This window comes from Micromonospora sp. LOL_025, from assembly GCF_048060285.1.
Lineage (GTDB): Bacteria > Actinomycetota > Actinomycetes > Mycobacteriales > Micromonosporaceae > Micromonospora.
In genome coordinates this window covers 57,110-108,493 of record NZ_JBHMIR010000021.1, presented here as the reverse complement: position 1 = coordinate 108,493, position 51,384 = coordinate 57,110, and the positions used below count along the sequence as shown (strand labels likewise).

Here is a 51,384-nt window from a genome sequence, read left to right as displayed (position 1 = left end):
CGAGGTGGACTGCGGCAGCCACGTGCTGCGCCAGTCCGAACGCCTGCCGGACACGGCGATCGCCTGCCTCCCGTACGCCCCGAGCCCGTCCCCGCCACGACCGGGGCCGACCCGGGGCCCGCCGGCCCGCCCGCGGCTGCCGGCGCTCCGTCCGGTGCCGCGGCCGCCCGTGCCGCGGCTCTGGCCGCCGCCGGTTCCCCGGCCGCCACCGGTTCCCGGGCCGCCGCCGGTTCCCGGGCCGCGGAGGCCGCCCCGGGTGCTACCGAACCGGTGGGTGCGACCACCGGTGGCCCGCCTGCCGATGCCCCCGCCCGCCGGCAGGTGCCGCCCTCGGCGGTGATGCCCGACCCGGCCACCCCCGCCCCGCCCCGCCCCGGCGCGGCTGCCGCGGGCACCCTGGACGCCGTCGCGGTGCGCCGGGTCTGGCCGGACATCGTCGCGAAGGTCAACCGGATCAAGAAGCCGGCCGCCGCGCTGATGCGCGACGCGGTGGTCCGCGACGTGGACGGCGACACCCTGGTGCTGACCGTCAAGTCGCCGGTGCTCGCACAGATGATGGGCAACCACACGTCGGTGCTGGCCGAGGTGCTGTACGAGGAGTTCGGCGGCCGCTGGCAGATCCGCTGCGAGGTGGCCGGCGAGCGGGGTGGCGCGTCACTCGGTGGCCCGTCCCGTCCCGCCGCGCCGGCCCGCCCGGCGTCCCCGCCGCCGGCAGCTCCCGCCCACCAGGACCGAAGCGGTACCGGCCCGTCCGGCGCCGGCCCGTCCGGTGGCGGTGTAGGCGGCGGCGGCATGTCCGGCGGCCCGAACGGCCCGGGCGGCGTGAGTGGCCCGAACGGCCCGAATAGCGCGGCCGGCCCGAGCGGCGTGTCCGGCTCGAACGGCCTCGCCGGTCCGAATGGCCTCGGTGCGGCCGGCGGGCCTGGTGGGGCGAGCGGCGCGGGTGGTGCCGCTGCCGGCCAGGGCGGGGCGACCCGGCCCGCCTCCGGCGCTGGTGCGTCGGGGGCCGGCGGTGCTCCCGCCACCGACGCGGCCGAGGACTGGCCCGAACCGGCCCGCCCGGGTGGCGCGGCCGGGGACACCGACGACTGGCCCGAGCCGGCCCGCCCGGGTGGCGCGGCCGGGGACACCGACGACTGGCCGGAACCGGCCCGCCCGGGCGGCACGCCGGCCGTCACGTCGTCCGGCGGCGCGGCAGCCGCCGCCCCGACGGCGCCCGGCCTGCCCGGCGCAGCGTCGACCACCCGGCCGGCGGGCGCCGCCACGGCGTCGGCGACCGCCACGCCCGTGCCGAAGCCGGCCGGACCGTCGGGGGTGCCGCAGCAGGCCGCGTCCGCCGGCCCCCCGGTGAGCAGCGCGATCGCGGCGGCGCGGGCGGCTGCGGCGGGACGTGGTCCGCGTACCGGCCAGCCGGCCCGGAAGACCGCGGACGCCGACTGGGCCGGCGAGCCGCCGTACGACCCGGACTTCGACGGCCCGGTGCGCGGCGGCGGGGGACGTCCCGGCGGCGCCCGGCCGGCGGCGCCGAACTTCGAGGGCTTCGACCCGGGCGACGAGCCGCTGGACGAGGTCATCGACGAGCAGACCGCGCGGGAGTCCAGCGAGGAACAGGCGGTACGGCTGCTGCGCGAGGCCTTCGGCGCCGAGAAGATCGACGAGGTGGACGCCCGCTGACCCGCTGCGGCGGATCCTGGTAGGAAACGGCCCTCTCCGGGGCACTTCCGCACCGAGATCTCCACGGGGGGTGACCCGCCGGGCAGGGGCGGTCAGGCGGGCCAGGCGGGTAGGCCGTGGGGGTGTGCCTCCGCCAGCAGGCGTTCCGGTCCGGTGCCGAGCCGGGCGCGGAGCTGGAAGTCGTCGCGGGCCTCCCGTGGGTGCGGCTCGAAGGACAGGTGGGCGACCGGCGCGTCGGCGCTGCCGGCGGCGGCCAGCCGGTCCAGCTCGACAGTGACCCGTGCCCACTCCTCGGCCGGGACGTACTGCCGCATCACCGAGTGCCACACCACCGTCAGCCTGCCGGGGCGCGGGGTGATCCCGGCGAGGAAGTCCGCCGCCCCCGCCGCGACGACCCGGACCGGCAGCCGCCCGGCCAGCTCCAGCGCGCCGGCCAGCCGGGCCGCGCGGGCGGTGTGCTCCGGCCAGAGGTACGCCCGCAGCGCGAGCGCGCCGTCGGGGTCGCCCGGGTCGATCGGGCTGACGTCGCAGCCGAGCCGCTCCACCACGGTCAGCTCGGGGTACGCGCCGGCAGCCGCCCGCAGCCAGTCGGGCGGCCCGCCCCGCCAGGCGTCCGGCAGCCGTACGGGGGAGTCGGCCGGCCCCCAGGCGAAGCCGGCGGCCTCGACGCGGAACCGGTCGGCGCGCAGGTTCAGCCCGGCGCTCGCGCCCAGCTCGACGAGGCGCACCGGCAGCCCGCCCACCTCGTGGACGGCGTGCAGCAGGCCGGCCAGCAGCAGGTTGGCCCGACCGGTCTCGTTGGTCTGGGGCGGTCGGCGCAGCCAGCCGCGCAGCGTGTCGTGTTCGGCCTCGACGACCGCCCGGAACGCGGCCCAGCAGGCGGGGGCGTCCGCCGCCCGGTACGCCCCGCCCGCGCTGGGATAGTGCCGGGCCAGCGCCGGCGCCCGGCCGGAGAGCACCAGCGCGTGCACCCCGCCGAGCAGGCGTAGCGACACGAGGGCGTCGGGGTCGGCGTCCTCGTACCCCGTGATGACGGTGGCGCACGGGCCGCCGGCGCGCACGTCCCCGGCGGCGCGCGCCAGCAGGTGGGCGTAGAGGGCGGCGCCCATGTCGGCGCAGGCGCGGGCCTGCCGTTGCATGGCGGCCGCGGCCTGTTCCCGGGACATCCCCCACCTCCGTCCGGTCGGTCCCGTGATCGTGCGCCCGGACCCGGCGGGTGCAAAGCACCGGGCGGGGCGAGTCCGCTCCCAGCGGATAGGCTGAGCGGCGGCCGAGCAGACGAGTGCGAGAAGGAGCCATCCGTGCGCCCAGGTGGACAGCCGAACATGCAGCAGATGCTGAAGCAGGCGCAGAAGATGCAGCAGCAGATCGCCAAGGCGCAGGCCGAGCTCGCCGAGGCGGAGCTGACCGGCACCGCCGGCGGTGGCCTGGTCACCGCGACCGTCGCCGGCACCGGCGAGCTGAAGTCGATCAAGATCGACCCGAAGGCGGTGGACCCGGAGGACGTGGAGACCCTGGAGGACCTCGTCGTCGCGGCCATGCACAACGCCGCCGAGGCGGCGCGGGAGCTGACCGAGAAGAAGATGGGCCCGGTCACCGGCGGCATGGGCGGCCTCGGCCTGCCCGGTTTCTGAGCGGCAGATGTACGAGGGCGCCATCCAGGACCTGATCGACGAGTTGGGGCGGCTGCCGGGCGTGGGCCCGAAGAGCGCCCAGCGGATCGCCTTCCACGTCCTGTCCGCCGACCCGGCCGACGTCAACCGGCTGGCCGGGGCGTTGCGCAAGGTCAAGGAGCTGGTGCGGTTCTGCACCAGTTGCTACAACGTGGCCGAGTCCGACCGGTGTCGGATCTGCCGCGACCCGCGCCGCACGGACGAGGTGCTCTGCGTGGTCGAGGAGCCGAAGGACGTGGTGGCGATCGAGCGGACCGGCGAATTCCGGGGCCGCTACCACGTGCTCGGCGGCGCGATCAATCCGCTGGAGGGGATCGGGCCGGACAACCTGCGCATCCGTGAGCTGATGGCCCGGCTCAGCGACGGCACCGTGCGGGAGCTGATCCTGGCCACGGACCCGAACACCGAGGGCGAGGCGACCGCGACGTACCTGGCGTTGATGGTCAAGCCGATGGGCATCTCGGTGACCCGGTTGGCGAGCGGCCTGCCGGTCGGCGGCGACCTGGAGTACGCCGACGAGATCACGCTCGGCCGCGCCTTCGAGGGCCGTCGCGCCGTCTGAGTTCCCGACGACGGCCGGCACCGGAATCCGGTGCCGGCCGTCGTCGTACGGGCGCCCGCGTGTCCACTGTGGCTTCTGACATGCAGGTGATGCTGGCGACGATCGATGTAACAAATCGGCATCGCCCAACCCGGACATAATGCCCCTTTGTCGGCGGTCCGGAACGGCCTCTGCGGCGGGGTGCGTCGGTTAAGACACGATCCGGTACCAACCGGTTCCTCGATGGTTTCCCGCCGGTCCGAACGGCGGCTAAGGTCACGGCGATCGGTGACCCCTGTCACCACGATTGTCCGTAACCCCAAGGACGAGGTGAAGCACCCATGCGTGCATCCAGGCCGAAGGTCGCCCTCGCGGCCGTCGCGGTCGCGGCCCTCGCGGTAGCAGGCTGCGCCGAGAGCGACCGCGATGACAGTTCCGGCGGTAGCAAGAAGGACACCCTCGTCTTCGGCGTAGCCGGAGACCCGAAGGTGCTCGACCCGAGCTTCGCCAGCGACGGTGAGTCGCTGCGCGTGGCACGTCAGGTCTTCGAGACGCTGGTCCGTCCGGAGGAGGGTGGCACCAAGGTCACCCCCGGTCTGGCCGAGACCTGGACCCCGGACGCCGCCGGCACCACGTGGACCTTCAAGCTGCGCTCCGGCGTCAAGTTCCACGACGGCACCGAATTCAACGCCGAGGCGGTCTGCAAGAACTTCGACCGCTGGTACAACGCCAAGGGCCTCATGCAGAGCCCGGACGTGACCCCGTACTGGCAGGACGTCATGGGCGGCTTCGCCAAGAACGAGAGCGCGGACCTGCCGCCGAGCCTCTTCAAGTCCTGCACCGCCAAGGACGCCACGACCGTCGACCTGGCCTTCACCCGGGTCTCCAGCAAGATCCCGGCCGCGCTGATGCTGCCCTCGTTCTCCATGCACAGCCCGACCGCGCTGGAGAAGTACGACGCCAGCAACGTGGGCGGCACCGCCGAGGACATCAAGTACCCGGCCTACGCCACGGCGCACCCGACCGGCACCGGCCCGTTCAAGTTCAAGTCCTGGGACATCGCCAACAAGACGCTCACCATCGAGCGCAACGAGGACTACGCCGGCACCAAGGCCAAGCTGAAGACCCTCATCTACAAGACCATCTCGGACGAGAACGCGCGCAAGCAGGCGCTGCGCTCCGGCGACATCCAGGGGTACGACCTGGTCGGTCCGGCCGACGTCGAGCCGCTGAAGGGCGAGGGCTTCAACGTCCTGACCCGCCCGGCGTTCAACATCCTCTACCTGGGCATCAACCAGAAGGGGAACCCGAAGCTCGCCGACATCAAGGTCCGCCAGGCCATCGCGCACGCGCTGAACCGGCAGGCCCTGGTCGACTCGAAGCTGCCCCCGGGCGCCAAGGTCGCCGACAACTTCATGCCGGACACCGTCGAGGGCTGGAACGGCGACGTCACCAAGTACAACTACGACCCGGCGAAGGCGAAGGCGCTGCTGGCCGAGGCCGGCGCGACGAACCTGACCCTGCGGTTCCACTACCCGACCGAGGTCACCCGGCCGTACATGCCGAACCCGAAGGACATCTTCGAACTGCTCTCGGCGGACCTCAAGGCGGTCGGCATCAACGTCCAGGCCATCCCGCTCAAGTGGAGCCCGGACTACCTGAACGCCACCACCTCGGGCAACAAGCACGACCTGCACTTCCTCGGCTGGACCGGTGACTACGGCGACGCGTACAACTTCATCGGCACCATGTTCGACCGGCCGAAGGCCGAGTGGGGCTTCACCAACAAGGCCCTGTTCGACCAGTTCAAGGACGCGGACAGCACCGCCGACGTGGCGGCCCGGACCGAGAAGTACAAGGCCCTGAACAAGGCCATCATGGACTTCCTGCCCGGTGTCCCGGTGTCGCACTCGCCGCCGGCGATCGTGTTCGGCAAGGACGTGACCGGGGTCAAGGCGAGCCCGCTCACCGACGAGCGCTTCTCCACCGCCGAGTTCAAGTCCTGATCTGACGCTCCGACCGCGGGCGGGCGCTGTTTCGGCAGCGCCCGCCCGCGACCCTCCGTACCCCTTACGAGGCCGCCGTGTTCCGGTTCATCGTCAGACGCCTGCTCCAGCTGATACCCACGCTGTTCGGGCTCTCCCTCCTGCTGTTCATCTGGCTCCGCCGACTGCCCGGCGGTCCCGAGACCGCCATCCTCGGTGAGCGCGGGACGCCCGAGATGCGTGCCGCGATCCGGCGCAACATGGGCCTCGACGAGCCGATCCTGGTGCAGTACGGCCGGTTCGTGCGGCGGCTGGTCCGCCTCGACCTGGGCACGTCGACCTCCACCAAGCGGACCGTCGTCACCGAGTTCGTCGAACGCTTCCCCGGCACGGTGGAGCTGTCCATCACCGCGATGCTGATCGCGATCGGCGTGGGCATCCCGCTGGGCTACCTGGCGGCCCGCCGCCGCGGCCGGATGCTGGACCACCTCTCGGTCGGCGGCTCCCTGATCGGCATCTGCATCCCCGTCTTCTTCCTCGCGTACGTGCTGAAGGCGATCTTCGCGGAGAACCTCGGCTGGTTCCCCGCGAGCGGCCGGCAGGATCCGACGCTCGGGGCGACGCGGATCACCAACTTCTTCGTCCTCGACGGGATCATGACCCGGGAGTGGGACGCCGCCGCCGACGCGCTCTGGCACCTGGTGCTGCCGGCCGTCGCGCTGGCCAGCATCCCGCTGGCGATCATCGTCCGGATCACCCGCGCGAGCGTGCTGGAGGTGCTCAACGAGGACTTCGTACGCACCGCCGAGGCGAAGGGCCTGACCGAGAGCACGGTCCGGCGCCGGCACGTGCTGCGCAACTCGATGCTGCCGGTGGTCACCTCGATCGGCCTGCTCACCGGTGGCCTGCTCTCCGGCGCGGTGCTGACCGAGACCGTCTTCGCCTTCAGCGGCATCGGAGCCTTCATCTACGAGGCGATCAGCCAGCGTGACTATCCGGTCCTGATGGGCTTCATCCTGATCATCGCGGTGGTGTACGTGCTGGTGAACCTCCTGGTCGACCTCTCCTACAGCCTGATCGACCCGAGGGTGAGGGTCCGATGACGATCACCGGCGGCACCAAAAAGGAAAAGATCGACCGGCTCGCCGAACTGGCGGCCCGGGAGGACGAGCGCGGCGTCAGCCTCTGGAAGGAGGCGTTCCGCCGGCTGCGGCGCAACCCGGCGGCGATCGTCGGCGCGGTGATCCTCAGCCTGTTCCTGCTGGTCGCCATCCTCGGGCCGTTCTTCGTCCCGCACCCCCCGGACGCCCAGCTCTGGAAGAGCGAGATCCGCCTCGGCGACTTCCCCGGCTTCCGTGGCGAGAACTGGTTCGGCGTCGACCACATCGGTCGCGACGAGTTCAGCCGGATGATCGTCGGTGCCCGGCAGACCCTGCTGGTCGGCGTGGTCTCCACGCTGATCGGCCTCGCCGTCGGCTCGCTGATCGGCGGGGTCGCCGGCGCCGCCGCCGGCCTCGGCGGCCGGTGGGGCCGGGCGGTCGACAACGTGCTGATGCGTTTCGTCGACATGCTGCTGGCCATGCCGAGCCTGCTGCTGGCGATCAGCATCGCCGCCCTGCTCGGCGCCGGTCTGACCACGGTCATGATCGCGGTCGGCGTGGTGTCGGTGCCGGTCTTCGCCCGGCTGCTGCGCGGCTCGATGATCTCGCAGGCGAACAGCGACTACGTCCTGGCCGCCGTCTCGCTGGGCGTGAAGAAGCCGAAGATCGCGCTGACCCACGTGGTGCCGAACTCGCTCGCCCCGGTCATCGTGCAGGCGACCCTCACCCTGGCCACCGCGATCATCGAGGCCGCGGCGCTCTCGTTCCTCGGCCTCGGCAACAACGACGCCTCCATCCCCGAGTGGGGTGTGATGCTCGCCGACGCGCAGCAGTACCTCGACTCCGCGCCCCGGCTGGCGATCCTGCCCGCCCTCGCCATCATCGTCACCGCGCTGGGCTTCACCCTGCTCGGCGAGGCGATGCGCGAGGCACTCGACCCGAAGCTGCGGAAGTAGGGCCGGTGAGCGCGAGGAGTGAGCTTGCGAGCCCCGCAGTCGCGAACGAAAAGGCCAGCACGGTGAGCGCGAGGAGTGAGCTTGCGAGCCCCGCAGTCGCGAACGAAAGGCGGGCCCGACATGGCTCTGCTTGATGTCGAAGATCTCTCCGTCACCTTCGCCCGGCGCGGTCAGCGCACCGTGCACGCCGTCGACGGCGTTTCCTTCTCCGTCGACGCGGGCGAGGTGGTCGGCCTGGTCGGCGAGTCCGGCTGCGGCAAGAGCGTCACCTCGCTGGCGATCATGGGTCTGCTGCCCAAGCAGCCGGGCCTGCGCGTCGGCGGCAAGGCGGTCTTCGACGGCACGGACCTGCTCCAGCTCGACGACCGGTCCCGGCGGGACATCCGGGGCCGCGACGTCGCGATGATCTTCCAGGACCCGCTCTCGTCGCTGAACCCGGTGATCCCGATCGGGTTGCAGGTCACCGAGGTGCTCACGCGGCACCGGGGGATGAAGGGCGCGGCGGCCGAGAAGGAGGCGGCGGCCCTGCTGGACCGGGTCGGCATCCCCGACCCGAAGCGGCGGCTGAAGGAGTACCCGCACCAGCTCTCCGGCGGCATGCGGCAGCGCGCCCTGATCGCGATGGCGGTGGCGTGCAAGCCCCGGCTGCTGATCGCCGACGAGCCCACCACGGCGCTGGACGTCACCATCCAGGCGCAGATCCTGGAGCTGCTCAAGGAACTGGTCCGGGAGTCCGGCACCGCCCTGGTGATGATCACGCACGACCTGGGCGTGGTCGCCGGCATGTGCGACAGCATCAACGTGCTCTACGGCGGCCGGGTGGTGGAGACGGCCCGCCGTCGTCCGCTGTTCCGTGAGCCCCGGCACCCGTACACCGTGGGGCTGCTCGGCTCGGTGCCGCGCCTGGACGCCGGGCGCGGCGAGCGGCTGAACCCGATTCCCGGCTCGGTCCGCGACCTGCTGCCCTGGCCGGACGGCTGCGCCTTCGCGCCGCGCTGCACGCGGCGGATCGACGAGTGCGTGGGGGAGCCGCCCGCGCTGGTGCTCGCCCACGACGGCCGCAGCTACCGATGCGTCAACCCGGCGCCGGTGCCCGGCACCGTGCCCCGGCCGGCCGCCACCGGCACCGCCCCGGCGGAGGCGCCGGCCGCCACCGCCCCGGCGGCGGAGGCGACCGCGGGCCCGGTGCCCGCACCGCGCGAGGAGGAGAAGCCGTGACCGAGAGCGAATTCCTCGTCGAGGTCCGCGACCTGAAGGTGCACTTCCCGATCCGGCGGGGGGTGATCCTCGACCGGACGGTCGGCCACGTGAAGGCCGTCGACGGCGTCGACCTGAGCATCCCGCGCGGCAAGACGTACGGCCTGGTCGGCGAGTCCGGCTGCGGCAAGTCGACGCTGGGTCGGGCGCTGCTCCAGCTCACCCCGCCCACCGGGGGCGAGGTCCGGTTCGACGGCGTCGAGCTGACGAAGCTGTCGTCGGGCAAGCTGCGGTCGATGCGCCGCCGGATGCAGATGATCTTCCAGGACCCGATGTCGAGCCTGGACCCCCGGCAGAACGTCGAGTCGATCCTCACCGAGGGCCTGCAGGCCCACGGCATCGGCGGCAGCCGGGACGAGCGGCGACGGGTCATCGGCGAGACCCTGGACAAGGTCGGCCTGCCCCGCTGGGCGCTCTCCCGCTATCCGCACGAGTTCTCCGGCGGCCAGCGGCAGCGCATCGGCATCGCCCGGGCGCTGGTGCTCGGGCCCGACCTGATCGTCGCCGACGAGCCGGTCTCCGCGCTCGACGTGTCGATCCAGGCCCAGGTGGTCAACCTCCTCGACGACCTCCAGGACACCCTCGGCCTGACCTACCTGGTGATCGCGCACGACCTCGCGGTGGTCCGGCACATCTCCGACACCGTCGGCGTGATGTACCTGGGCGCGCTGGTCGAGGAGGCGCCGAGCGACCGGCTCTACACGGAGCCGATGCACCCGTACACGCGGGCGCTGATGTCGGCGGTGCCGGTGCCCGACCCGGACGTGGAGGACCGCCGCGAGCGCATCCTGCTCGCCGGCGACCTGCCCTCGCCCGCCAACCCGCCGGCGGGCTGCCGGTTCCACACCCGCTGCCCGTGGGCGCAGCCGACCCGCTGCGCCGACGAGCGGCCCGCGCTGCGGGATGTCGGCGGCAGCCGGGTCGCCTGCCACTTCGCCGAGCGGATCGCCAGCGGGGAGTTGCGCCCGCACAAGGTCAGCGTGCAGCTCACCCGCCCGGTCGGCGAGGGCGAGGAGCCGCACACCGTCTCCGCGCCCAACGAGCCCGGCTCGTACGTCTGATCCGCGTCGCGGACGCGGCCTCTCGGCGGGGCCGCGTCCGGGCGGGCGGGCGGTCGGTGGGTCAGCCCTCGGGGCGGTGCAGCAGGGCGACCGCGATGCCGTGCACCGCGTCCAGCCCGGCCGGGTCGGCCAGCGCCACGCTGCCGCCGGTGACCGTGTACCACTCGTCGGCGTCCCGGTACTGCACGGTCAGCGTCGCCCGGCCGTCGGCGTACCCGGTGCGCAGGGTCAGCTCGCCGGTGACCACCCCGACCTCGTCGGTCATCACCCCGCCCGGGCCGGGCACGACGTCGGCCGTCAGCTCCCGCGCGGCGGTCGAGGTGCCCTCGGCGTCGGCGGCCATCCCCGCCCCCGGCACCCCGGTGGTCGTGCCGGCCGCGCCGTCCGCCGTCATGCCGGCCGTGGCCGGGCCGGCCGGCGCGCTGCCGGTGGCCGCCGCCGCGTCCTCCCCGGTGGCGTCCGGCGTCTGCTCCGGGGCGGGGGTGGCCCCGGCTCCGGTCACGGCTTGCTCGCCCATGTGCAGCCCTCCAGCATGTCGGTCAGGGCGGCCTTCTCGGCACTGGTCACCGTGAGCCGCCAGTGGTGCTTGACCGTCACCCAGTTCTCGGCGTACTGGCACCAGAACGACCGGTTCGCCGGCTTCCACTGGGACGGGTCCTGGTCACCCTTTGCCCGGTTCGAGGAGGCGGAAACCGCGATGAGCTGCGGCCGGTCCAGGTCGTTGGCGAACTCGCCCCGCTTCGCGTCGTCCCACTCGTCGGCGCCCGAACGCCACGCGTTCGCCAGCGGCACCATGTGGTCGATGTCCACGTCGGACGGGTCGGTGAAGGCGCGGCCGTCGTACACGCTCTCCCAGCGGCCGTCGACCACGTTGCAGCCGGAGAGCTTGATGTCCTCCCCGTCGCGCTTGAGCACGCTGTCGCGTACGTCGCAGTTCTTGCCGGTGTCGCGCCAGTGCGGGAAGCGCTCCCGGCTGTAGCCCTTCATCGACCCGGCGGTGGCCACGGTGAGCTGGGTCAGCTTCTGCGCGGCGTTGCCGCCGCCACCACCGCTGCTCGGCGCGACGTCCGGCTCGTCGACGGCGACACAACCGGCCGCGCCGAGCGCCAGCGCCGCCGCGAGCGCGGCCGTCACCGCGGCGCGCGGTCCTGATCTGGTACGCACAGACGACACCTCTCCAGCTTGCGGGCTCCCGGCGATCCCGCACAGTACCCGGGCCCGGTTTCGGCGATTCGTGGCGTCTCTCATATCGCGCGGGGCAGATTGGACGGCATGGCCGAAACCACGCCCGCGCTCCGGCTGGGCACCGCGCACGGGCGGGGCACCCTGCTCGCCGCCGTCCTCGCCTCCGGCATGGTCTTCCTCGACACCACCGTGGTCAACGTGGCGCTGCCCCGTCTCGGTGCGGACCTCGACGCCACCGTCGCCGGTCTCCAGTGGACGGTCAACGGGTACCTGCTGATGCTCGCGGCCTTCGTCCTGCTGGGGGGCGCGCTCGGCGACCGCTTCGGGCGGCGGCGGGTCTTCCTGCTCGGTGTGGTCTGGTTCACCCTCGCGTCGCTGCTCTGCGGCCTGGCCCAGGGCACCGAGTGGCTGGTCGCGGCCCGGTTCCTCCAGGGCGCCGGGGGCGCGCTGCTCACCCCCGGCTCGCTGTCGGTGCTCCAGGCCAGCTTCCACCCGGACGACCGGGGCCGCGCCATCGGCGCCTGGTCGGGGCTGTCCGGCGTCTCCACCGCGCTCGGCCCGTTCCTCGGCGGCTGGCTGATCGACGCGCTCTCCTGGCGGTGGATCTTCTTCCTCAACCTGCCGCTGGCCGTGCTCGTGGTGCTGGCGGCGCTGCGCTGGGTGCCGGAGAGCCGGGACGAGGCCGCATCCCGCGCCGGGGGGCCGGGGCGGCACCGCCGCCGGTTCGACGTGGCCGGCGCGCTGCTCGGCGCGCTCGCCCTGGCCGGCGTCACGTACGCGCTGATCGACGCCCCCGTACGGGGCCCCGACTCCGTGCCGGTGCTCGCCGCCGCGCTGGCGGGCGTGGCCGGCGCGGTGGCCTTCGTGCTGGTCGAACGGCGCCGGGGGGACGGCGCGATGCTGCCCACCGGCCTGTTCGGCAGCCGGCTCTTCTCGGTGCTGAACGTCTTCACCGTGCTCGTCTACGCGGCGCTCGGCGGCTTCACGTTCTTCCTCGCCGTCTACCTGCAGAACGTGGTCGGCTGGTCGGCGCTGCTCACCGGGGTCGCGTTGCTGCCGATGACGGTGCTGCTGCTGGTCGGCTCGGCGCGGGCGGGCGCGCTGTCGGCGCGGATCGGACCGCGACTGCCGTTGACCGTCGGGCCGGTGGTCGCCGCCGCCGGGCTGGTGCTGCTGCGCGGCGTCGACCCCGACGCGTCGTACTGGCGGGACGTGCTGCCCGGGGTGGTGCTCTTCGGGATCGGGCTGACGCTGGTGGTGGCGCCGCTGACCGCCTCCGTGCTGGCCGCGGTCGACGACCGGTTCGCCGGTGTGGCCAGCGGCTTCAACAACGCGGCGTCCCGGGCGGGCGGCCTGCTGGCGGTGGCCGCGCTCCCGCTGCTGGTCGGGCTCTCCGGCTCGGGCTACGCGCAGCCGGCCGCGCTGACCGGCGCGTACCGGGGCGCGATGCTCTGGTGCGCCGGCCTGCTGCTGGCCGGGGCGGCGATGGCGGCCCTGCTCATCCACCGCCCACCCCGGCGTCGGGAGGGGCACCCTGCCTGAACGGGGGGCCCCTCCCGGCCCGTCAGGCGCGGGCGCGGTTGACGGCGCTCGTCACGGCCTTCACGGAGGCGGTGACGATGTTGGCGTCGGTGCCGACGCCCCAGACCGTACGACCGTCGACCTCGCACTCCACGTAGGCGGCGGCCTGCGCGTCCCCGCCGGAGGAGAGCGCGTGCTCGTGGTAGTCGAGCACCCGTACCGCCACGCCCACCGACTGGAGCGCGTTGACGTACGCGTCGATCGGGCCGTTGCCGACGGCGGTCAGCGAGCGGGGCTCCCCGCCCAGGCCGATGCGGGCCTCGATCTCGACCTTGCCCTCGGCGGTGCCGATGGCGTAGCCGTCCAGGGTGAGCGCCGGGTCGACCTGGTGGTCGAGCAGGTAGTGCGTGGCGAAGATCTCCCACATGGTGCCCGGGTCGACCTCGCCGCCGTCGTGGTCGGTGACCTGCTGGACCACGCCGGAGAACTCGATCTGGAGCCGGCGCGGCAGGTCGAGCTGGTGTTCGCTCTTCATGATGTACGCGACGCCGCCCTTGCCGGACTGCGAGTTGACCCGGATGACCGCCTCGTAGGTGCGGCCCAGGTCCTTCGGGTCGACCGGCAGGTAGGGCACCGCCCAGGTGTGCTGGTCGATCGGCACCCCGGCCGCCGCCGCGTCCTTGGCGAGCGCGTCGAAGCCCTTCTTGATCGCGTCCTGGTGGGAGCCGGAGAAGGCGGTGTAGACCAGGTCCCCCGCGTACGGGTGGCGCTCGTGCACCGGGAGCTGGTTGCAGTACTCGACGGCGCGCCGCACCTCGTCGATGTTCGAGAAGTCGATCATCGGGTCGACGCCCTGGGAGAAGAGGTTCAGCCCCAGCGTCACCAGGTCGACGTTGCCGGTGCGCTCGCCGTTGCCGAACAGGCAGCCCTCGACGCGGTCCGCGCCGGCCAGCAGCCCCAGCTCGGCGGCGGCGACGCCCGTGCCCCGGTCGTTGTGCGGGTGCAGGCTCAGCACCAGGCTGTCCCGCCGGGGCAGGTGCCGGTGCATCCACTCGATCGAGTCGGCGTAGACGTTCGGCATGGCCATCTCGACGGTGGCCGGCAGGTTGACGATCAGCTTGCGGTCCGGGGTCGGGTCGATGACCTCGATGACCTTGGCGCAGACCTCCAGCGCGTACTCCAGCTCCGTGCCCGTGTAGGACTCGGGCGAGTACTCGTAGTGGATGTCCGTGTCCGGGGTGTGGATCTCCGCGTACTTGCGGCAGAGCCGCGCGCCCTGGGTGGCGATGTCGGCGATGCCGTCGCGGTCCAGCCCGAAGACCACCCGCCGCTGGAGCGTGGAGGTCGAGTTGTAGAAGTGCACGATCGCCCGCCGCGCGCCGCGCAGCGACTCGAAGGTGCGGTCGATCAGGTGCTCCCGGCACTGGGTGAGCACCTGGATCGTGACGTCTTCGGGAATCAGGTCCTGCTCGATGAGCTGCCGCACGAAGTCGTAGTCCGTCTGGCTGGCCGAGGGGAAGCCGACCTCGATCTCCTTGTAGCCCATCTGCACGAGCAACTGGAACATCCGGCGCTTGCGCTCCGGCGACATCGGGTCGATCAGCGCCTGGTTGCCGTCGCGCAGGTCCACCGCGCACCAGCGCGGCGCGGCCTCGACGTGCCGCGTCGGCCAGGTGCGGTCGGGCAGGTCGAGCCGGAACTGCCGCTGGTACGGCTGGTAGCGGTGGTACGGCATCCGGCTGGGGCGCTGCCGGGCGATCGGATCGGTCTCAGCGTCGGTGACGGGTTGAGCCATGACGGAGTGCTCCCTGGAACATGTGGCGTCAGCAATCGGAAGGTGTCGGCCAGCTGCCGGGCGACGGTGCCCGGGCGGTTGCCGATGGGAAGTTCGGATGTGCTGGACGGCGCGGTCCGACTCCGCGACGAGGTGCCGGCCTTCAGGCCTCGTCGCGGCGACCAAGGAGAAGGTACGCCCGCCACATGACCAGACAACCCTACGTTGCGGGCCGGGGGGCGGGAAGGCCGGTCCGGACTATGGGACGCACTTCGCAGCCTGGCTGGTCAGCAGGAGTTCGGCCAGGGGGAGCCGGCGGCGCAGCCCGGTCTCCGAGCGCAGCAGGTCGGCGGGGAGGCTGAGCGGGTCGCCGAGTTGCCCGACGGCCGCCACCACGTGCGGCCGTACGCCCGCCGGCAGGTCGAGGTCGGCGGCCAGGCCGGCGTGGTCGAGGTCGTGCAGTTGGCGTACGTGCAGGCCGAGCGCCGTGGCCTGCACGGTGAGGTGGGCGACCGCCTGGCCCAGGTCGTACGCGTGCCCGGCGGACCCGGTGCGGTGCGCGCCGAGCAACAGGGCGGCGGCGCGCTGTGCCCAGCGCTGTTCCCGTTCCGGCAGGTTGACCAGGATCCGCTTGAACGTCTCGTCGTCCCGGTGCCCGAGCGCGAACCGCCACGGTTGGGCGTTGCCGGCCGAGGGCGCCCAGCGGGCCGCCTCCAGCAGTGCGGAGGCATCCTCGCGGGACAGCTCCGCCACCGGGTCGAAGGACCGGGGGCTCCAGCGGAACGCGAGCAGCGGGGTGAGGTCGGCCATGGGGCGAGTGTCCCGTAAGGGCGATTCAGCGGTTAAGGGCGGGATGTCCGAATGTGGCGAACGGCACCCGTAACGTCGCCGGCGGTCAGGGCGTTCCCGCGTCCGGGCTCTCGGTCGCCTCCGCGGTCGGTTCCGGCGCCGCCGTGCCGAGCGGCTCGGCGTCGACCACCGGCCCGGCCAGCTGCACGGTGGCCGGGGCGGGCGCGGGCGTCCCGGCGAGGAGCAGCGTGCCGGACGTGGTGCGCACCGCCGTGGGCGTGCCGTCGGGGCCGTAGCAGTAGATCCCCACGTCCAGCGGCGCGTTGATCGACGCCGAGGTGGTCTCGACCGAGTAGCACGCGCCGGACGCACCGGGTGGCGGCTCGGCGGGGGACACGGCGAGCGGGGCCCGCCGGTCGGTCAGCACGTCCAGCCAGTCGGTGAACGGGTGCTGCACCCGGGGGTCGAGCCGGCGGGGTACGGCCTCGTCCCGGTCGCCGAGGCGTACGCAGGTCGCCGGCTCGGGTCGGGCCGCGGACGGCAGGGCGCACTGGAACAGCCCGTCGGCGGTGGCGGCGAACGAGACGTCGGCGGTGCCGCCGAGCGCGCCGCCCGGCACGTCGACCCGCCAGCTGCCGTCGTTCGCGCTGGTCACCAGGATCGTCCGGTCCGGCGACTCCGGGGCGCGCAGCGTGTAGCTGGCGACCAGGTGCCGATCCTGCGCGGCGGCCGCCAGCGCCGCCAACTCGTCGCGCGCCGCGTCCACCCCCGCCGGCGCCGGTGTCGAGGTGGGCGTGGGCCGGGTGACCGGTTCGTCGCCGGTGCAGGCGACGAGGAGCGCGGGCAGGGCGAGCGCGAGCGGGCCGGCCAGGCGTCGGGCCGGACGCGCCGGCGGGCGTGCGGGCTTCGCGGGAGGGCCGGCGGGGCGGAGATGGGCGTGCACGGGGCCATTCTGCGGCCCGGAAACGACGCGCGGGGGCCCTGCCACGCGCGCCGCCCCGGCGTGTCGCGAACCACCCCGCCCCGGGCGGCCGGGCCGGATCGTGGGATCACCCGACCCGGCCGGGTCGGCCGACCGATACCCTGGGTGCGTCTGACACGCGCCGCCGGCTCCTATCCGGCGGCGCCGGCACGCTCAGGGTCGTCGCTGGGAGGGAGCGCACCGTCGTGGCACTCGTGGTGCAGAAGTACGGCGGGTCCTCCGTCGCCAACGCGGAGCGGATCAAGCGGGTGGCCGAGCGCATCGTCGCCGCCCGCAAGGCCGGCGACGACGTCGTCGTGGTGGTCTCCGCCATGGGGGACACGACCGACGAGCTGCTCGACCTGGCCAACCAGGTCAGCCCGCTGCCGCCGGGCCGCGAGCTGGACATGCTGCTCACCGCCGGGGAGCGGATCTCCATGGCGCTGCTCGCCATGGCCATCCACAACCTGGGGTACGAGGCCCGCTCGTTCACCGGTTCGCAGGCGGGCGTGATCACCACGTCGGTGCACGGCCGGGCGCGGATCATCGACGTCACGCCGGGGCGGCTCAAGGGCGCTCTCGACGAGGGCGCGGTGGTCATCGTCGCCGGCTTCCAGGGCGTCTCGCAGGACACCAAGGACGTCACCACGCTGGGCCGGGGCGGTTCCGACACCACCGCCGTGGCGCTCGCCGCCGCGCTGCACGCGGACGTCTGCGAGATCTACACCGACGTGGACGGCGTCTTCACCGCCGACCCGCGGATCGTCCCGAACGCGCGGCACATCACCCAGATCACCTACGAGGAGATGCTGGAGCTGGCCGCCTGCGGCGCCAAGATCCTGCACCTGCGCAGCGTGGAGTACGCCCGCCGGGCGGGCTTGCCGATCCACGTCCGTTCGTCATACTCGACCAACACCGGCACGATGGTCACCGGATCGATGGAGGACCTTCCTGTGGAGCAAGCACTGATCACCGGGGTCGCCCACGACCGCAGCGAGGCCAAGATCACGATCGTGGGCGTGCCCGACGAGCCGGGCGCCGCCGCGCGGATCTTCGACACCGTGGCCGGCGCCGAGATCAACCTCGACATGATCGTGCAGAACGTGTCCACCGAGGGCACGGGCCGCACGGACATCTCCTTCACGCTGCCCAAGGCCGACGGCCCGACGGCCATGGCCGCCCTGAGCAAGATCCAGGAGTCGGTCAAGTTCAAGGGCCTGCTCTACGACGACCACGTCGGCAAGGTCTCGCTGATCGGGGCCGGCATGCGCTCGCACCCCGGCGTCGCGGCCGGCTTCTTCGCCGCCCTCGGCGCGGCCGGGGTGAACATCGAGATGATCTCCACCTCGGAGATCCGGGTGTCCGTGGTCTGCCGCGACACCGACCTCGACGCCGCCGTGCGCGCCATCCACGAGGCCTTCGACCTCGGCGGCGACACCGAGGCCGTCGTCTACGCGGGGACGGGACGGTAGCCACCGTGTCGCCGCTGCCCACCCTGGCCGTGGTCGGGGCGACCGGTGCCGTCGGCACGGTGATGTGCGAGCTGCTCAGCGGGCGGAAGAACGTCTGGGGTGAGATCCGGCTGCTCGCCTCCGAGCGCTCGGTCGGGCGGCGGCTGCGCTGCCGGGGCGAGGAGCTGACCGTCCAGGCGCTGACCCCGGAGGCGTTCGACGGCGTCGACGTGGCGATGTTCGACGTCCCGGACGAGGTCTCCGCGCGGTGGGCGCCGATCGCGGTCGGCCGCGGGGCCGTCGCGGTGGACAACTCCGGCGCCTTCCGGATGGACCGCGACGTCCCCCTGGTGGTGCCGGAGATCAACCCCGAGCAGGTACGCAACCGGCCGAAGGGGATCATCGCCAACGCCAACTGCACCACCCTGGCCATGATCATCGCGATCGCCCCGCTGCACCGCGAGTACGGGCTGCGCGAACTGGTGCTCGCCTCCTACCAGGCGGCCTCCGGCGCCGGCCAGAGCGGCGTGGACACCCTGCACGCCCAGCTCACCAAGGTCGCGGGAGACCGGGTGCTCGGCTCCCGCCCCGGCGACGTACGCCAGGCGGTCGGCGACGACGTGGGCCCGTTCCCCGCGCCGCTGGCGCTCAACGTGGTGCCCTGGGCCGGCTCCCTGGCCGACGCGGGATGGTCGTCCGAGGAGATGAAGCTGCGCAACGAGTCGCGCAAGATCCTCGGGCTGCCCGACCTGAAGGTCTCCGCCACCTGCGTACGGGTGCCGGTGGTGACCGGCCACTCCGTCGCGGTGCACGCGGTCTTCGCCACCGAGGTGGACGCCGAGGGCGCCCGCGAGGTGCTGCGCAACGCCCCCGGTGTGATCCTGGTCGACGACCCCGCCGCGGGCGAGTTCCCGATGCCCATCGACGCGGTCGGCACCGACCCCTCCTGGGTGGGCCGGATCCGCCGCGCCGTCGACGACCCCCGCGCCCTGGACTTCTTCGTCACCGGCGACAACCTCCGCAAGGGCGCCGCCCTCAACACGGCCCAGATAGCCGAACTCCTCGCCAAGGAACTCACCCCCCGCTAACCCACCCCCGCACCCCACCCCCACCCCCGCCCCCCCGCCCCGCCCCTCGTCCTCGCCCCCGCCCCGCGCGTCGATCATGGAGTTGTGGTGGGCGGAAGGCGCCCTTTCGTGGCTTTTGTGGGGCACCACAACTGCATGCTCGACGCGGGATGGTCGACGGCCCTGCGCGAGGGTGGGGGTGGGGCGGGGAGGGGGGTGGGGGGGGTGGGGTGGGGTGGGGTTAGGCGGGGGCCAGGCGGACGCCGTCGCGGCCGTGGCGTTTCACCGCGTAGAGCGCCTGGTCGGCGCGGCGCAGGGTGGCCTCGGGGGACTCGCCGGGGCGGGGGAGGGCCACCCCGACGCTGATCGTGCGGCCGATCCGCCTCGCCGCCTCGGCCAGGCGCTCGGCGATCCGGACCGCCTCGTCGGGGCGGCCCACCTCGATCACCGCCACGAACTCGTCGCCGCCGATGCGGTAGAGCTCGTCGCCGTGCCGCAGCGCCGCCTCCAGGGCGCGGGCCAGCCGGACGAGCACGCGGTCGCCGGCCTGGTGGCCGTACGTGTCGTTGACGGCCTTGAAGCCGTCCACGTCGATCGCCAGCAGGGCCGTACGCCCCGGGGTGGCCACGGCGATCCGCTGGCCGAACGGCCCCGTGTGCCGCAGCCCGGTCAACGGGTCCGAGTTGGCCTGCTCGCGCAGGCGCGCCAGGGTGCGCAGCCGGTCGAGGCAGCTCCACGCCTGGCCGGCGAGCAGCTCCAACAGGTTGACCGTGGTCGGGTCGGGGCGCAGCAGCCGTTCGTCGGCCACCAGCAGCACCCCGCCGTCGTCGGGCCGGCCGACCGGCACCGCGACCAGGGTGCGCACCCCGGCCCGGGTCAGCGGCCGGTGGTCGGGGACGGGCGGGTGTCCCGCCTCGCCGAGCGTGTAGCCCACGCCGTGGCGGTGGGCGCGGGCGACCAGCCCGTCCAGCGCGGCGGGGTCCGCCTCGGTCAGCTCCGCCCGGATCCGGGCCTCCAGCTCGCCCGGGGTGGCCGGCGGCGTACCCAGGCGGCGACCGTCCGGGCCGGCGAGCACCAGTACCGCCGCGGAGAGCGTCGACACGTCCCGGGCGGCGGCGATCGCGGCGGCGAACAGGTCCCACTCCGTCGACGCGGAGGTCAGCGCGGCGGCGTGCCGCAGGAGCTTCTCGCTGCGGCTCTCCGCAGGTGGCCCGCCGAGCGCCGCGATCCGGGCCCCGAGCCGGGCCGCCAGCCGCTCGGCGGTGTCGCGCCACGGGGCGAGGTCGGTCGGGCCGCACCACTGGAGGTCCAGCACCCCGATGGGCCGGCCCGCCGGGTCCAGCACCGGTACGCACACCTCGGCGGTGACGTCGGGGCGTACCGGGATGTAGTCGGGGTCGGCGGCGACGTCGGGCACGACGGCGGTCTCGCCGGAGGCGTACACCCGGCCCACGATCCCGGTCTTCGGCGCCACGGTGGAGAAGACCTGCCAGGAGCCGGTGGCCGCGACGCAGCGGAGCCGGTCGTGGACGTGCAGCAGGACGGAGATGGTGGCCGGCGCGTGGCGGGCGAGCGCGGTGACAGTCCACCGGCACGCCTCGACGACGGTCGACGCCATGGGGAGGCGGACCGTGACGTCACGGATGACTCGCTCGTGATCCACTCGGCACGTCGTTCCAGGTAGGGAGGGCTGCGACCGGCGGGCGGGCCCGCGATCAAGCGTACTCAGGGCGGCGCGGGACCACCGGGTTTCAAGATCGTCCGCGCTTTCGTACACATGTGCCATCCACAGGCTGTGGACAGGGGCTGTGGGTTCGGCGGGCCGCGCGCCGGGGCTCGCGGCGATAGCGTGAGGGTCCCGGTCGAGTGGAGGCACCGATGCTCATCGCCCAGCTCAGTGATCCGCACGTGACCACCGGCGTGCTCGCCGCCGAGCCGGCCGCCGGCCTGCACCGCGCCCTGGGCCGGGTGCTGGCGCTGAACCCCCGGCCCGACTGCGTGGTGATCACCGGCGACCTGGTCGACCGCGGCCGCCCTGACGAGTACGCGACGCTGCGCGAGGTCATCGGCCGGTTCCCGCTGCCGGTGCACCTGGTCGCCGGCAACCACGACGACCGGGAGTCGCTGCTGGACGCGTTCGGGGGCACGCCGTGGCTCGGCGGCGGCTTCTCGGCGCACTACCACGTGGACCACCCGGAGGCGACGGTCGTGGTGCTGGACTCCCTGATGCCGGGCGGGGGCGGCGCCGGCTGCCTCGGCGAGGACCAGCTCGGCTGGCTGGACGGGGTGCTGGCCGGTCGATCCGAGGTGCCGGCCGTGGTCTGCCTGCACCACCCACCGGCACCGGTCGGCATCCCGTTCCTCGACGACATCCGGCTGACCGACGGCGACGAGCTGGCCGAGGTGGTCGCCCGCCATCCGCACGTCGTCCGGGTGGTCGCCGGGCACGTCCACCGCGCGGTCACCGTGAACTTCGCCGGCACGGTGCTCACCACGGCGCCGAGCACCTGGCGGCAGAGTTCCCTCACCACCAGCGCTGACGACCAGTTCGGCTGGGTCGTCGAGCCGACCGGCTTCCTGCTGCACCGGGTCACCGGGAGCGGCTGCGTCACGCACCTGGTGCAGGCCAGCCACGCCGCCGGCATGACCTGCGGCTTCTGACCGCCGGGTCGGTCGCGGGTGGGCGAGGTCTGGTACGTCGCGTACGGGTCGAACATGCACGCCGCCCGGCTCAACTTCTACCTGGCGGGGGGCTGCCCGCCCGGCGGGCGGCGGACGTATCCGGGCTGCCGGGACCCGCGACCACCCGGGCGTACGGTGCCGGTGTCGCTGCCCGGCGGCGTCTACTTCGCCGGCGAGTCCCGGGCGTGGACCGGCGGGATGGCGTTCTACGACCCGGCGCTTCCCGGCGAGGCGGCGGCCCGGGCCTACCTGCTCGACGTCGGGCAGTTCGCCGACGTGGCCGCTCAGGAGATGTACCGGGAACCCGGCGCCGACGCCGGCCTGATCGCGGAGGCCGTCGCCACCGGAAGGGCCACCCTCGGCCCCGGCCGGTACGAGACCCTGCTCTGCCCCGGCCGGCTCGACGGGCTCCCGCTGCTGACCTTCACCGCCCCCTGGGCGGCGTCCGAGGTGCGGTGGCGGGCCCCGGCCCCGGCCTACCTCGACATGATCGCCCGTGGCCTGCGCGAGTCGCACGGCTGGGACGCCGACCGGATCGCCCGCTACCTGCTGGCCCGGCCGGGAGTCGCGGGCGCCTGGGACGCGGCGGCCGTCGCGGCGCTGATCGCCGGGACGGACCGGCACGAGGTGCCGGGCTGACCGACGCATCGTACGGTCCCGGGCGCCGAACGCCGCGCGGGGACGGGACGCCCGGTGACCGTCGTGCCGCCGCCCGGTCATCCCGGCGGTCGGTCGGACGACCGGCGCACGTCCCGCCGGTCGGCAGCGGGTCAACCGGGCGGACGCAATTGCCCGGGGCGGCCGTATCACCGTCCACAATCGCCACTGGAGATCGATAACCTCGGCCGGCCGTGCGTGGGCACGGCTCATCCGCCGGCTCCACGACCGGCCGTCTGTGTGTGGGGGAATCGCATGAGGAGAAGGCTGATCGGTCTCGCGGTGGCGCTCGCCGTCACGGTGGGCGTGTCGCTGACCGCCGCCGGCCCGGCCCAGGCCGCCACCCCGGCCGTCCAGATCACCAAGGCCTACTACAACTCGCCGGGCGCCGACAACCGCTCGAACTCCAGCCTGAACGCCGAGTACGTCCGGCTGACCAACCGGCGCTCCACCACCGTCAACCTGAAGTACTGGACGCTGCGCGACCAGTCCAACCACGTCTACAAGTTCTCCGGCGACTTCCGGCTGGCCCCGGGCGCCAGCGTCTTCGTGCACACCGGCAGGGGCACCAACAGCTCGACCCACCGCTACTGGGGCTCGGGCGCCTACATCTGGAACAACACCGGCGACAAGGCGTACCTGCGCAACTCGTCGGGCACCCTGATCGACTCCTGCTCGTGGGGAAGCAAGGGTAGCTACACGTACTGCTGAGGGCGCTGCCGGCCCCGGGCGACCGGGGCCGGCGGCAACCCGTCGACGACCGTTGCCCACGCTGCCGGGCATGTCGGAAACGGCCGTCCGGACCGGTCGCCGGCCGCCGGTATGCGCAGGTCCGTGGTCCTGCCCCGGTCGACCGGGAGCGGGTGGCGATGAGAGGCTGTCCGCGACGCGGCGGCGGTCGGCCACCACCGCCACGCGACCGAACCTGTCGACGGCGCGGCCCGCCCCGGCGTGGACCGTCACCCGGGTGCCCGCGCCGGCTTCCCACGAGGAGTTCCATGTCCAACCCCGGGATGCGCCGGGCCGCCATCGGCCTGACCGCGCTCGCCGTGACCGCCCTCGGCGCGGTCACGACCACCCCCGACCAGGCGGACGCCGGCCCGAAGCCGGTCGCCGTCAAGCTGCTCGCCCTCAACGACTTCCACGGCAACCTCGAACCGCCCTCCGGCTCCAGCGGCACCATCGCCGGGCAGCCCGCCGGCGGGGCCGAATACCTCGCCACCCAGCTCGCCGAGCTGCGCAAGCACGCCAAGAAGCAGAACACGATCACCGTGGCGGCCGGCGACCTGATCGGCGCCTCCCCGCTGCTCTCCGCCGCGTTCCACGACGAGCCGACCATCGAAGCGCTCTCGCTGGCCGGGCTCGACTACGCCAGCGTCGGCAACCACGAGTTCGACGAGGGCGCCGACGAGCTGCTGCGTATCCAGAACGGCGGCTGCCACCCGGTCGACGGCTGCGTCGACGGCACCCCGTACGAGGGCGCCGGCTTCCAGTACCTCTCCGCGAACGCGTTCAAGACCGCGAGCGGGCAGCCGCTGCTGGCCCCGTACGCCATCCACAAGGTGCAGGGCGTCAAGGTCGGCTTCATCGGCATGACGCTGGAGGGCACCCCGCGCATCGTCAGCCAGCAGGGCGTCGCCGGCCTGACCTTCGCCGACGAGGCGCAGACCGCCAACCGGTACGCCCGCGAGCTGCGCCGCCAGGGCGTCGAGACCATCGTCGTGCTGCTGCACGAGGGCGGCACCCAGGACGCCACCGGTGGCATCAACGACTGCAAGGGCATCTCCGGCCCCATCGTGGACATCGCCAACCGGATGGACCCGTCCATCGACGTGGTCGTCAGCGGCCACACCCACCAGGCGTACAACTGCGACATCAACGGCAAGCTGGTCACCAGCGCCAGCTCCTTCGGCCGCCTGGTCACCGACATCGACCTCTCCATCGACCGGCGCACCGGCGACGTGATCAGCGCCAAGGCCGAGAACGTGGTGGTCACCCGGAACGTCGCCCCCGACCGGGCGCAGACCGACCTGATCAACCGCTACAAGACCGTGCTCGGCCCGGTGGCCGGCCGTGAGGTCGGCCAGACCACCACGGAGATCAAGAAGACCCAGGAGAGCCTCTTCGGTACGACCCTGGGCGAGTCGCCGCTGGGCAACCTGATCGCCGACGCGCAGCTCGCCGCCACCGACGACGAGCAGGGCGCGGTCGCCGCCTTCATGAACCCCGGCGGCGTACGCGCCGACCTCGACGCCGGCCCGGTCACCTACGAGGAGGCGTTCACGGTGCAGCCGTTCGCCAACAACCTCGTGACGCTCGACCTCACCGGCGTGCAGCTCTACTGCCTGCTGGAGCAGCAGTTCGTCACCGCCCGGACGCTCTACCCGTCGTCGACCGTCCGGTACGTCGTCGACCCGGCCGGCACCACCGGCACGACCGCCGACGCCTGCGCCGGCACCCGGGTCGTCCGGGGCAGCCTCACTCTCGGCGGGGTGGCGGTCACCCCCGACGCCACGTACCGGGTGACGGTGAACAACTTCCTCTCCGGCGGCGGCGACGGCTTCACCGTCCTCACCGGCGGCACCAACGCGGTCACCGGCATGATCGACCTGGACGCGTTCGTGGCCTACCTGACCGCCGAGTCCCCGGTCTCGGCCCCGGCCCTGGACCGCATCCGCACCACCGCGGAGGTCCCTGCCGCCTGACGGCAGCGGTACGCACCCGACGGGCCCCGGAGCATCCGCTCCGGGGCCCGTCGCCGTCCGTTGGCCGGGCCGGGGTCGATTGTCCGTCCGTCGGCCGGGCCCCGGACCGGGGCCGGCTCTCCGCCCGGTTGCCGGGCCGGGGCCGGCTCTCCGTCCGTTGGCGGGGCCGGGGCCGGGTTGTCCGTCCGGTGGTCAGGCCTTCGCGGGGGCCGGTTCGGTGGCCGGCGGGGTGGCCGGCGTGCGGCCGTCCTGAGCCGGCGTGAGCAGCCGGCGCAGGGAGAGCCCGATGATCGAGGCCACCAGGCAACCGCTGACGACCGCCACGACCCAGATCCGGCCGTTGGCCGCACCGAGCAGTGGGCCCGCCGTGACCGGGCCGATCACCCCGCTGATGCCGAAGATCATCGAGCTCATGGCGTTGTATCGGCCGCGCAGCGCGTCCGTGGCGAGCGCGTTCGTCAGCGCCGGCATCACCGGCGACAGCAGGGTCTCCCCGAAGCCGAAGATCGCCGAGCAGGCCACGACGCAGAGGGCGGCGACCAGCGCGTTGCTCGGGCCGACCACGCCCCCGGCCCCCAGGACCAGCCAGGCGACCGCGAAGACCGCGCCCACGACCGCCAGCGCGCCCGTGCGGCTGCGCCCCTCCATCCGGCGCAGGACCAGCAGCTGGGAGAGCACGATCATCACCGTGTTGCCGGCCAGCGCCCAGGCGACCACGCGCGGTGTCACCTCGACCACCCGCACGGCGTACGCGGTGAAGCCGACCTCGATCTGCGCGTAGCCGCAGGTGGTCAGGACGAGGCCGAAGATGACGAGCCGCCGGAACGGGCGGTCGCGCAGCACGGTGAGGTAGCCGCCGGCCGACGTCCGGTCTCCGGCCGCTGCTGCGGCGAGCCGGTGGCCCACGTGCGGCAGGGTCAGCAGGATCAGTGCGGGCATCAGGTAGCTGATCGCGTCGAGCACGTAGATCGCCTGGAAGGTGACCGCCCGGGCGGTGTCGACGATCGCGCCGGAGGTCAGGCCGCCGAGGCCGATGCCGAGATTGAGCAGGGCGAAGTTCAACCCGAAGACCCGCTGCCGCTCGTCGGCGTCGGTGAGCGAGGCGAGGATCGTGTTCTGCCCGGGCCAGATGACGGAGCTGCCCATCGCGACGAGCGTCATCACCCCGAACGCCGAGGCGCTCGAGTCGACCAGCGCCAGCGACCCGGTGCCGACCGCCTCGATCACCAGGCCCGTCAGCAGGATCCGGCGGGCGCCGAACCGGTCGATGAGCGCGCCGCCGACCGGCGACAACGCCAGCGTGATCACGCCGTACCAACCGATCACCAGGCCGGCGCGGGTGTCGGAGAGACCCCGGACGTCGGTCAGGTAGATGAACAGGAACGGCAGGGTGAGGCCGCGCCCGATCGCCGACAACAGCGTGCCGACGAGCATCCGCTGAGCTTCGAAGCGGCGGGGCAGGGCGCGACTGAGCATCCCCCGATTCTGTGCTCTGGGTGTGACGCAGCGCGAGACCTTTTCGCCCGGAGTTTGCCGCTCGCCGTGTGCGCGGTGTCACACCGGGAGCGTGCCGGCGGGGCGTCGTACCTCTCTGCGATCCTGGTCGGGATGACCACCACCTGGCGACACCTGCCCGCACCGGCCCGCGAGATCGCCACCGCCGCGACCGACGCGGTCGCCGCCGCGAGCGAGCGCGCACCCGAGGCGTACGACATCGCGGTGGCCCGGCTCGCGGCGGCCGAACGGTCGGGCCTGGTGCTCGGCGCGGTGGTCCGGCTGCTGCTGGAGGAGACCCACCCGCACGGCCTGGACGGCGACGACGTCCGTCAGGTGCTCGAAGGCTGCGTCCGCGACGCCGCGCAGTGGCGGCCCGACGTCGACCCGCACGTGGTGCTCGTCCTGCTCGCGGGCGCCCTCGGCGTCTACGACCCGGACGGCGACGAGTCGCCGCCCGACCCGCCCGCCGTGGCGCGGCACGCGCCGCTGCTCGTCGCCGACCTGCTCGCCGCCACGGGGCGGCCCCTCGACGGCTACCTGAGCGCCGCGTTCGCCGAGATCGCGCGCACCGAACGGCACGACTGAGCGGCCCGGGGTGGTCAGGCGCTCCGCAACTGGCCAATGTGGAGTCGAACCGGCTCCGCCGGTGCCGTTACACGCCGGCACGACCGCTCGGGATGCGAGCGAGGGGACCCTTTCCATGACCACCGACGACGCCGGACGCGGCTCCGGCCGTGCCGCTCGGGCGTCCGCCCGGCCAGTCGGGGGTCGCATTCGGTCTTCGCGGCGTCGTCACTCGACCGGTCGTACCTGGAAGCACGGGAGGGCACATCCGAAGATCGGATGTGCCCTCTCACCTCTGGTCAGGTGGCCAAATTCGAACCGACGACCTCTTCGTCCCGAACTGTCGGCGAGCTGGTCGGATGGGGGGGCGTCCGAGGTCATCGGGCCTGTTGAGGCTCGTCCGGGTCGTGCGCGGTGGGCTCGGTTGCTGTACTCCGCTGCTGTACCTCTTCGACGGTGCGCAGGACGTTGCGGGCGGCGGTCGCCACCGGGCAGCCTGTGGTTCGGCAGGTCGGGCAGCGTCCGTCGGGTCCGGGTCGGTGGTGGCGGAGGACAACGCGGGCGGTGAGGATCAGCCGGTTGCGGATCTGGGCCAGGGACAGCAGCGGTGCTGTCACCGCTCAGCCCACCCCGATAGTGGCGGCGAGGTGGATCAGCGTCGTCGGCGCGGCGGACTCCCGCGCGACCTGAGCGAGCAGGTCACGGCCGGCGGGCCGCTGCCGGATCTCGGCCGGCGCGATCCGATCGGCCTCCACCAGCACCCGCCCGGCACCGACCGGGTCGTCGGCGTGCAGGTACGCGCGGGCGACATCGATCAGGTACGCGGCGCGGTGCTCGGCGCTCAGCCACCGCCACCCCTCCCGCACGGTCACCCTCTCGTGCCGGGCCATGGCCTCTTCGGCGTCGCCCCGCTCCACCGCGACCGCGATGCGGGCCAGTTCCACCGCTGTCGGCCCGAACCCGGTCCGATAGTGGTCGTGTCCGTCGCCCACCCGCGCCGCCATCTCGCCGGCCTCGTCGACCAGGCCGACGGCGGCCCGATCGTTCCCGTCACGGGCGGCGGCCAAGGCGGCCTGCACTAGCAGCGTTCCGCACAGCGACAGCTCCGCCGGGTCGCCGGACCCCATCGCTGGCGGCGCGATGCGGTACGAGGCGGCCAGCATCACCGACTTCGCCACCCGCGCCCGCCCGGAGGCACGCAACACCTGCCCGAGCTGCACCGCAGCGGCAGCCACCAGGATCCGGTCGCCGGTGGCGGCGAGCATCGCCCGGTCGACGGCCAGCCACGCCACGTCGGGGGCGCCGAGCTTCACCAACACCGACCCGGTCACCCGATACGCCTCCACCAGCGGCGCCTGCCCCGCGCCGGGATCGCGGGCATGGGTGCGCTGCGCGTCGGCCAGCAGCCCCGGCACCAGATCGACCACCTGCGGGTAGCGGGCGTGCTGGTAGGTCGTCCACACGTGCGCGGCCTGCCGTGCCAACCGGTCTACCGGCAGCACACCGTGGCCCGTCGGGCGCTCGAACGCGATCTCGTACGTCGAAAGAGCCACCCGGATCCGCTCGACACCCTCGACGCGCTCGGTCATTCCGGCAGGCTGGGCGTCCCGGCCGAGCAGCACCGCCGTGTCGATGCGCAGCACGGCGGCGATGTCCTGAAGCGTCGACACCTTGTCCAGCGAACGGACACCCCGCTCGACCTTGTCCACCCAACTCTTCGACTTGCCCAACCGATCCGCCAACACCTGCTGCGACAGCTTGCGCCGCCCCCGCCAGTACGCCACCCGCCGACCCACCGGCAACAACTCACTACTGTCCACGACGCCACCGCCGATCCGGCACAGCCCGGGTCGTCTCCTTGGCCGGTATTCGATCCGCCTCAGCCTGCGCGAGAATCCGCCGTCGCGCCGCTTTCCGTTCCGCCTGCTGAATCTGTTCGCCTCGGCCTTCGGCTGGTGCGTCGTCGCTCATTCCCGCCTCCGCTGTAAAGAGGGGGCGCGGCAGCACTGCTCTTGGAAGGACCGATGCCGCCGCGCCGGCTGGCGACGCGACCAGGCCCGGTTCTCACACCGACCGCACCGGCCGCGCCTGGGAACTACTCTTGTGATCGCACGGCTACGGACGGAAGTAGCTCGATGCTTTCAGGACCTTTCACGGGGGCTCCGATGGATGACCTCGGCGCACAACTGAGGCAGGCTCGTACTGAGGCAGGCGTGACGCTGGCCTCCATCGCGGCCCGTACCTGCTACTCGGCATCGCACCTGAGCAACGTCGAGGTGGGACGCCGGACCGCGACGCCGGACATCGTGCTCGCATACGCGCGAGCGTTGGGAGACCCGGACGTGAGACGCAGGCACCTCCTCCAGGCCGCCACCATCGGCCCGATCGCCGCCAACGAGCTGATCCGATGCGGCTTCACCGCCGCCCTCGCCGGCCGCCGCGACAGCGAGGACCGCTGGCGCGACCGGGTCGACCAGTACGGCCGCGACTACATGGAGATCGGTGCCGACAGCCTCCAGACCAGGCTCGCTGGTGACCTTGTCGTCCTGCAACAGCAGCTCGACTCCCCGACCATGTGGGCGACCGCCGCCCGCGCACTCACGACCTACGGCAAGACGACCAAGGACCCGACCGAGGCGATCGGCTGGTACGACACCGCCCGGATCGCCGCCGACCGCTCCGACGACCTCACCGTCCGGGTCTGGGTACGCGGCCGAGCTGCCATCGCCCTGGCCTACGAAGGCGCGGCCCTCCCCGTCGCCAAGCGGTACGCCGACGAAGCCATCGCTCTGTCCGACCGGCCATCGCTCGGACGCCTCCAGGCGCTCATGGCCCGCGCACACGTCGCCGCCGGACGAGGCGACATCGCCGGAGCCATCACGGCCGACGAGGACGCACGACGAGTCTTCGACCATGCTGCCTCACCCGACGGGGAGATCTCCGACGCCGCCGTGCCCGCCTGGCGGATGGCCACCTTCCGGTCGATGCTCTACGCCCGACTCGGCATCGTCGGCCCCGGCGAACAGGCCCAGACCGACGCCGACCGACTCCGACCGCCGCCACTGACCCGGTTCGCCACCCACATCGAGTTGCACCGCGCCCTCATGATGGCCAAGTCCGGAGACCGCTCCGGCGGACTCGCCTACGCCCGACGGGCCTGGGCAACGCTGCCAGCAGACCGCCGCTCACAAACCCTTGGACTAGTCCTACAAGAAGTCGAAAGAGCAGCACGCAGGCCAACCTGACCTTGGCTGCGGGGATGCGGGCTCAAGCTGCGCTGCCTGATGCCTCGCAAGCAAGGCGTTGCGCCTGCGGCCGGCGCCCGCCTGACCAGGGTCAGTTCGTGCATTTCCGCTGGAAGTAAGAGCCCCAGCTTTCTGACCTTCCACGCAACCCCCGGCGCAGCTGGTGAGCTGCTGAAATGCCTTCCGTCGGTTTCTGGTATCTTCCGCCGTTACTCGCGCTCGGTTGTGCCGGATCTGTGCCCGGCCCTGAGCTGACGGATCGCTGGGCAGACGGCTGCCGACAGTGTCCAGATCCAGATCCGCACTCGTTGCTGCCGCTGCTGTCTGAGGGCTATGTTCTGCCGGCGGGGGTGTCAAGCTCGCTAGAGGCAGCAGAGGCGTCCGAACTGTAATGGGCGGGACCTGGGGGAGTGAGATGGGCCGCCAGCCCTGCTGCCCTAACCCACTTGCTCCGCCTCATGGTCAGTGACCAACGAGAAGCGAAGGGACCCTTAATGGGCAGCTCAGCCGAGTGTGTGCGACGGCAGCGGAAGGTAGGCGCATGGAGTGGCACGCTCGATCAGCTTCAGCGCACCTTGCTGATTGTGGACAAGCATGCGCGGGCATACTTCGATCAATTTCCACCTTGGAAATCTAACCCGAGATGGCATTCCTAGCCATCCCGTCTGCCCGCCATCGACCCGCCGTCCGGGGAGCGGGCCGCCGTCCGGCACGCCACGTCAAGCGGACCTTGACGCACGTACGGACGCTGTCGGAGCAGACGGAGTCGGCTTTCGTGTCACGGACCGCGCCCACGGCGGACACCGCCACAGTGGCGCAGTTGACCCGACCTTGCCCGGTACGGACCCGGCTCCCGGGGTCGGAGCTGGCCACCGGCGGGCACCCCTCCCCCTCCCAGGTGAGCAGTTGATCTGACCTTGAGCGGCTGCGGAGCCGGCTCCTGGACGACCGGCACGCCTCGCGCGGGCATCGCCCCCATGCTTGGGGCTTGCCGCGCGGACCCGGCGCGCGCTTCCCTGCGCCGCGCTGCTCGGGCGCGGCGCGGCCGGCTGCCGGCGACGAACCTCCACCACTCCCACACCTGATCCGTCTGCGGCGGCCCCCGGGCTTCCCGCTCTCCGCGCCAGCCGCCGGGCGTGTTGCGTGGCCGGCGTGGAGCGACAGCGGAGCGTCGGACGCGCGCCCAGGCGGCGGCGCGTGCGGCCCGTTCAGGGCCGCCTTGATAGATGTAAGGAAAGTCCTCCCACGGCCGGTGGCCGGGCCGACCTACCTTGGCAAGATGGCGGAGTGGACCGTTTCGAGGGTCGCTGCTGGCTGGACTGGTGGGCTAATCCCGTAACCCTGCTCGGCAGCGTCGAGGTGGACATCGTGGTTACCACTGCTGACGACGGTACCTGGGAGGCAAGCGGCCACGCCGTCCTCAATGACGACGAGAATCGAGCCGGCTTCGCACTGCTTTGCGACCTGGACCCCGTCTTCACGCTGCGGTTCGCGGACAGAAGCACGATCGATGTCGTCGTGGACCCTACCGACGAGGGTCACAGCTTTGTCCTCACCGAGTACACCTGACGTTTCGAGAGGATCGGTCGTCCACCGCATCACCCTCGATATGAGTGGCATCAACCAGCTCGCTACAAGATCAGTCTTCTAGCGACTGACTCACGGTGGGTTGACGTGTCGGTGCTCGGTGCTACCGTGGTCTCCGTCGAGCACGCCAGCGCGGCCTTCCTGCCGTATCGCTGAACTCGACTCCGGAATTGCCGAGCGGCCTTTCTGCCGCTGATGCGAGTCACGTCCCGCCGGCTCTCCATCGCACCGGCCGTTGTGCCGGTCCCGGAATCCGCTAAGCGGTCCAGCACGGCCTTTCCTGCCGTCCACGGTGGCCCGGATTCGCGTACCTCGACGGGTGGGGACTGCCTGCGGCAACTCTCCGGAAGCCGACGACCAGGCACCCCACCCGTCCCGGCATCACATTCACGTTCGGCAAACCGGAAGGACCTACCCCAACGGCGGTCAGTGGCTCGGCCACACATCCGCCCTCCGGCGTTAGCCGCCCTCCCCAGGCGGTGCCAGGAAACACCACGAACACCACCGACGGATACCGCTCCGGCGTCCGGTGGCTGTTCGCCCGCTGTCCCTGCCACCGCCCGAGGAGAGATCCGTGTCTGCCCTGCTCACCCTGCACCGCCCCGGCCTCGCGGACGGCCGTAAGGCTCAAGCCCTGCACCGTGCCGCCACGCCGGACTTCTTCGGCTGGCTGGAGCACACCCGCGCCGCTGCCGGCTGCACCCGCCCGATCCGCCTGACCGAGCGCTGTACAAGGCGTGCGGCAACCGGCGTGCTGCCCAGTGCCCCGACTGCGCCTGGGTCTACGCCGGCGACGCCTTCCAGGTCGTCCGTTGCTCGGTGACTACCTGACCTACTGGCACCAGGAGGTCGTGCGCCCCAACCTCGCGCCGCTGACCTGCGCCACGTACGAGACGATCCTCCGGCTGTACGTGATTCCCGGCCTCGGTGGAAAGCGGCTCGATCGGCTCCAGGTGCGCGACGTGCAGACGTGGATCAACGAGGTGGCCCGCACCTGCCAGTGCTGCGCCCAGGGCAAGGACGCCCGCCGCCCGGTGGCCCGACGGCGATGCTGCGCACTCGGCCGGTGTTGCGGTGACACGCCGTCCCCCCGCACCGTCAAGGACATCCGGGGCGTGCTGCGCTCGGCGCTCAACCACGCCGCCACCGAGGAACTGGTCACCCGCAACGCCGCCGCCCTGGTCAAGCTCCCGCCGGTTCGCCGCCGCAGGGGCCGGGCCTGGACCAGTGACGAGGCGCGTCGCTTCCTGGAGTCCGCGCGGGCCGACCGGGATCCGCTCTACGCCGCATACGTGCTGATCCTGGTGCTCGGCCTGCGTAAGGGCGAGGTGCTCGGCCTCATCGAGGACGCCGTGGACCTGGCGGCGGGAGATGTCGATCGGCTGGCAGTTGCAGCGGGTCGGCGGCCAACTGCTGCACCGCGAGACCAAGACGCAGACCTCGGACGCCACGCTCCCACTGCCGGACATCTGCGCGACGGCACTCGACCTCCGCCGCACGGCGAGGAAGAACGACCGCGACCAGGCCGGGATCGCCTGGCAGGGCTCACGGCTGCTGTTCACCACCCGCTACGGAACGCCGGTCGAGCCGCGCAACTTCAACCGCTCCTGGGACGCCCGCTGCGCCCGCGCCGGGGTCCGGAAGATCACCGTGCACGACGCCCGGCGTACCTGCGCGACCCTGCTCGTCGACCTGGACGTACACCCGCGCGTCATCATGCAGGTGCTTCGGCACGCCGAGGTGTCGGTGACGATGGAGATCTACTCACAGGCGTCCTCGGACGCCACCCGCGACGCCCTCATGCGCTTGGGGGAGAGCCTGCGGTGACCGCCGCTGCTGTACCCGGCTGCTGTACGAATGAATCAGGGGCCACTCTCATCGATAGAGAGTGGCCCCTGACCTCGGTCGGGGTGGCCGGATTCGAACCGACGACCTCTTCGTCCCGAACGAAGCGCGCTACCAAGCTGCGCCACACCCCGAGGCGTGCCGACAAATAGTAGCCCACCCCGGTCGGGGGTCCAACTCGGTACCCCCACGGCCGTGCCGGCTCTCCCGGCCGGCCGCCGGGCCGTGAGCGGCGGCCCGGCGGCGCCCAGGGGTACGGGTCAGCGGGGGATCAGGGTGAGCACGCTCGCCTCCGGCGGGCAGGCGAACCGGACCGGCGCGGTCGGGTGGGTGCCGAGCCCTGCGGAGACGTGCAGCCAGGAGTCGGAGCCGGGCCAGCGGTGCAGGCCGCGTGCCATGGAGCGGGGCAGTCCGCAGTTGGTGACCAGCGCACCGACCCCCGGTACGCAGACCTGACCGCCGTGGGTGTGCCCGGCGAGCATCAGCCCGAAGCCGTCGGCGGCCATCCGGTCGAGGACGGCCGGCTCGGGGGAGTGGGTGAGCGCGATCGACAGGTTGGCGGTGGGCGACACCGGCCCGGCCATCGAGTCGTAGTCGTCCCGTTCGACGTGCGGGTCGTCCACTCCGAGCAGCTCGACGACCCGGCCGCCGGCCTTGACGGTGGCGCGGGCGTTGTTCAGGTCCGTCCAGCCGGCGCCGACGAAGACGTCCCGCAGCTCCTCGTGCGGCAGCTCGACGCCCTCGGTGTACTCCCGGTCCGGCAGGAAGTAGGTGAACGGGTTCTTCCAGACCGGCCCGGTGTAGTCGTTGGAGCCGAAGACGAAGGCCCCCGGGAAATCGAGCAGCGGTTGGAGAGCGCGCAGCACGCCGGGCACGGCGCCGGGGTGCGCCATGTTGTCCCCGGTGACCACGACCAGGTCGGGGTCGAGCGCGGCCAGCGACGCCACCCAGCGCTGCTTGCGCCCCTGGTCGGGCATCATGTGCAGGTCCGACAGGTGCAGGACCCGCAGCGGCTCCGCGTCGGCCGGCAGCACCGGCACGTCGTACCGCCGCAGGGTGAACATGTTGCGCTCGACGAGTGACGCGTACGCCAGGGTCGCCGCGCCGAGGGCGGCGGTCCCGGTCGCGAGCCGGAATAGTGTGCGCTTTCGCATGCCGTTCAGGGTAGTTTCACCGACCATGAGCACGCTGAAGGACCGTCTGACCGCCGACATGCGCGCCGCCCTGAAGGCGCGCGACGAGCTGACCACCTCCACGCTGCGGATGGCGCTCGCCGCCGTCGGCACCGCCGAGGTCGCCGGCAAGGCCAAGCGCGAGCTCACCGACGACGAGGTGCTCGCGGTGCTGACCAAGGAGGTGAAGAAGCGCCGGGAGGCCGCCGCCGCCTTCGGTGACGCCGGCCGCACCGAGCAGGCCGCGAAGGAGGTCGCCGAGGGCGAGGTGCTGGAGCGCTACCTGCCGAAGCAGCTCCCCGACGCCGAGCTGACCGAGCTGGTCGCGGGGGCGCTCGCCGCGGGCGGCTTCACCGGCAAGGCACAGATGGGCCCCGCCATGAAGGCGGCCCAGGCGGCGGTGGCCGGCCGGGCCGAGGGCGGTCGGGTCGCCGCCGAGGTACGCCGACAGCTCGGCCTCTGACGCAGGTCGCACCGGCCCGCGTACGCGAAACGGGCGGGCACCCCCGCGAGGGGTGCCCGCCCGTGGCGTTCGTTCGGCCGGCTCAGCCGCCGGAGCGGCCCGGCGGTCGGCCGGGGTTGGTGGGCGGCCGGTTGTTGTCGGGCGTCGTGCCCGGGGTAGTACCGCCGCCGGCGCTGATCTGGATGGTGACCACGCCGCCCTTGATGGTGCGGCCGTCGGGGCTGGTGCCGGCTGCCTTGCCGGCCGGGCAGGTCGACGTGACCTTGATGTCGGAGATGACCGCGTCGAAGCCCTCCGCCTCGATCCGGGACTTCGCCTGCTCCGGGTCCAGGCACTTCACGTCGGGGATCCGGCGCTGGTCGCCCTCGGAGATCTTCTTGCCCGGGGGCTCGAAGTTCTTCCGGTCCTTGCCCTTCATGGCGTCGCGCAGCGTCTCGTAGACCGGTGGGTTGATGCCGTCCTTCTGGTTGTGCTTCATCTTGACGTTGGTCTGCGGCCAGTCCGGGTCGGCCATGATGCCGGCCACCGCGTACTGCTTGGTCATCGCGACCAAGGCCGCGCTCTTCTCCGAGTCGGTGGTGCCGGACTTGCCGGCCACCGGGGCGTCGACGATGCCCCGGACGTTCGCGGCCGTGCGGCTGCCGCCGCACTTGCTGGTGGAGGAGTTGTCACCGACCGGGCAACGGGCGGCGTCGACGGCGGCGCGGGCCACCTCGGTGCTGACCCGCTTCTCGCAGCGCGGGTTGGCGATGTCGAGCTTCTTGCCCTCCGGGTCCTTGATCTCCTGCACCGGGATGGGCTCGCAGTACCTGCCGTCCGCCGCCAGGGTGGCGTAGGCGTTGGCCAGCTCAAGCGGGGTGGTGTTCGAGACGCCCAGGGTGAACGCGCCCCAGTCGTGCGCGTAGTCCTTGTTGTTGGCCCACTCGTTCTCCTTGCTGACCCGGAACTGGATGCCGAGCCGCTTGGCCACGTCGACCACGTTCTCCGCGCCGACCTGCTGCTGGAGCGGCACGAAGTAGGTGTTGATGGAGGAGGCGAAGGCGCTCCACATGTTCTGCACGCCGCCGGCCTTCTTGCCGGAGTTGGTCGGGCAGTACTTGTTGGTGCCGGGGCAGGCGGCCGGGCTGCCCGCCTCGACGATGTACTCCGACTTGAAGGCCTGCGGGGCGTTGATCGTGTAGCCGAGCGGGATGCCCTTCTCCAGCGCCGCCACGATGGTGAAGATCTTGAAGGTCGAGCCGGCCTGGTAGCCCGTGATGCCGTCGCCGCCGGTGAGCAGCGGGTTCACGGTGTTGGGGTAGTTGCCGAGCTTCTTCTTCTTGCGCTGCTTCGGGTCGCTGTGCGGCTTGTTGGCCGGCTTCTTCGGGTCGTCGAGCTTGAAGTTGCGGTTCACCGCCAGCGCCCGGACCCGGCCGGTGCCCGGCTCGACCACCGCCACCATGGCGGCTTCCTTGCTCTTCTCCGACTTGGCCTTGCGGACGGCCTTGTCGGCGCCCCGCTGGGCCTGCGGGTCCAGGGTGGTGACGACGGTGTAGCCACCGCTCTTCAGCCGCCGCTCCCGGTCGTACGAGGTCGAGCCGAACGTCTCCTGCCCCATCCACCAGCGGTAGAAGTAGTCGCAGAAGAAGCCCCAGCCCTTCTCGTTGGTCGAGACGCAGCCGTTGGGGGCCCGCTTGCCGGTGACCACGAGCTTGGTGGCCTTCGCTGCGTCCGCCTCCTGCTGGGTGATGGCGCCGGTCTCGACCATGTTCTGGATGACGTAGTCGCGCCGGGCGAGGGCCGCCGCGTGGCCGCTCTTGGTGGTCGGGTCGTTGGTGCTCGGCGCCTTCACCATGCCGGCGAGCATGGCCGCCTCCTCGAGCTTCAGCTTGCTCGGCGGCTTGTTGAAGTAGACCTGGCTGGCGGCGTAGATGCCGTACGCGCCGTTGCCGAACGCGGCGATGTTGAGGTAGCGCTCCAGGATCTCGTCCTTGGAGAGCTCCTTGTCGATCTGGATCGCGTAGCGCATCTCGCGCAGCTTGCGGGCGCTGGTGTCCTCGGTGGCCGCGACCACGTCCGCCGGGTGGCTCGCCGAGTACGCGATGGCGAGCCGGACGTACTGCATGGTCAGCGTCGAGGCGCCCTGCTGGCTGGACGCGTTGGACTGGTTGTTGACGAAGGCCCGGGCGATGCCGTTGAGGTCCACGCCGTTGTGCTTGTAGAAGTCGTGGTCCTCGGCGGCGATGATCGCCTTCTGCATGATGGGCGCGATGTCGGCCAGCTTCACGTCGCGACGGTTCTCGTCGTACATGGTCGCCAGCGGGGTCTTGCCGTCGGAGGCGAGAAGGTAGCTGATCTGCGGCGCGCGCGCCACGGTCAGCTCCTTGGGCAGTGCGCCGAAGGTCTCGGCGCCGGCCTTCGCGGCCAGTCCGGACATCGCCACCGCAGGGAAGGCCGCCGCCGCGACCACCACGCCGGCCAACAGGCCACATATGAGTAGCGATGCGGCGTTGGTCAGCACATTGTGGTCACGTTTCCGCATCCAGGTCACCTCGACAGGGTACGCGAGTAGGGAACGAGGGGCGCCGGGGCGTTCTTTCCCCATTTCCTGCGCGCGCCGACCTCGTTGTGCTAAACGCACGACCCCCGGTGCGTGGTTGCGTGAATCCGCCGCCGAGTCTCCCTCCTGCGGGAGGAGGCTCGCAGCGTTTTCACGGACCCCGACGGGGTAACCGGCGGTCGCGAGGCCCGGGAAGCCGGGAGTGTCCGGAATGATGGATTTCGCCGACAACGTTGCGTAATCAGTCGACTACAGAGCATGATGGGGGCGGCGACAGCGCCACATGTCGTCCGTGCCGCCTTGGGGAAGGCGGGCAGGGCGATCGGGGGGAATTGCCGGCTGGTCCGCGACGGGGTCGGTAGGTACTGCAAGGGGGGACGTGTACAGATGGGCATGATCACTGACTGGCCGTCGCTGGCGGCGTGTCAGAACGGGGACCCGGACGCGTTGTTCGTACAGGGCGCCGAACAGAACGTGGCGAAGCGGATCTGCCGGAGCTGCCCAGTTCGGTACGAGTGCCTGGCCGACGCGCTGGACAACCGGATCGAGTTCGGTGTGTGGGGCGGCATGACCGAACGCGAACGCCGCGCGCTGTTGCGCCGTCACCCCCAGGTGGCGAGCTGGCGCAAGATGTTCGAGGCCGCGATGAAGAAGAACGCCAAGGACAAGGCCGGCAAGGACAAGATCCTCGTCACCACCGCCGGCTGAGCACCGTCACGGCCGGCTGATCGCCGCGCCGATCGTCCGCAGCCCGTCGACGTCGTGCACGTCGGCGGGCTGCGCCGTCACCGACACCGCCGGCACCGCCGGGAACGCCTCGGTGAACCGGGTCGCCACCTGCCGCTCGCGTACCGCCTGCTGGGCCAGCGCGGCGTGGGCCCGCAGCACGTCGACGGTGCCCTCGTGCCCGCCGAGGCCGACCAGCCGCTCCGCGGCGGCCAGGCTCTCCGCCGCGTCGAGCCCGGGCACCGCCGGGCGGTGCACCCGGTTGAGCACCAGGCCCGCCAACGGCATCTTCTCCTCGCGCAGCCGGCCCGCGAAGTAGGCGGCCTCCCGGACCGCGTCCGGCTCGGGCGCCGCGACGAGCAGGAACGCCGTCTCCCGCGCCTGGAGGATGCGGTACGTCTGCTCGGCGCGCTGCCGGAAGCCGCCGAACATCGAATCCAGCGCGGCGACGAAACCGGAGAGGTCGGTCAGCAACTGGGCCCCGAGCACCTTCTGCACGACCTTGGAGAACATCCCGAACGAGGCCGTGACCAGGCTGAACATGCTCCGCCCGCCGGTACGCGCCGGGGCCAGCAGCAGCCGCAGCATCCGCCCGTCGAGGAAGCGGGACAGGCGGGCCGGTGCGTCCAGGAAGTCCAGCGCCGAGCGGGACGGCGGGGTGTCCACCACGATCAGGTCCCACTCGCCCCGGGCGTGCAGCTGGCCCAGCTTCTCCATCGCCATGTATTCCTGCGTGCCGGCGAAGGTCGAGCTCATGGCCTGGTAGAACGGGTTGGCGAAGATCTCCGCGGCCTTCGCCGGATCGGTGTGCTGGAGCACCACGTCGTCGAAGGTGCGCTTCATGTCGAGCATCATGGCGTGCAGCTCACCGCCGCTGGCCTCGACGTCGATCCCCTTGACCTGGCGGGGGGTGTTGTCCAGCTCGGTCAGCCCGAGCGACTGGGCCAGCCGGCGGGCCGGGTCGATGGTGAGCACCACCGTGCGCCGGCCGTGCCGTTCCGCGGCGCGCAGCGCGAGCGCGGCGGCCGTGGTGGTCTTCCCCACCCCGCCCGCCCCGCAGCACACCACGATCCGGACGCCCGGATCGGCGAGGATCTGGTCGACGTCCAGCTGCGGCGCCGCGTCTTCGGAAGGCACCAATCGAGCGTATCGGGCCGGGTCGGTCCGTGCGCCCGGGCCGGTCGCAGGTGTGAGTCAATCCGCCCGGACGAGGGTCGCGGCGAGCCGGTCCAGGCCGGCCCGGTCCACCCCGTCGGGCAGCAGCGGCAGCTCGGTCATCGGCAGCCCCAGCTCCACCAGGTCGGCGCGGAGCGAATCCTCCAGCTCGCGGCGGACGGCCTGGTCGCGCGCCTCGGCGGCGAGCCCGGCGACGGTGTCCCGGTCGGTCGGCAGCCCGGCGGCGCGCAGCCCCCGCTCCAGTTCGTCGGCGGCCACCACCCGGCCCGCGGGCAGCGGGGGCCGGGCGCCGTTGACGATCACCCGTCCCACCGGGAAGCCGAGCTGGGTCAACTCGGCGATCGCGTCGACCGTCTCCTGGACCGGCATCTCCTCCAGCAGGGTGACGACGTGCACGGCGGTGATCGGGGAGCGCAGCAGCGCGGCGACCCCCTCGCTCTGGGTCTTGATCGGGCCCACCTTGGCCAGCCGGGCCGTCTCGGCGGTGACGTTGAGGAACCGGCCGATCCGCCCGGTGGGCGGCGCGTCCAGCACCACCGCGTCGTACGCGCGCCGCTGGCCGACGGTGCGGGTGGTCGCCTCCTTCACCTTGCCGGTGAGCAGGACGTCCCGCAGGCCCGGGGCGATGGTGGTGGCGAAGTCGATCGCCCCGAGCTTGCGCAGCGCCCGGCCGGCCGCGCCGAGCTTGTAGAACATGTCGAGGTACTCCAGCAGGGCCTCCTCGGCGTCCACCGCCAGGGCCCGCACCTCCCCGCCGCCCGGAGCGTCGGTCAGGTGCCGCTCCTCGTACGGCAGCGGATCGGTGCCGAAGAGCTGGGCGATGCCCTGCCGCCCCTCGACCTCGACCAGCAGCGTGCGCCGGCCGCCGGCGGCCAGCGCCAGGGCCAGCGCCGCCGCGACGCTGGTCTTGCCGGTGCCGCCCTTGCCGGTCACGACGTGGAGGCGGGCCGGCCACTCCGGGCCGGCCGGGTCGGCCGGCGACTCTGCTGCTCGCACCCGTCGAGCCTATCCAGGCCGTGGGCTCAGGCGACCTCGCAGACCCACCAACCCGTCTTCTTCACCACGGTGAACCGCAGGTCCTGGTCGGCCACCTTCTCGTCGGCGGTGGTCATGGTGACCTTGGTGGTGACGGTGGCGCGGTCGCCGGTCTGGTTGTCCACCTTCGGGGTGCTCCACCGGAACCGGGGGTTCTGGTGGGCCGAGACGTGCTTCTCGACCTCGGCCACCTTGGCGGCGATCTTCTTCTCGTCGCGCGACGAGGAGCAGACCAGGCCGGCCGCCCGGTCCGCGTCGCGCTCCTGGTAGACGGCCTTGAGGAACTCGTCCACCGCGACCGTCGGCTCCTTGGCCCCCTCGCCGTTCTCGGCGTCGCGCAGCGTCAGGAAGGTGACGACGCCACCCCCGGCGCAGAGCAGTAGGATCACGGCCAGGGCGATGGAGGCGATGAGCGCGCCGCGCTTCTTCCTGGGCGCGGCGGGCGGCTGGTAGGGCGGGTACCCGGCCGGGGGCGGCGGGATCGACGGGTCCGGGGCGGCGGCGGGACCGGTGGGCGGGGCGGCCGGACCGGGTGGGCCGGCCGGGTTGGCCGGAGGAGCGGCGGGCGGGCCGGGCGGGGCCGCCGGGCCCGGTGGGACGGCCGGGCCCGGCGCGGCGGCCGGGCCGGGAGCCGCCGGGGAACCCGGCTGGTCGGCCGGCGGTCCGGCGGGGCCACCGCTGGGTGGTTGGGTCATCTCATCCCCCGGGTTGCGGCGTCGTCGCCTGACCGGGCGACGAGCGTGATCGAGCTGGCGGCGAGCCGGCGAGCGCCCGTCCGACCGGAAGGGTAGCGGTCGGTTCCCCGCTCCGGGGGGCGGCGGGTGCCGTCAGGTTCCTTACCGACGGTGTGTCGCATATGTGACTTTCTGTGATCGCATGTGCGCGTCCGGTTGGCGCGACTGTCGCCACGGACCTACGTTCTCAGCGGCGCGGGGGGCGGGCCGGGCGGAGGGCCCGGACCCGCAAGCGATGACCTGAACAGGCACGACGTCCGGAGGCAAGGCATGCGCGACGTGGAGAACATTCCTCGGGCCCAGTTCCCGGCGGGCGACCGGGCGCGGCGGCCCGGCTCCCCTGGGGAGGCCGAGGGCGGCGTCGGCCTGCCCATCAACGAACGGTCGTACCGGCGGCTCGCCGAGCCCGTCGAGGTGGTGCGCGTGCCCGCCCGGTCGGCTCCGGGGGCCCGGGACGAGGAGGAGCCCGGCTTCGTCATCCACCTGCCGATCCGGGTCGCCAATCTGAGGGCGGCCACCGCGCTGGCCGGGACGGTCGCCACCTCGCTGAGCTTCCTCAGCGAACTGGACGCCGGCGAGACCACCGTCTCCAGCACCGACGACCAGAACAACCGGCACCGGGTCTTCTGCGACCTGCTGCTACCGGACCGCTCCCGCTGCCCCCAGCCGTACGAGCACGGCGGCCCCTGCGGGGAGGTGCCGGCGCCCCCGGAGCAGCGTCCCGCGCCCCGCCCGTCGGCCGGACCGTAGGCTGTGCGTCGAGAAGTCGAACTCCAGCCAAGGGAGCCCTCCACCTATGCAGAAGTGGGAATACTCCACGGTCCCGCTGCTGGTCCACGCGACCAAGCAGATCCTCGACAACTGGGGTGAGGACGGGTGGGAACTCGTCTCCGTGGTTCCCGGTCCCAACCCGGAGCAGCTCGTCGCCTACCTGAAGCGGCCGAAGGCATGAGCAACGGTCCGCACGCGAAGCTCGCCGAGCTCGGGCACACGCTGCCCGAGGTGGTCCCGCCGTTGGCCAGCTACGTGCCGGCCGTCCAGTCCGGGCAGCACGTCTACGTCTCCGGGCAGGTGCCGATGGTCGACGGCAAGATGCTCGCCACCGGCAAGGTCGGCGCCGGCGTCTCCGCCGAGCAGGCCAAGGACCTGGCCCAGCAGTGCGCGCTCAACGCGCTGGCCGCGATCGACTCGCTGGTCGGCCTGGAGAACGTCGTCAAGGTCGTCAAGCTGACCGGCTTCGTCGCCGCCGCCTCCGGCTTCACCGCCGTCCCGGGCGTGATCAACGGCGCGTCCGACCTGTTCGGCGCGGTCTTCGGTGAGGCCGGTCGGCACGCGCGCAGCGCCGTCGGGGTGGCCGAGCTGCCTCTGGACGCCCCCGTCGAGGTCGAGGTCATCGTCGAGGTCGCCTGACCCGCGCCGCCTCCCCGCGATCCTGCGCCCGGTGCCCGGCAAAGCCGTGAAACGGGACGTATCGGGAGCCGCAACTGCAAGATCGCGGGGAGCGGCCGGCGGGGCCGTACGATCGCAGCCATGACCGGGCACTTCACCGCGCCGGCGGCGGCGCTCGCCGACGAGCTGCCGGGTTGGGTGACGCTGCTGCGTGCCCCGAACCCGGGGCCGATGACGCTCGACGGCACCAACACCTGGGTGCTGCGCGCCCCCGGCCAGGAGCACGCCGTCGTGGTCGACCCGGGCCCGGCCGACGAGGGGCACCTGGCGGCGATCGCCGCGCGGGGGCCGGTCGGCCTGGTGCTGATCACCCACGGCCACCCCGACCACACCGACGGCTCGCGCCGCCTGCACGAGCTGCTCGGCGGGGTGCCCGTACGCGCCGCCGACCCGGCGCACAGCATCGCGGGGGAGCCGCTGGCCACGCCCGGGGAGGAGTTGGGCGGCCACGGGCTGGGCGTCCGCCTCGTGCCGACCCCCGGACACACCGGCGACTCGGTCTGCTTCCTGGTCGAGCACGGCGACGAGCGGGTGGTCCTCACCGGCGACACGATCCTGGGCCGGGGGACCACCGTGGTCGCCCACCCGGACGGGCACCTCGGGGACTACCTGGCCAGCCTGGAGCTGCTCTCGACGTACCGGGGGGTCCCCGCGCTGCCGGGGCACGGCCCGGCGCTGGCCGACTGCGGCGTCGCCGCGGACTTCTACCTGGCCCACCGCCGGGCCCGGCTCGACCAGGTCAGGGCGGCGGTCGCCGGGGGCGCCACCACTCCCGCGGAGGTGGTCGCGACGGTCTACGCCGACGTCGACCGGTCGCTGTGGTGGGCCGCCGAGTGGTCCGTCCGGGCCCAGTTGGAGTACCTGGGCCGGGAATCCGGCGGAGGTGCCGCGGGGTTGGAGCAAGCGTGACCTGCCCGGTGTGCGGAACCGTCGCCGTGCCCGGCGCGCGGTTCTGCCACAACTGCGGCGCCGCGCTGCCGGCCGCCGCGACGCTGCCCGCGGCCGAACGCCGCGTGGTGACGGTGCTCTTCGGCGACCTGTCCGACTTCACCTCCTGGTCGGAGGACCTCGACCCGGAACGCGTCGGCGCGGTCACCGACCGGGTCCTCGCCGCGCTGGCCGGCGCGGTGAAGACGTTCGGCGGTCACGTCGACAAGCTCACCGGCGACGGGATCATGGCGGTCTTCGGGGCGCCGGTCGCGCACGAGGACGACGCCGAGCGGGCCGTGCGGGCCGCGCTGTCGATGCAGCGGGCGGTCCGCCGGGTGCTTGACGACGAGCGGGGCGGCGGCGCGCCGCTCGGCCTGCGGGTCGGGCTGAACACCGGCGACGTGATCGCCGGCATCCAGGCCGCGATCGAATACACGGTCATCGGCGACACCGTCAACACCGCCGCCCGGCTGGCCGACGCCGCCGCCGTCGGCGCGGTCTACGCGGGGGCGCGCACCTCCGCCGCCACCCGGCACGTGGCCTCCTGGCGGGCGCTGCGCCCGCTGCGGCTCAAGGGCAAGCGCGAGCCGGTCGAGGCGTACGAGCTGCTCGGGCTCCTGGACGCCCCCGGCACCCGGTCCGGCCTCGGCGACGAGGCCCCCTTCGTCGGCCGGGAGACCGAGATCGGTCGGGTCGCCGGCCGGCTCGCCGAGGTGATCGACCGCGCCGAGCCCCGGGTGCTGCTGATGACCGCCGAGGCCGGGATCGGCAAGTCCCGGTTCGCCGCCGAGGTGGAACGCCTCGCCGCCGGCTACGACGTGGGCCCGGGCCGGTACGCCGCGCACACCGGCGCCCGGGTGCTGTCGGTGCGCTGCGCCGCGTTCGGCGAGCGGCGCCGGCTCGCGCCCCTGGCCGACCTCGTCCGGGCGGCGGTCGGCCTGCCCAACGACGCCGCCACCGCGCTCACCCGCCCGGCCGTCGAGGAACGCCTGCGCCGGCTCGGCCAGCGACTCAGCCGCTCCGGCGAGCCGGCGCCGATCGCCGTCGACCAGCTGCTGGCCCTGCTCGGGTACGCCGAGCTGCCCGGCGGCGGCCCGGCCGACCAGGGCGAGTGGGGCACCGCCCAGCCCGCCGACGCCGACGCCGTGCCGAACGCGGTCGCGGACCTGCTCACCGCGCTCGCCGGGGAGGCGCCCCTGGTGGTCGTCGTCGACGATTTGCACGACGCCACCGCCGAGACCGTCGAGGCGCTCGGGGTCACCCTGTCCCGGCTCGCCGGCCCGGTGCTGGTGCTGCTGCTCGGCCGGCCCGAGCTGGTGCGTACCGCCGGGGCGCTGACCCGGGTCGCGGACGCCGAGGTGCACGCGCTGCCGCCGCTGCGCGGTGCCGACGCGGCCCGGCTGCTCACCACCTACCTCGGCGGCGGCAGGCTGCCGCAGGCCGACGCCGACCGGCTGCTCGCCACCGCCCAGGGCAACCCGTTCTACCTGGCCGAGCTGGTCACCCTGCTGATGGAGCGGGGCGCGCTGACCACCGTCGCCGAGCGGAACTCCCCGAATCCGGGCGGCTGGCGGCTGGTGCCCGGCTCGCTCGGCAGCCGCCTGCTCTCCCGCGACCTGGCCGCGGTGCTCGCCGCGCGCATCGACGCCCTGCCGGCGGAGGCCCGCTCCGTGCTGCGGGACGCCGCCGTCGTCGGCGACACGGTGCCGGACGGCGCGCTGGAGGCGCTGCGCGAGCAGCGGGCCGGCCGCGACGGCCGACCGGCGGCGGTGGTCGCCGTCGAGCTGGAACGGGCGGTGGAGGAGCTGCTGCAACGCCGGATGCTGCACCGCACCCGCACCGGGTACGCCTTCGCGACGCCGTTGATGCGGGAGGCCGCGTACGCCGGGGTGAGCAAGGCCGAACTGGCCGAGCGGCACGCGGCGCTGGCCCGGTGGGCCGCGGCCGATCCGGCGGGGGGCGCGGGCGCGCCGGGCGGCTTCGTCGAGGCGGCCCGGGACGTCTTCGTGGCCCAGCACGTGGAACGGGCCGCCGCGCTGGCCGACGCGGTCGGGCTGCGGCCGGACGCGCCGGCACGGGCCGTCGTCGGTCTGGGCGTCGCCGCACTCGGCGGGGCCGCGCGCCGGTCGTTGCAGGCGGGCGAGCCCGCGATGGCCGTGGAGTACGCCGAACGCGCGGCCGAGCTGGCCCGCGACGGGGTGCCGGCGGCGGACCGGGTGGTGCACGCCCGGGCGCTGCTCCAGGTCGGGCGCCCCGCCGACGCGCTCGCCTTCGCCGAGAAGATCGCCGCCAACGCCGGCGACGAGTCCGCCGTCCGGACCAGCGCGCTGCTGCTCGCCGGGCAGGCCCACCAGACCATGGGTGACCAGGCGCGCGCGGTGGGCTGCTGGCAGGAGGCGTTGCAGGTGGCCACGGCCGGCGGGCTGCCGACGCTGCGCGCCTCGGCGATGCGCCGACTCGGCATGGCCGACTTCGTCGCCGGGCGGTTGGGCCAGGCCAGCAGCCGGCTCGCCGCGTCGTACCAGGTGAGCCTCCAGGCGCAGGACCGCCGGGGGCAGGCGTGGTCGTTGCAGAACCTGGCCTGGGTGACCACGACCCGGGGCGACTTCGCCGGCACCGATGCCGTGCTCGGCCGGGCCGCCCGGCTCTTCGCCGAGCTGAAGGACCCGTACGGGCGGGCCTGGCTGCGCGGCACCACCGCCTTCGCCCGGCTGCTCGCCGGCCGGCTGCGCGAGGCGTGCCGGATGGCGCAGGTCTTCCTGCCGTTCGGCGAGCGGGTCGGCGAGGCGTGGGCGGTGGGCACGCTGCGCGCGGTCGAGGCGTTCGCCACCGCCGAGCTGGGCGAGCTGGGCGAGGCGGACCGGAGTGCCCGCCGGGCGTACCGGGAGTTCGCCGCCGCCTCCGACGACTGGGGGCGCGGGTTCGCGCTGGTCGTCCGGGGGGTCGTGGCGCGCGGGCTGGGCGAGCCGGGGCACGCCGCCGACCTGCTCACCGACGCGCTGTCGTACGCGGAGCGGACGTCGCACCCGTTGCTCACCGGGATGGCCGGCACGCTGCGCGGGTTCGTGGCGCTGGACCTGGGCGACTGCGAGACGGCCGAGCGGGACGCCCGGTCGGTGCTGACCGCCGTCGAGCCGCACAACCCGCAGGCGCCCGCCCAGGTGGGGCCCCGGGTGCTGCTGGCCACCGCCCGGCTGGCAGCCGGTGACTCCGCGACCGCCGTCGGGCTGCTCGCCCCGGTGGCCACCGCCGCCGCCACCGTGCCCTCGCTGCTCTTCTCCCGCCGCCAGACCATGGCCCGGTACGCTTCCGCGCTGCTCGCCCACGGCCAGTGCGAGCAGGCGCTGGACTGGGCCCGACGGGCCGTCGCCGCCCCGGCGGAGGACGTGCGCAGCCAGGTGGTCGCCGCGAGAGCACTCGCCGAGGCGCTCGCGGCCTGCGGCCGGTCCGCGGAGGCGCTCGCCAGCGCCGAGGAGGCGGTCCGCCTGGCGTACGCGACCGAGCAGCGCAGCGAGCGTGCCGCCGCCGACGCGCTGCGGGCGCGTCTCGCCACCCCCTAGTCCCACCGGACCCCGGAGCCGGGAAGGTCTGGCGGTTCTGGGGATGCGGTGTGTCGGGGGTGGCCGATAGCGTGTCAGGTCCGAGGGGCGGTCGGTCGTGCGACCGCGTCGGGTCTGGGGAGGACCGTGATGAGGTTGCCGCGTTCGGCCGCCGGATGGACGATCGCGGTCTTCGGCGTGCTGGCCCTGCTCATGGGCGCGGTCGGGCTGGTCTGGCCGGAGGCGCTGCTGCGGCTGCTCGGCTTCGAGGTGCCGGCGACCCGCGCGGCCGGCGACCACACCGGCACCTTCCTGATCGCTTCCTCGATGGCCTCGTTCAACATGGGGGTCTACTACCTGCTCGCCACCGCCACCGAGTGGCGGCCGTTCTTCCGCTTCACGGTGGTGTTCCGGTTGGTCACGTTCACGGTGTTCAGCATCGCGGTGCTGGCCGACATCGCGCCCGGGCGGTTCTTCGGGGTGGCCGCCTGGGAGGGCCTCGGCGCGGTGGCGACCGCCGTCGGGCTCTGGTGGGACGACCGTCGCGCGGGTCCGGGGGCGGTGGGCGGCGGAGGCGATTCCGCCGCCGGTGCCGTCCCGGCCGCTGATGCGGTTCACTGAGCCGTCGGTCCGGTTGGGTATTTTCGAGCCGTGACCGCGACCCCACCCGGCGCCCTGCCGACGCCCATTGTGCCCGGTCTGACTGATCTGCGCGTGTTTGCCAGGGGAGGCTACGCGACGATCTACAAGGCGACCCAGATCTCGGTAGGGCGCGAGGTCGCGGTCAAGGTGGAGAATCGCACCCTCGACAGCGAGCACGACCAGGCCCGCTTCCTGCGCGAGGCGCGGGCCGCCGGGCGGATGTCGTCGCACCCGCACGTGGTCGACCTCTTCGACGTCGGGGTCACGGTCGACCAGCATCCCTACCTGATCATGGAACTCTGCGACGGCTCGTACGCCGAGCGGATGCGGACCTCGCCGCTCGAGCCGGCCGAGGCCCGCGACCTCGGGGTCAAGATCGCCGACGCCATCGCCCACTCGCACGCGGCCGGCGTGCTGCACCGCGACGTCAAGCCGGCGAACATCCTCTACTCGCACTTCAACTCGGCGGTGCTGGCCGACTTCGGGCTGGCCGTGGTGGGCGAGATGCGTGACGCCTCGGTCGCCCTGGAGGTGCTCACCCCGGCCTACGCCCCGCCGGAGATGTTCAACCACAGCCCGCCGTCGCCGGCCGTCGACGTCTACGCCCTCTGCGCCACCCTCTACGCGGTGATGCACGGCCGCCCGCCGCGCTGGCAGTCCGAGCGCAATCCCAGCCTGGTCACCGTGCTGGAGATGTTCCACCAGCCGGTTCCCGGCCTGCCCGGGGTGCCGGCCGAGATGATCGAGGTGCTCCGGGCCGGGATGTCCAACGATCCCGGCGAGCGTCCCTCGGCCGTCGAGCTGCGCGACCTGCTGGTCGGCCTGCCGCTCGGTCCGGCCGGCTCCCCGGCGGGCGGCACGGGCGTGCCGGGTCCGGTCAGCGGCGGGCCCGGCCCCGTCGGCCCGTACGGCGTCGACTACGTCTCCCGGCCGGCGCCGCGACCGCCGGTGGAGGATCTCCACCCCACGGTGCCCACCGTCGGCCAGCGGCGCCGGCGGCGCTGGTTCCTCGGCGGCGCCGGGATGGTCGCCCTGGCCGCCTCGGCCGGCGCGGGTGCCTGGCTGGCGGGCGCGGTCTCCAGCCCGGTCCCGTCGCCGACCGCCGACGTGGCGGCGACGAGCGTGGCGGCGACGAGCGCGGTGCTGCCCGCCTGCGCCCTGACGACCGGGCTGCCGGCCGGCGCGGGCTGCGCCGACGAGTTGGAGTGCTTCGGGCCGATGGAGGTGCGCGGCGCGCGGGCCCGGGCGCCCCGGGTGCCCTGCGACGGCCAGCACACCTGGGAGAGCTACGCCGAGGGCAGGCTCCCCGACACCCTGGTCGGCGCCGGCCACGACGAGGTCAGCGCGGACGCGGTGGTGCGCCGGGTCTGCAACGAGACCACCTTCCGGCTCACCAGCGGGATCAGCTACGCGGAGGGCTGGAACCTGGAGGTGCTGCCCCCGGCCGGGGCGGACACCGACCGGACGTACCGCTGCCTGGCCGGGCGGGGGCTCGACGCGCTCGCCTCACCCACCCTCACGGGCCGCTGAGCCGCTGCGTCCCCGGTGCCGCTCCCGCATGGCGCGGACGGCCTCCCGGTGGTCCAGCGACTCCAGCGTGTCGGCGTCGACGCCGTACAGGCCCCCGACCGGCTGCCCCGGACCGCCCGGCGTGACCGCCGGTTCCGTGCCGTCGTCCTGCCGGGCCGCCGCCACCGACACCGCCGCGATCATCGTCGACAGGACGCAGAGCAGCGCCAGGGTCACCCCGACGAGGTCCTGACGACCCCAGACGATCAGCGTCACCAGCAGCGAAGCCGCCGTCAGCGCCGCGACGACCGCCTTCGCCCGCGCGTCGGGCCTCGGAATTCTCACCCGTCCAGGATGTCCGAGCGGGGCCCGCTGTCAACCGGGACGCCGGCACCGGATGCGATGATCTCCGCCGGAGACCGTCTCCGTGGGAGAGGAGTGCCGGTGGCCCGCGTCTTCCGGATCGTCGCCGCCGTGCTGGTGTCGGGTGCGCTGGCCGCCTGCGGGTCGGACGGGGCGCCGGAGCAGGCGACCGCGCCGCCCACCGCGAGCGCCCCCGCGCCGGAGGTGCCGTCGTCCGTCACATCGCCGTCGGCGGCCCCCGCCCCGTTGGCCCCCGCGTCGTCGGCCGCCGGTCGCGGCGGGTACGCCAACCCGGACGAGGCGATGGCCGGGCACCTGTCGGCCGTGCCGGGGGTCCGCTACCTCGGCCTCTGCAAGAACGCGAGACGCGATCCGGCGGCGGTCTGCGCCCTCCGGATGGGATTCGTCGACCAGGACGAGGTCTACGGCCTGGGCGCCCCGCACAGCGACATCGTCGGCTTCCTGCTGCTGCGCAAGGGAACCGACGGCTGGCGGGTGGTGGACGACTACGCGCCCGACGACGGGAAGGCCACGCCGCCGGCCTGGATGGCCGGCGTGGGGTAGCCGGGGCGCACGGAAGGACGAAAAGCGTCGACGGTGAAAAATTCGTTACATCGGCCGGCGGATTGTCGGATATGTAGCTACTCGTCGGCCTGCGTCCATGGCGTGCCATCCATAGAGTGACGGAGGTCGAGCCACGGCCCGACCATCCTGTCGCCCACCGGAAGGCGTCCACATGCCACGACGAAACCGATCCGTCGTCGCCGCGGGAATTGCCGGCGTCCTCCTCGCCGGCGCCGCGGTCGCACCCGCCGCCGCCGCACCGTCCCCCGCCGGCGGGGACCGTCCGGTCACCTCCGACCGGACCAGCCCGCAGGAGGCCCGCCGGGTCGACCGGGTGCCCACGCCCACACTGGACTGGTACGCCTGCTACGACTACGCCGAGTGCGCCACCGTCCGGCTGCCCCGCGACTACGACCAGCCGAACGGCCCGACGACCGAGGTCGCCGTGCTGCGGGTCAAGGCCCGCGACCAGCAGCGCAAGGTCGGCAGCCTCTTCGTCAACCCGGGCGGCCCCGGCGGCTCCGGCACCGACATCGCGCTCGCCGCGCCGTACTTCCTCGGTGACGAGGTGCTCGACCGCTTCGACATCGTCGGCGTCGACCCGCGCGGCGTCGCCGCCAGCCAACAGGTCAGGTGCTTCCCCTCCGTCAAGGAGCAGACCCGGGCGTACGCCGGGCTGAACGTGGCGTTCCCGTGGACGAAGGCCGAGGAGAAGGCGTACGTGGCCTCCTCGAAGGCCGTCGGCAAGGGCTGCTCCACCACGGGC

General features: G+C 73.2%; 43 protein-coding genes, 1 tRNA gene and 3 pseudogenes (1 of these 47 running past the window's edge). 31 read left to right on the top strand and 16 right to left on the bottom strand.

What is annotated here, in order from left to right:
• Window positions 1–1,674: pseudogene (locus ACFHW0_RS23185) on the top strand (DNA polymerase III subunit gamma and tau); the annotation flags it as partial.
• Window positions 1,675–1,766: 92 nt separating this feature from the next.
• On the opposite strand, the gene ACFHW0_RS23180 reads toward ACFHW0_RS23185, so the two are convergent.
• Window positions 1,767–2,840, bottom strand: coding sequence for a DUF2332 domain-containing protein (locus ACFHW0_RS23180; protein ID WP_416610732.1), 1,074 nt, complete (start codon window positions 2,838–2,840; stop codon window positions 1,767–1,769).
• 159 nt (window positions 2,841–2,999) lie between these two features.
• Here ACFHW0_RS23180 and ACFHW0_RS23175 point away from each other — a divergent pair, with 159 nt between their 5' ends.
• The 7 genes from ACFHW0_RS23175 to ACFHW0_RS23145 all read left to right on the top strand — a co-directional run bounded on the left by ACFHW0_RS23175 (window position 3,000) and on the right by ACFHW0_RS23145 (window position 10,247).
• A complete protein-coding gene (locus ACFHW0_RS23175) occupies window positions 3,000–3,308 on the top strand; it encodes a YbaB/EbfC family nucleoid-associated protein (RefSeq protein ID WP_233600326.1) in 309 nt (102 codons plus the stop codon).
• Between the two features lie 7 nt (window positions 3,309–3,315).
• On the top strand, window positions 3,316–3,909 hold the full coding sequence (gene recR / locus ACFHW0_RS23170; RefSeq protein WP_089003014.1) for a recombination mediator RecR: 594 nt from the start codon (window positions 3,316–3,318) through the stop codon (window positions 3,907–3,909).
• Window positions 3,910–4,229: 320 nt separating this feature from the next.
• The gene (locus ACFHW0_RS23165) at window positions 4,230–5,894 is read left to right on the top strand and encodes an ABC transporter substrate-binding protein (protein ID WP_416610730.1); all 1,665 of its coding nucleotides are present in this window, start codon (window positions 4,230–4,232) and stop codon (window positions 5,892–5,894) included.
• A gap of 77 nt (window positions 5,895–5,971) precedes the next feature.
• Window positions 5,972–6,976, top strand: a complete 1,005-nt coding sequence (locus ACFHW0_RS23160; protein ID WP_416610728.1) for an ABC transporter permease — start codon at window positions 5,972–5,974, stop codon at window positions 6,974–6,976.
• Window positions 6,973–7,929: an ABC transporter permease gene (locus tag ACFHW0_RS23155; protein WP_121401700.1), complete on the top strand. Its 957-nt coding sequence runs from the start codon at window positions 6,973–6,975 to the stop codon at window positions 7,927–7,929. The genes ACFHW0_RS23160 and ACFHW0_RS23155 overlap by 4 nt, the downstream gene beginning before the upstream one ends.
• A gap of 120 nt (window positions 7,930–8,049) precedes the next feature.
• Window positions 8,050–9,147 carry an ABC transporter ATP-binding protein gene (locus tag ACFHW0_RS23150; protein ID WP_416610726.1) on the top strand — a complete coding sequence of 366 codons (1,098 nt, stop codon included), beginning with the start codon at window positions 8,050–8,052 and terminating at the stop codon, window positions 9,145–9,147.
• Window positions 9,144–10,247, top strand: coding sequence for an ABC transporter ATP-binding protein (locus tag ACFHW0_RS23145; RefSeq protein WP_416610724.1), 1,104 nt, complete (start codon window positions 9,144–9,146; stop codon window positions 10,245–10,247). The genes ACFHW0_RS23150 and ACFHW0_RS23145 overlap by 4 nt, the downstream gene beginning before the upstream one ends.
• Before the next feature lie 61 nt (window positions 10,248–10,308).
• Here ACFHW0_RS23145 and ACFHW0_RS23140 read toward each other — a convergent pair whose 3' ends face one another.
• A complete protein-coding gene (locus ACFHW0_RS23140) occupies window positions 10,309–10,749 on the bottom strand; it encodes a hypothetical protein (RefSeq protein WP_416610742.1) in 441 nt (146 codons plus the stop codon).
• A complete protein-coding gene (locus ACFHW0_RS23135) occupies window positions 10,746–11,411 on the bottom strand; it encodes an HNH endonuclease family protein (RefSeq protein ID WP_416610740.1) in 666 nt (221 codons plus the stop codon). Before ACFHW0_RS23135 ends, ACFHW0_RS23140 begins: the two co-directional genes overlap by 4 nt.
• Before the next feature lie 108 nt (window positions 11,412–11,519).
• On the opposite strand from ACFHW0_RS23135, the gene ACFHW0_RS23130 reads away from it, so the two are divergent.
• The gene (locus ACFHW0_RS23130; RefSeq protein WP_416610722.1) at window positions 11,520–12,974 is read left to right on the top strand and encodes an MFS transporter; all 1,455 of its coding nucleotides are present in this window, start codon (window positions 11,520–11,522) and stop codon (window positions 12,972–12,974) included.
• A gap of 22 nt (window positions 12,975–12,996) precedes the next feature.
• Here ACFHW0_RS23130 and leuA read toward each other — a convergent pair whose 3' ends face one another.
• The 3 genes from leuA to ACFHW0_RS23115 form a co-directional block, all read right to left on the bottom strand.
• The gene (gene leuA / locus ACFHW0_RS23125; protein ID WP_416610720.1) at window positions 12,997–14,748 is read right to left on the bottom strand and encodes a 2-isopropylmalate synthase; all 1,752 of its coding nucleotides are present in this window, start codon (window positions 14,746–14,748) and stop codon (window positions 12,997–12,999) included.
• A gap of 237 nt (window positions 14,749–14,985) precedes the next feature.
• Window positions 14,986–15,537, bottom strand: a complete 552-nt coding sequence (locus tag ACFHW0_RS23120; RefSeq protein ID WP_416610718.1) for a nitroreductase family protein — start codon at window positions 15,535–15,537, stop codon at window positions 14,986–14,988.
• An 85-nt stretch (window positions 15,538–15,622) separates the two neighbouring features.
• Window positions 15,623–16,459 carry a hypothetical protein gene (locus ACFHW0_RS23115; protein ID WP_416610716.1) on the bottom strand — a complete coding sequence of 279 codons (837 nt, stop codon included), beginning with the start codon at window positions 16,457–16,459 and terminating at the stop codon, window positions 15,623–15,625.
• A gap of 224 nt (window positions 16,460–16,683) precedes the next feature.
• Between ACFHW0_RS23115 and ACFHW0_RS23110 the strand changes: the two genes are divergently transcribed.
• Complete coding sequence (locus ACFHW0_RS23110; protein ID WP_121401692.1) at window positions 16,684–17,949, top strand: aspartate kinase; 1,266 nt, start codon at window positions 16,684–16,686, stop codon at window positions 17,947–17,949.
• A 5-nt stretch (window positions 17,950–17,954) separates the two neighbouring features.
• Complete coding sequence (locus tag ACFHW0_RS23105; RefSeq protein ID WP_416610715.1) at window positions 17,955–19,016, top strand: aspartate-semialdehyde dehydrogenase; 1,062 nt, start codon at window positions 17,955–17,957, stop codon at window positions 19,014–19,016.
• 220 nt (window positions 19,017–19,236) lie between these two features.
• Here the strand turns inward: ACFHW0_RS23105 and ACFHW0_RS23100 are convergent, their stop codons facing one another.
• On the bottom strand, window positions 19,237–20,658 hold the full coding sequence (locus tag ACFHW0_RS23100; protein ID WP_416610713.1) for a diguanylate cyclase: 1,422 nt from the start codon (window positions 20,656–20,658) through the stop codon (window positions 19,237–19,239).
• A gap of 215 nt (window positions 20,659–20,873) precedes the next feature.
• Between ACFHW0_RS23100 and ACFHW0_RS23095 the strand changes: the two genes are divergently transcribed.
• The 4 genes from ACFHW0_RS23095 (at window position 20,874) to ACFHW0_RS23080 (ending at window position 25,039) form a co-directional block, all read left to right on the top strand.
• Entirely contained in the window at window positions 20,874–21,656 is a 783-nt protein-coding gene (locus ACFHW0_RS23095) for a phosphodiesterase (protein ID WP_416610712.1), read from the top strand.
• 18 nt (window positions 21,657–21,674) lie between these two features.
• Window positions 21,675–22,316, top strand: a complete 642-nt coding sequence (locus ACFHW0_RS23090) for a histone deacetylase (protein WP_416610710.1) — start codon at window positions 21,675–21,677, stop codon at window positions 22,314–22,316.
• Between the two features lie 273 nt (window positions 22,317–22,589).
• Window positions 22,590–23,045: a lamin tail domain-containing protein gene (locus ACFHW0_RS23085; RefSeq protein WP_416610708.1), complete on the top strand. Its 456-nt coding sequence runs from the start codon at window positions 22,590–22,592 to the stop codon at window positions 23,043–23,045.
• Between the two features lie 287 nt (window positions 23,046–23,332).
• Window positions 23,333–25,039: a bifunctional metallophosphatase/5'-nucleotidase gene (locus tag ACFHW0_RS23080; RefSeq protein WP_416610707.1), complete on the top strand. Its 1,707-nt coding sequence runs from the start codon at window positions 23,333–23,335 to the stop codon at window positions 25,037–25,039.
• Window positions 25,040–25,231: 192 nt separating this feature from the next.
• Here the strand turns inward: ACFHW0_RS23080 and ACFHW0_RS23075 are convergent, their stop codons facing one another.
• Window positions 25,232–26,515, bottom strand: a complete 1,284-nt coding sequence (locus ACFHW0_RS23075) for an MFS transporter (protein ID WP_416610704.1) — start codon at window positions 26,513–26,515, stop codon at window positions 25,232–25,234.
• A 132-nt stretch (window positions 26,516–26,647) separates the two neighbouring features.
• On the opposite strand from ACFHW0_RS23075, the gene ACFHW0_RS23070 reads away from it, so the two are divergent.
• Complete coding sequence (locus ACFHW0_RS23070) at window positions 26,648–27,121, top strand: hypothetical protein (protein WP_416610702.1); 474 nt, start codon at window positions 26,648–26,650, stop codon at window positions 27,119–27,121.
• A gap of 599 nt (window positions 27,122–27,720) precedes the next feature.
• Here the strand turns inward: ACFHW0_RS23070 and ACFHW0_RS23065 are convergent.
• Window positions 27,721–28,920, bottom strand: coding sequence for a helix-turn-helix domain-containing protein (locus ACFHW0_RS23065; protein WP_416610701.1), 1,200 nt, complete (start codon window positions 28,918–28,920; stop codon window positions 27,721–27,723).
• A 345-nt stretch (window positions 28,921–29,265) separates the two neighbouring features.
• Here ACFHW0_RS23065 and ACFHW0_RS23060 point away from each other — a divergent pair, with 345 nt between their 5' ends.
• The 4 genes and pseudogenes from ACFHW0_RS23060 to ACFHW0_RS23045 form a co-directional block, all read left to right on the top strand.
• Window positions 29,266–30,345 carry a helix-turn-helix domain-containing protein gene (locus ACFHW0_RS23060; RefSeq protein WP_416610699.1) on the top strand — a complete coding sequence of 360 codons (1,080 nt, stop codon included), beginning with the start codon at window positions 29,266–29,268 and terminating at the stop codon, window positions 30,343–30,345.
• Between the two features lie 1,287 nt (window positions 30,346–31,632).
• Window positions 31,633–31,914: a hypothetical protein gene (locus ACFHW0_RS23055; RefSeq protein ID WP_132238501.1), complete on the top strand. Its 282-nt coding sequence runs from the start codon at window positions 31,633–31,635 to the stop codon at window positions 31,912–31,914.
• A gap of 592 nt (window positions 31,915–32,506) precedes the next feature.
• Window positions 32,507–32,757 (top strand): annotated as a pseudogene (locus ACFHW0_RS23050) (replication initiator); the annotation flags it as partial.
• Window positions 32,742–33,759 (top strand): annotated as a pseudogene (locus tag ACFHW0_RS23045) (tyrosine-type recombinase/integrase); the annotation flags it as partial. The pseudogenes ACFHW0_RS23050 and ACFHW0_RS23045, both read left to right, overlap by 16 nt.
• Before the next feature lie 78 nt (window positions 33,760–33,837).
• On the opposite strand, the gene ACFHW0_RS23040 reads toward ACFHW0_RS23045, so the two are convergent.
• A tRNA-Pro gene (locus ACFHW0_RS23040) sits at window positions 33,838–33,911 on the bottom strand.
• Between the two features lie 126 nt (window positions 33,912–34,037).
• Window positions 34,038–34,931, bottom strand: coding sequence for a metallophosphoesterase (locus ACFHW0_RS23035; RefSeq protein ID WP_416610696.1), 894 nt, complete (start codon window positions 34,929–34,931; stop codon window positions 34,038–34,040).
• Between the two features lie 25 nt (window positions 34,932–34,956).
• On the opposite strand from ACFHW0_RS23035, the gene ACFHW0_RS23030 reads away from it, so the two are divergent.
• Window positions 34,957–35,412, top strand: a complete 456-nt coding sequence (locus tag ACFHW0_RS23030; RefSeq protein WP_416610694.1) for a GatB/YqeY domain-containing protein — start codon at window positions 34,957–34,959, stop codon at window positions 35,410–35,412.
• A gap of 82 nt (window positions 35,413–35,494) precedes the next feature.
• Here ACFHW0_RS23030 and ACFHW0_RS23025 read toward each other — a convergent pair whose 3' ends face one another.
• Window positions 35,495–37,933, bottom strand: coding sequence for a penicillin-binding protein (locus tag ACFHW0_RS23025; RefSeq protein WP_416610692.1), 2,439 nt, complete (start codon window positions 37,931–37,933; stop codon window positions 35,495–35,497).
• A gap of 405 nt (window positions 37,934–38,338) precedes the next feature.
• On the opposite strand from ACFHW0_RS23025, the gene ACFHW0_RS23020 reads away from it, so the two are divergent.
• Complete coding sequence (locus ACFHW0_RS23020) at window positions 38,339–38,659, top strand: WhiB family transcriptional regulator (protein ID WP_089003040.1); 321 nt, start codon at window positions 38,339–38,341, stop codon at window positions 38,657–38,659.
• Window positions 38,660–38,665: 6 nt separating this feature from the next.
• Here ACFHW0_RS23020 and ACFHW0_RS23015 read toward each other — a convergent pair whose 3' ends face one another.
• The 3 genes from ACFHW0_RS23015 to ACFHW0_RS23005 are packed head-to-tail and all read right to left on the bottom strand — an operon-like array spanning window position 38,666 to window position 41,583.
• Window positions 38,666–39,817, bottom strand: a complete 1,152-nt coding sequence (locus tag ACFHW0_RS23015; protein ID WP_416610690.1) for an ArsA family ATPase — start codon at window positions 39,815–39,817, stop codon at window positions 38,666–38,668.
• Window positions 39,818–39,871: 54 nt separating this feature from the next.
• The gene (locus tag ACFHW0_RS23010; RefSeq protein WP_416610688.1) at window positions 39,872–40,849 is read right to left on the bottom strand and encodes an ArsA family ATPase; all 978 of its coding nucleotides are present in this window, start codon (window positions 40,847–40,849) and stop codon (window positions 39,872–39,874) included.
• A gap of 26 nt (window positions 40,850–40,875) precedes the next feature.
• Window positions 40,876–41,583, bottom strand: coding sequence for a hypothetical protein (locus ACFHW0_RS23005; protein ID WP_416610686.1), 708 nt, complete (start codon window positions 41,581–41,583; stop codon window positions 40,876–40,878).
• A 309-nt stretch (window positions 41,584–41,892) separates the two neighbouring features.
• Here ACFHW0_RS23005 and ACFHW0_RS23000 point away from each other — a divergent pair, with 309 nt between their 5' ends.
• The 7 genes from ACFHW0_RS23000 (at window position 41,893) to ACFHW0_RS22970 (ending at window position 49,712) form a co-directional block, all read left to right on the top strand.
• Window positions 41,893–42,372: a hypothetical protein gene (locus tag ACFHW0_RS23000; protein WP_416610684.1), complete on the top strand. Its 480-nt coding sequence runs from the start codon at window positions 41,893–41,895 to the stop codon at window positions 42,370–42,372.
• Between the two features lie 46 nt (window positions 42,373–42,418).
• Entirely contained in the window at window positions 42,419–42,574 is a 156-nt protein-coding gene (locus tag ACFHW0_RS22995) for a DUF4177 domain-containing protein (RefSeq protein ID WP_018222171.1), read from the top strand.
• The gene (locus tag ACFHW0_RS22990) at window positions 42,571–43,032 is read left to right on the top strand and encodes a RidA family protein (RefSeq protein ID WP_416610681.1); all 462 of its coding nucleotides are present in this window, start codon (window positions 42,571–42,573) and stop codon (window positions 43,030–43,032) included. The genes ACFHW0_RS22995 and ACFHW0_RS22990 overlap by 4 nt, the downstream gene beginning before the upstream one ends.
• A 120-nt stretch (window positions 43,033–43,152) precedes the next feature.
• Window positions 43,153–43,980, top strand: a complete 828-nt coding sequence (locus ACFHW0_RS22985; protein WP_416610679.1) for an MBL fold metallo-hydrolase — start codon at window positions 43,153–43,155, stop codon at window positions 43,978–43,980.
• The gene (locus tag ACFHW0_RS22980) at window positions 43,977–47,561 is read left to right on the top strand and encodes an adenylate/guanylate cyclase domain-containing protein (protein ID WP_416610677.1); all 3,585 of its coding nucleotides are present in this window, start codon (window positions 43,977–43,979) and stop codon (window positions 47,559–47,561) included. Before ACFHW0_RS22985 ends, ACFHW0_RS22980 begins: the two co-directional genes overlap by 4 nt.
• A gap of 129 nt (window positions 47,562–47,690) precedes the next feature.
• Complete coding sequence (locus ACFHW0_RS22975) at window positions 47,691–48,161, top strand: hypothetical protein (RefSeq protein ID WP_416610675.1); 471 nt, start codon at window positions 47,691–47,693, stop codon at window positions 48,159–48,161.
• 30 nt (window positions 48,162–48,191) lie between these two features.
• Window positions 48,192–49,712: a serine/threonine-protein kinase gene (locus ACFHW0_RS22970; protein WP_416610673.1), complete on the top strand. Its 1,521-nt coding sequence runs from the start codon at window positions 48,192–48,194 to the stop codon at window positions 49,710–49,712.
• On the opposite strand, the gene ACFHW0_RS22965 is transcribed toward ACFHW0_RS22970, so the two are convergent.
• Window positions 49,689–50,036, bottom strand: coding sequence for a hypothetical protein (locus ACFHW0_RS22965; protein WP_416610671.1), 348 nt, complete (start codon window positions 50,034–50,036; stop codon window positions 49,689–49,691). The two genes, ACFHW0_RS22970 and ACFHW0_RS22965, sit on opposite strands and share 24 nt — an antisense overlap.
• Window positions 50,037–50,135: 99 nt before the next feature.
• Here ACFHW0_RS22965 and ACFHW0_RS22960 point away from each other — a divergent pair, with 99 nt between their 5' ends.
• Both ACFHW0_RS22960 and ACFHW0_RS22955 read left to right on the top strand, forming a co-directional pair.
• On the top strand, window positions 50,136–50,618 hold the full coding sequence (locus tag ACFHW0_RS22960; RefSeq protein ID WP_416610669.1) for a hypothetical protein: 483 nt from the start codon (window positions 50,136–50,138) through the stop codon (window positions 50,616–50,618).
• 172 nt (window positions 50,619–50,790) lie between these two features.
• On the top strand, window positions 50,791–51,384 hold the beginning of the coding sequence (locus ACFHW0_RS22955; RefSeq protein ID WP_416610667.1) for an alpha/beta hydrolase. Its footprint extends 1,212 nt past the window's final position; 594 of the gene's 1,806 nt are visible here — the first part of the coding sequence; its start codon is at window positions 50,791–50,793; its stop codon lies off the right edge, out of view.

Excerpts from the sequence above, each read along its gene's own strand:
- ACFHW0_RS23180 (WP_416610732.1), bottom strand. The coding sequence starts at position 2,840 with ATGTCCCGGGAACAGGCCGCGGCCGCCATGCAACGGCAGGCCCGCGCC.
- ACFHW0_RS23175 (WP_233600326.1), top strand. The coding sequence starts at position 3,000 with ATGCAGCAGATGCTGAAGCAGGCGCAGAAGATGCAGCAGCAGATCGCC.
- recR (WP_089003014.1), top strand. The coding sequence starts at position 3,316 with ATGTACGAGGGCGCCATCCAGGACCTGATCGACGAGTTGGGGCGGCTG.
- ACFHW0_RS23165 (WP_416610730.1), top strand. The coding sequence starts at position 4,230 with ATGCGTGCATCCAGGCCGAAGGTCGCCCTCGCGGCCGTCGCGGTCGCG.
- ACFHW0_RS23155 (WP_121401700.1), top strand. The coding sequence starts at position 6,973 with ATGACGATCACCGGCGGCACCAAAAAGGAAAAGATCGACCGGCTCGCC.
- ACFHW0_RS23150 (WP_416610726.1), top strand. The coding sequence starts at position 8,050 with ATGGCTCTGCTTGATGTCGAAGATCTCTCCGTCACCTTCGCCCGGCGC.
- ACFHW0_RS23130 (WP_416610722.1), top strand. The coding sequence starts at position 11,520 with ATGGCCGAAACCACGCCCGCGCTCCGGCTGGGCACCGCGCACGGGCGG.
- leuA (WP_416610720.1), bottom strand. The coding sequence starts at position 14,748 with ATGGCTCAACCCGTCACCGACGCTGAGACCGATCCGATCGCCCGGCAG.
- ACFHW0_RS23120 (WP_416610718.1), bottom strand. The coding sequence starts at position 15,537 with ATGGCCGACCTCACCCCGCTGCTCGCGTTCCGCTGGAGCCCCCGGTCC.
- ACFHW0_RS23095 (WP_416610712.1), top strand. The coding sequence starts at position 20,874 with ATGCTCATCGCCCAGCTCAGTGATCCGCACGTGACCACCGGCGTGCTC.
- ACFHW0_RS23085 (WP_416610708.1), top strand. The coding sequence starts at position 22,590 with ATGAGGAGAAGGCTGATCGGTCTCGCGGTGGCGCTCGCCGTCACGGTG.
- ACFHW0_RS23080 (WP_416610707.1), top strand. The coding sequence starts at position 23,333 with ATGTCCAACCCCGGGATGCGCCGGGCCGCCATCGGCCTGACCGCGCTC.
- ACFHW0_RS23075 (WP_416610704.1), bottom strand. The coding sequence starts at position 26,515 with ATGCTCAGTCGCGCCCTGCCCCGCCGCTTCGAAGCTCAGCGGATGCTC.
- ACFHW0_RS23070 (WP_416610702.1), top strand. The coding sequence starts at position 26,648 with ATGACCACCACCTGGCGACACCTGCCCGCACCGGCCCGCGAGATCGCC.
- ACFHW0_RS23060 (WP_416610699.1), top strand. The coding sequence starts at position 29,266 with ATGGATGACCTCGGCGCACAACTGAGGCAGGCTCGTACTGAGGCAGGC.
- ACFHW0_RS23035 (WP_416610696.1), bottom strand. The coding sequence starts at position 34,931 with ATGCGAAAGCGCACACTATTCCGGCTCGCGACCGGGACCGCCGCCCTC.
- ACFHW0_RS23030 (WP_416610694.1), top strand. The coding sequence starts at position 34,957 with ATGAGCACGCTGAAGGACCGTCTGACCGCCGACATGCGCGCCGCCCTG.
- ACFHW0_RS23025 (WP_416610692.1), bottom strand. The coding sequence starts at position 37,933 with ATGCGGAAACGTGACCACAATGTGCTGACCAACGCCGCATCGCTACTC.
- ACFHW0_RS23020 (WP_089003040.1), top strand. The coding sequence starts at position 38,339 with ATGGGCATGATCACTGACTGGCCGTCGCTGGCGGCGTGTCAGAACGGG.
- ACFHW0_RS23005 (WP_416610686.1), bottom strand. The coding sequence starts at position 41,583 with ATGACCCAACCACCCAGCGGTGGCCCCGCCGGACCGCCGGCCGACCAG.
- ACFHW0_RS23000 (WP_416610684.1), top strand. The coding sequence starts at position 41,893 with ATGCGCGACGTGGAGAACATTCCTCGGGCCCAGTTCCCGGCGGGCGAC.
- ACFHW0_RS22995 (WP_018222171.1), top strand. The coding sequence starts at position 42,419 with ATGCAGAAGTGGGAATACTCCACGGTCCCGCTGCTGGTCCACGCGACC.
- ACFHW0_RS22990 (WP_416610681.1), top strand. The coding sequence starts at position 42,571 with ATGAGCAACGGTCCGCACGCGAAGCTCGCCGAGCTCGGGCACACGCTG.
- ACFHW0_RS22985 (WP_416610679.1), top strand. The coding sequence starts at position 43,153 with ATGACCGGGCACTTCACCGCGCCGGCGGCGGCGCTCGCCGACGAGCTG.
- ACFHW0_RS22975 (WP_416610675.1), top strand. The coding sequence starts at position 47,691 with ATGAGGTTGCCGCGTTCGGCCGCCGGATGGACGATCGCGGTCTTCGGC.